Origin of the sequence: Achromobacter sp. NFACC18-2 (genome assembly GCF_900108985.1) — a bacterium.
In the GTDB taxonomy this organism is placed as follows: domain Bacteria; phylum Pseudomonadota; class Gammaproteobacteria; order Burkholderiales; family Burkholderiaceae_B; genus Achromobacter.
This window is the reverse complement of record NZ_FNYM01000027.1, coordinates 1-54,623: the sequence shown is the minus strand read 5'-3', so window position 1 is coordinate 54,623 and position 54,623 is coordinate 1. Positions and strand designations below refer to the sequence as shown.

Genomic DNA, 54,623 nt, shown 5'->3' with positions numbered 1-54,623 from the left:
ACTGGCTTCAATCAGGCCGATATCAAGAAGATGACGCAACGCGCGTTGAATGGTCTTGGATGTCGCATCTGTCTGACCATATCGGGGACGAAGCTTCGCGTGTAGAGATTGAGAGTTGATCCAGTGATCCGAGGAAGAAAGCAGCGTCAGAATATCCGAATGTAACTGGGTGAGTTTGCGTCGATCGAAACTTCTGTCGGACATGCGGCCCCAAATTTTTGATCAGCTGAAATAATTAGTATAAAATAGATTAGTTTAATCTCATTTTCCGATGCACTGCGTGGCTGATTGCAGCAATTGGCGCGCGGGAGCCTTATTCAGGACCATGCAATGGCTATTCAGTGGGGCCCGATAGAGACCCTTCTGCAACGCGACTCCCCGGCGTTGCTGCAAGATTTGAACCCGCCCGCAGAGGAAAAAAACCTGTCCGTGCTGCAGCAGACGCTAAGTGTTGACCTGCCGCAGGATTTTCTCGACTTTCTCCGCGGCCATGACGGACAAAAGGGGGAAGAGGATCCCCTGTTCGGGAGTTACGAGTTTTTGTCCAGTTCGCGGATTCTGGATGCATGGGAATTCCTAAAGGGGCAGTCACAGTCCAGCTCGACTGCAGATGAGCAGGTGGAAGCAGAAAAAGGCGTCAAAAGTATCTGGTGGGACGTGCGATGGGTGCCCTTTGCAACAAATGGCTCAGGTGACTACATGTGCCTCGACATGGCGCCGACTGACGGCGGAACCACTGGCCAAGTGATCAGCGTATGGCATGACGACGGCGCACGAAAAATCAGAGATGCAAGTTTCGCTGCCTGGGCTCGGCAGTTCTTTTAAATACGCATCAGCAAGGAAGCGAAATGGAACAAAGCATTGCTCAGCAGAATGAGTTGCGTCTACAGCGATTGTTTGATGATTGCCAGCAGCAGGTCATCGCGCAGATTATCGGGCCTTTTGGTTTGTCGCCAGCGATGTTTCAGGACCGCAGTGGCGGGAATGTCACGACGGTGCACAATTTTGAAAATGCTTCGGCCGATTTTGTCGCTACCAAAGATCATGCATCGTATGAGCAGTCACGGGAAAAGTATGACCGCGAGAAAATAAAAGATATCAGGGCCCGCGTGAAGCGGGAGTTGAAAGCCACCGGGATTGATGGCTACACGGGGCAGGAAGTAGACCCGTTAAAATTGGAGGCCGATCATGTCACCTCCTTGAAGAAAATAAACGCCACTAAGAAAAATCATCTCGCCTTCAACACTGGGGAAGGTTATGGACGGCTGTCGGACGTTGCGAATAGCCCCGAAAACCTGGTAGCCACGCATCGTGATATTAATAATCCAAAGCGGGCCAAGGACATCATTGAGTTCGCCAACGAAGTGGTGGATGGTCAGACCAATGCCGAGCGGCTTGGATTGGACATAGAAAAGGCTCAGGTCGCAAAACAGCGCTCGGAAGAGCATCTGGCCAGAACAGCCGATAGCGCGATCTTGCGTAAACAAGCTGGGGAGCTCCTCAGCACCGGTGCCGCGCAAGCCGCTCGGATGGGCGTAAGGCAAGCTCTTGGTGTACTGCTGAACGAGTTGGTCAATGGTTTATTCAATGAAATAAAAGTTCTCATCAAGCACGGTGTCGAACTGGGCAAGACTCTTTTTGAAGATATCCGTGCGCGCCTGATGCGCGTGGTTGAAGTGGTTGCAGAAAAGATTCCAGCTGCGACCGCACAGTTATTCGAAGGTGGGGTCAGCGGATTCATGAGCAACCTGCTGACCTTCATGATTAACGGATTCCTGTCGACAGCAAAGCGTTTTGTGACGGTGGTTCGTGAGGGTTTGATAGGCCTGTACAAGGCCTTCAAATTGATCATGTTTCCTCCCAAGGGAATGAGCGCCGACGACGCATTGAAAGAAGGGCTGAAACTGTTGTCCGCCGTGGTGGTGTCGTCAGTGGGGATTCTGCTGCAGGAGACTGTCACGACATTCATCGCCACTGTTCCGTTCCTGATGCCCGTCGCAGATGTGTTGTCCTCTGTTTTGATCGGCACATTTGCAGGTCTTCTGTCCGCCTTCATCGCCTATCAGATCGACAGCTTTTTTGCGGGCCAGCAGTACGACGAGAAGCTGATGGACGAGTTGATGGCAAATGCCAAACGCAGCGATGAGTTTGTCCGCAGCCTGACGGAGCTGTCTGAAACGTCATTGAGCAACGTCAGTCGCTACACAGAAGCCATCAGCGGCTACCAGGGAATAGGGCGAACGCTCGGTGTTGCTGGTGTAAGCGCGCGGGCTACGTTGCTAAGCCTTGAGCGCACAGCGGAAGACACGCGCAAGCATGTGGCAGATAGTGTCGCAATGATCGAATACATCGAGTCCAGTCAGCGCGACATAGAAGCTTTTTTGGAGAAATTCTATGGTGAGAAATACCCAGATCGCCAGTCATGACGAGTTTCAGATCGTTGAGGCTTTTTCTTCGGCAATTGTGCCGGAGCAGATCATTCGTGATAGCAACATCAAGGACTTGATCCGGGATATGGGCGCTGCACAGGCCTCCGTAAAGTCTGATAGTTCAAGGCTTGAACGAGCCCGGAGCGAGCAAAAGGAGGGGAACGCATTAACGAACTGGTGGAAAGATCGGGGCGACGCTGTGCAGGACGCTCAAATTGATCTGAACCGTTCCATTGGAAACCTTACGGAAAAATCTTCGCAGTTGCTGATTGTAAATACCGCAATATCGAAGGTATTGCATGATCAACAGGGCCTGTTGATGCAGCAACAAGGGCAACTGAGGCAGCAGGCAGGCGCGATCGAGGAGCAAAACCGCCAGATTCTGGATCAGCAGAATGTCTTGGAGCAGCAGCAGCGCGACATCAATGCTGCCAACAATGGCCTGATGGAGGCCAAGGGAATCAGTCAGGAGCAGGCTCAGAAACTGGTCGGATGCGTCACCTTGGTTACCGAAGCGGAACAAAGGATAGACGCCGCCAATCGAAGCTTGATGCAGAACGTGGAGCGGTATGTGCAGGAATCCGGCACCGAATGTTTGGCTCGAATGGAGGAGTTCAATCTCGAACTTGGTGCGACTCTGCAACGGAACATCCAGTCTTTCGACGTGAAGATAGATGAACAGCAATCCACGTTGCAGAAATATGGCGATGATCTGACCAGCCGTGCGCTGAGCATTGAAAAGACTCTTGATCAAAGATTTCACGCAACTGGACAGGATCTCGAGCAACGATTGGACGCCAGCAAGCAGCAATTCGAGCGGACTCAGTTGACGCATCATGAAGCAGTGGCCGTTGAGATGGGAGCGATGTCTGAAAGTCTCTCGTCAGCAATGGACAGCATTCGTACGGTAGAGGCCCAGGTGCTCAGACTTGAGTTGGCTTTGAAGCACAGCCGCCGCAGCCAGTTCTTGGCGACCATCGCCGCAATAGCGATTGCGGGCGCTGCGCTTGCTTGGCAGGCCGTGCAGGTGGGTCTGGCTTAGAGACTGATGGCAGGCCTGTAGGCGGCAGAATCAGAAATATTAGAGAAGGAAGTTAGCGGTGCCGCGCGAGAGTTTTTTTTCACGCATTCAGGCGTGGTTTAGTGGGAGGTTTGATGGTCGCTATCTGGCCTACATCTTAGCCGAAATCGGAAAATGGCATCCGAGCCTGATTCGGGAGTTGATTTGCGCAAGTTGCAAGCTTGAAAAGCGAGCCTTTCGCAAGCCTGTCTTTGTGCCGGAGTATGCCTTCAAGGGGGCTTCCGGAGTGCGTCGCGCCGACTTGGCAGTCTTTGCCGATGAAGACGACGATGAACCAACTGTTCTGGTAGAGATCAAGTACCGGGATAAGTTACTTGCTGAAAGCGACATAAAACCAGCGCAGATTGATGACTACGCCCATTGGCGTAATAGCTTCAATGGGCGGCAGATCCTTGTCTTAAGTCGCGAAACGCTTCTGTTGCCCGGAATGCCAACGCTGACCTGGACTCAGGCTGCTAGATTGTTGAAACGCCATGCAGGCAGTTCTGATTTGGCAAAAGCGCTCATCGAGCATCTGGAAGAGGAAGGTATTGTGATGCAGCGTGTGGATCCCAAGGCATTGATCGGCTTTCTGAAGAGACTTCTTTGTCCACGTAATGGTACCGGCCAGCAGGTCGGTAACCTTCACGGGCCAGAAGAGTTCGCGAGGCTGCTGCGCAATGTGAAATTGTTATCGGCGAGATTCAACGCTGATTTCAAGGAAGCGTGGAAGAAGGCCGGAGATGTTCACAACAAAGCGGACGACCCCGCCGGCACGAAGGACGCATCTATTGATTTTGAAATCACTCCGTATATTGATACCAGCATGAGGCTGGAGCGGTTACGGGAGGATAATGGAAGCCTTAATCCGGCAGCTCGTGATGGTGGTCTGATCTCTGTCTACGCTCGACACGCGCTTGGTAGCGGGAAGGGGTGGCTACGTGTTGGCTACGGCTTCCAAATCGAATTGGATAACAGCGCTAGAGCCGAGAAAGGTCATTTTCCTGCGGTCTACTTGTACTCCTGGGCCGTGGGTCAAGATTTTACTGGAGACAAGAGGATCGCCGCTGAGACCCGGTTGTCCTCTTTTGAACTGATCACCAGCAAAGCCGAAGATTCGATGGATAAGTTGGACAAAATTGCCAGCAAAATGCTTCTGGCTGTCATTGAGGAGCTTTTACAGAATCCGCAATGGCTGACGACGAAGCAACGCTTTGCAGTTTCGCTGCTTAAGAAATCGACGGCGCAGAAGGTGTAAAGACTGGCCAGCCGTCGTCTCAAACAGTGGTTGGTGTTCAGCTTTGCGGAGATCTCGCAGCGGTTCAGACATCAGACAGTATTGCTCTTCGACAGAAGACAGCGCTACTTGTATGTCTGAACCAAATTGATATTGACGTCACCCCTGTTTCGCAGCAGTTGAAAACTAGAATTCGGTCGGCTCAGGCAGGCTGACCTGCTGTGTTTTGGCGTATTCACTCGGGGTCAGCATGCCGAGCGAGCCATGGGGTCGGTGGTCATTGTAATCAGCACGCCATGCTTCAATGACCGTCTTCGCATGCTCAAGCGATAGGAATTCATGCGCGTTCAGGCACTCATCCCGTAGCCGGCCGTTAAACGACTCGCAAAGGCCGTTATCTGTGGGTTTGCCCGGCCGAGTGAAGTCCAGCAACACTTTGTTCTCCCAAGCCCATAAATCCAGTGCTTTGGACGTGAATTCTGTTCCATGGTCGACGGTGATACTGGCCGGCAAAGCAACCCTCTTGGCGACTCGATCGAGCGCCTGAACCACGCTGTCACCGGTTAGCCGAAAACCCACCTCCAACACGGGACTCTCACGGCTCCAGTTATCCACGACGGTCAGCACCCGAAACGCTCGCTCGTCAGCTAATTGATCATGCACGAAATCCATGCTCCAGCGCTGCCCAGCACCTGTTGGTTGCGGTGCGGGCCCCCGATGCAGACTCAACCGCTTATTGCGGCGGACGCGCATCCAAACCTGCAGCCCTTCCAAACGGTACAGGCGATGGACTCGCTTGAGATTGACCTGCCAACCTTCTCGGCTCAAAAGGATATGAATCCGCTCATAACCAAATCTCGGTCTGCTCATCGCGATGTCTCGAATGCGCATTCGCAATGCCGACTGATCTCGCGCGCTGCTTTTGCGATACCAACTGCCGCTGGAAAATTGACCCAGCCGACACGCCCTCTGGACACTGCCTGCTGATTTCGCCGGCCTTTTTCATCCTCGGTCTGTCGCATTGGGCTTCGCTGCTGCTGTGCTGGCGTCCCCGTTGGCCGCGCATCATCCGCGAGGCCGGCCAGGCCGGCAAGCCGGTGCCGGCCTTTTCGACCGTGGAAGACTACCCGCCAGACGTGCGGGCGCAATTGCTGGCGAATGCGCACCGCTGGGCGTTGCGGCCAGGGCGTGCGCCGGACAATCGCCGGCGAGGGCGTGAGGACGCTCGGTGATGGGCGGCGCGATTTCTAACCGCCCCGTTCCCCCGCCGCCCTGACAAAATTTTCCTCCAGGACGCTCAACACCCGGTTCAGGGTATCGATATCCGCCCCGGACAAGCCCTTCAGCGACTCCTCGAAAAACTGCGCCCGCTTGGGCAACGCCTCATTCACCACCGCCTGTCCGGCCGCCGTCAATGTGGCGTTCGTCAGCCGGTTGTCCTGCGCATCCACCGCCCGGGATATCCAGCCGAGCTTCTGCATTGCCTGCAGTTGACGCGTCAGTGACGCCGGATCCAGCCGGCAACGCTCGGCCAGATGCTTCTGCGAGCACTGCCCGTTTTCATGCAGCGCCAGCAGGATGCGCCAGCGCGGCAGCGCGTGGCCGACCTTGCTGCTGAAGGCGCTTTGCATGACGCGGTACGTCTGGCCCATGTGCTGGATGACTTGCAGGCCTTGTTGTTGTTTGGGCAAAAGCTACTCTCCGACGCCGGCGGGCTCCGGCTTGGATGGCCGGACCAGTTTCACCAGGGGCACGCGCCGCACGCACCAGAGTGCGAAGACGGCGACGGCGAGGGCGATGAGTTGCCCTTCGTGGATGGCGCCCACCAGCGCGACGCGCGCGATTTCGATGAGCGACGTGCCATCCTGGCCTTGATGCGCCAATTGTGCCAGGAACTCGCTCTGCGCCGCCGGGTTGACCAGCATCTGCGGGTCGTTCAGCTTGGGCAGCCATTGCGCGGAGGCGCCGCGCAGGGTGGATTCGACGCCGCTGAAGTAGCTGTGGCTGACCATGGTGCCGACGACGGCCGTGCCCAGCATGCCGCCGATCATGCGCAGGGACTGCAGCAGCGCGGTGGCGATGCCCAGGTGGCTGCGGCCGGCGGTCTGCTGGGCGAAGACGGTGAGGTTGGGCATGATGAAGCCCATGCCCAGGCCGGCCATCAGCATGTAGGCGGCAATCAGCGTGTGCGACGTGTAGCTGTGGGTGGTGACGATGCCCAGGCAGGAGAACGCCATCAGGAGAAAGCCGGCGTAGAGCATGCGGTTCGGATTGCGGATCCGGGTGATGATGCGGCCGTTGACGATGCTGCCTACGGTGATGAAGACGACCATGGGGGTGATGAGCAGGCCGGCTTCCTGGGGCGACAGGCCAAAGCCGCCCTGCAGGAGCAGGGGCGCGTAGAAGAGCAGGGAGTACATCGTCACCCCCACCAGCAGGGCCAGGATGAACAGCATGGCCAGGCCGCGGTTGCGGAACATGTCCAGGGGCAACAGGGGGTGCGGGCAGCGGCGCTCCCACCAGATCAGGATGGCGAAGGCGGCGATGCTGCCGGCGCCCAGGAGCAGGAGCGGGGGCGTGAAGCCGTCCTTGGGCAAAAGTTCAACCAAAAGCTGCAGGGCGCCCAGCGCCAGCGCGATCAACAGCGCGCCCTGCCAGTCCAGCCGGACCTTGCCGGGGGCTTGACTGCGCAGGTGGGGCAGGTAGCGCGCGACGAACCAGAGGCCGAGGATGCCGATGGGTAGGTTGACGTAGAAGACGGACCGCCAGCCATAGTGCTCCGTGAGGGCGCCGCCCAGCGAGGGGCCCACGGCGTTGGCGATGCCGAAGGCGGAACTGAGCATCACCTGCCAGCGCAGCCGCACATGGGGGTCGGGAAAGAGGTCGGGAATACAGGCGAAGGCGGTGCCGACGAGCATGCCGCCGCCGATGCCTTGCAGCGCCCGCGCCAGCACCAGTTCGAGCATGGTGTCGGCTGCGCCGCACAGGACGGAGGCCAGGGTGAACAGCACGATGGCCGCCACGACGAAGGGTTTGCGTCCGTAGTAATCGCCCAGCCTGCCGAAGATGGGCACGGTGATGACCGAGGTCAGCAGGTAAGACGTGGCTACCCATGCATACAGTTCGAAGCCCCGGAGTTCCGCCACAATGGTCGGCAAGGCGGTGCCCACGACGGTCTGGTCGATGGCGACCAGCATCATCACGAAGCACATGCCCAGCATGGCCAGCAAGGATTGCCGGAAAGGAAGCACCTGGCCGGGCGAGTGTGGAGCAGTGGGGGCGGGGGCGGACATTGTTGGACGCATCAATAATTGATCGATCAACTATTCTAGCCCTACAATCCGCCGGTCAGGAAGCCGTCAGCTTGGCCGATCCCGCGGCGCGGCCTGATTTGTTACGATAGCGGTTATCTGCACGCTGGGTTACCGGCGTCTTCAGCAGCCTTCCTCGGTAGCACCTCCCCTTTTGTCGCCAATGCCGCAGGCACGGCGGGACGAGGACACGCCCTAAAAGGCAAGCCCTGACAGGCAGACAGTTCACCAAGCCAGGCGGTTTTCCGCCGGCAACGCACCTTCCCCGCGCCTTGCGCGGTGGGCGGCATCAAGGATATCCAGTCGAGGTACCGACGGGGCAGCAATGAAAACGTGGTTCAAGCGCATTTTGATAGGCCTGGTAGTGTTGGTTGTCGTGGCCGTCGTTGGCCTGGCCATCTTCTTGCTGACATTCGACCCCAACGCGTACAAGTACAAGCTGGAAGAGCTTGTCCAGGAACGCTACCAACGCACACTCACGATCGACGGCGAAATCGAGCTGTCGTTATTCCCGCGGATCGGGCTGTCGGTGCAGGGCGTATCGCTGTCCGAGCCCAACAGCACCGAAACCTTCGCCTCCATCGAAAGCACCCGCCTCGCCGTTGCGGTGTGGCCGCTGCTGTCCAACAGCTTTGTGGTGGACCATGTGGCCATCAGCGGGCTGAAGGCCCGCGTGGTGCGTGACAAGCAGGGGCAGTTCAACTTCAGCAATCTGGTGGGCGGCGCGCAGTCGGTCACCGATGCGCCCAGCAATCCGGCCGAAGCGCTGGTGGGGGCGGCCCAGACTGCCGCGCAGGCGATCACCAGCGGCACCATGCCGCCGTCGCGCAACAATATGCAGATCGACATCGCCGGCCTGGATCTGAAGGACGGCGAGGTCCAGATGCAGGACGCCATGACGGGCATGGCGGTCGCCGTGACCCGCATCAACGCCAACACCGGCCGTGTCACCTTCAACCAGCCTTTCGACGTGCGGATGTCGGCGCGTGTCGAAGGCGGCTATCCGCGCGTGGACGCAAATCTGACCGGTCAGGCGCTGCTGACGCTGGATCCCTCCGCCAAGCGCTACGCCGCGCAGAAGCTGGATCTGCGCATGGACGGCAAGCTGCCGGGCGCCGAGGCCAAGAGCCTGGTGATGCGCGGCAACCTGGCATTCAATGGCCAGAAGTCGGCGCTGGACGTGGCTGGCCTTGAGCTTCTCTTCCAGGGCGATGTGACCGAGCCCTCCGTGCGCGCGACCAACGTGGAAGCCAGCGTGGCGATCCCCAAGCTGGCGATCGACCCGCACAAGAGCCAGCTCCAGATCGAAAAGCTGGCTGTGCGCGCCAAGGGCGGCGTGGCCGATGGCCCCTTTGAGCTGGCCGTCGACGCGCCGGCGCTCAATATCTCTCCCGCTTCGGCCACCGGCGAGGCGCTGACCGGCCGTCTGCGCATCAGCGGCCTGGACGCCAGCCTCGGCATGAATGGCATCAGCGGCAATGCGGGCGAACTGGACATCAAGGAAGCCAAGCTGGACAGCACGTCCAAGACGGGCGAACGGGTGGTGAAGCTGAATTTCGCCTCGCCGCTCACCCTGAATCTCCTGCAGCGCAGCGGCGCCATGTCCGCCCTGCGCGGCGACGTGAACATCACGGACCCGGGCCTGCCCAAGGGCAGCCTGCAGATTCCCGTCATCGGCAGCCTCACGCTGGATCTGCTGAAGGACCAGGCCACCAGCAAGATCAACGCCGTGCTGGAAGGCGGCAAGTTCGATCTCAGCGCCGACATCACCAAGCTCTCCGCCGATTCGCCGCAGATGAAGTTCGCGCTGGCCGTGGATACGCTGGACCTGGACAAGCTGGTGCCGCCGGTGCCGGTCACGCCGCCCAAGCCGCCCGCGGACGGCAGGAAAGACGAATCCAAGCCTGCCGCGCAGCCCGCGCCGGCTGCGCCCGCCGACGATACGATCAACCTGTCGGCGCTGATCGGTCCCAGCGTCAACGGCACCTTGAAGGTCGGCAAGCTGGTCGTGCGCGGCCTGAAGGCCGATGAGGTGTCGGCTGCCGTGAAGCTGGACAAGGGCAAGCTGGAAATATCCAACATCGCGGCGGGCCTCTATGGCGGCAAGCTGGGCGGCGCGTTGTCGGTGGATGCGGCGCAAGGCAATCAGGTCGCCACGAAGATGTCGCTGGCCGGCATCGCGATCGAGCCCCTGCTCATGGACCTGGCGCGCAAGAACGTGCTGAGCGGAACGGGCAGCCTGGCGCTGGACCTGAAGACTGCCGGCGCCAATGCCTACGCCATGAAAAGCGCCCTGGCCGGCACCCTGCAGCTGCGCCTGCGTGACGGGGCGGTCAAGGGCATCGACCTCACGCAGACGCTGCGCGACCTGAAGGCCCGGTTCTCGCCCGACGCGCAGAATGAAACGGTGCCCGCCGACACCAGCAAGCAGACGGCGTTCTCGGAACTGGAAGCCGACCTGGCCATTGCCAAGGGTGTCGCTACGGTGAAGCGCCTGAGCTTCGTGTCGCCGCTCTTGCGCGTGACGCAGGGCGATCCGGCCAGCATCGACTTCGTGAAAAGCGAACTGGATGTGGTGGCGCGCGCGCGCGTCATCAACCCGGCCGCCGATCCGGAAGGCAAGGAATTGATCGACCTGAAGGACGTGACCATCCCCGTCCACTTCAAGGGGCCGTTCGACAATCCCTCGTACACGCTGCTCTGGAAGGACGCCATCGGCGGCATCCTGAAGCGCAGCCTGGAGAACAAGCTCAAGGAAGCGGTCTCCGGCAAGGGCAAGAACGGCGCCGCCGTGGACAAGGCATTGAAAGGACTGTTGGGCAAATGAGCGCTGACCAATTCCAGCCTGTCGCCGAATGCGGCGTGACGACGCAATCGCAGGCCGCCGCCTATCACCGGCAGTGGCTGGTCGCCAACGATTCGGGGCAGTGGCTGAACCGCGAGCTGTGCCCCAGGCTGGCCGAGGTGTCGGTGGAACTGCGCCTGGGCTACCTGGTGCTCAAGGCGCCCGGCATGCTGCGCATGGATATCCCGCTGGACGTCATCGAAGACGACGACAGCGTGCGCTACAGCATGATGGTGGGAGAGCAGGCCATCGACGTGATCGACGAAGGCGAACTGGCCGCAGCCTGGATCTCGAACTTCGCGCAGGTGCCCTGCCGCATCATGAAGGTGCATCCCGACACGCCCGTGGCCGCCTGGCCCACCTGATTGCGCGTGGGCTGTCCGGGCCGCGTCAGGCCGGACCGCGTCAGGCCGGGCCCCGTCAGCTTCGGGTGCGCCTGTATTCGAAAGCGGTGTGGGCCAGCAGGCCCGCAGCCAGGCCCCAGAAGGCCGAACCGATCCCCCAGAAACTGAATCCCGAGGCCGTCGCCAGCAGCGTGATGAGCGCCGCTTCGCGCCGCTGCGGATTGGCCATGGCCGCCGCCATGCCGCCCATGATGGTGCCCAGGAGCGCCAGTCCCGCCAGTGCGGCCAGCAGGGCGGCGGGCAGCGCCTGGAAAAAGACCGCGACGGCGCCCGCGACGATGCTGAGCGCGACGTAGCCGATGCCGTAGGTGGCGGCCGCGATGTAGCGCTTGCCGGGATCGGGATGCGCCTCGGGGCCTGTGCAGATGGCCGCGCTGATCGCGCCCATGGTGACGCTGTGCGCGCCGAAAGGCGCGGCGACCAGGCCCAGCAGGCCGGTGGCGGCAACCAGGCGCGACGCCGGCGGCCGATAGCCGGCGGCTTGCAGAATGGCCAGGCCGGGCAGGTTCTGCGAGGCCATGGCCACGACAAAGAGCGGGATGCCCAGGCTGACCGCCGCCTGCGCGCTGAAGGCGGGCGTGGTCCAGACGAATTCGGTCAGGCGCCAGTCGAGCAGGTTCACCTGCAGCAGGCCCATTGCCGCCGCCATGGCCACGGCCACCGCCATCACCACCAGCACCGCGTAGCGCGGCGCCCAGCGGCGGCACAGCAGGTAGGCGGCGCACATGGCTAGCACCAGGGCGGGCTGCCTGGAGATGTTGCTGAAGATCCCCATGCCGAAATTGAGCAGCACGCCGGCCAGCATCGCGGCGGCGACTTCGCCGGGGATGCGGCGCAGGATGGGGTCGATCCAGCCGAAAAGGCCGCAGGCCAGCGTCAGGCCGGCCGCCAGGACAAAGGCGCCCACGGCTTCATCGAACGGCACGCCGGCCAGCGCGGTGACGAGCAGGGCGGCGCCAGGCGTGGACCACGCCATGACCACCGGCAGCCCCGTGCGCAGGCTGTAGAACGCACCGCCCAGGCCCAGCACCAGGCTCAACGAGCCGATCCAGGACCCGATGCGCGCAGCGTCAAGCCCGGCGGCATGGCCCGCCTGCACCATCAGCACGGCGGTGCCGCCAAAACTGACCAATACGGCGACCAGCCCCGCGGCGACCGCGGACGCGGAGAGGTCGCGGCGGGCGTGGTGTGTGGGAGGGGAAAGGTTGAGGCTGGGCGGCGCCGCGTCGCTCATGCGGCACCGGTCAGGCGTCGGTACTTGGCCATGAGCTGTTCCTGGCCTTCATGCCACTGCGGATGCAGTTCGATGCATTCCACGGGACAGACCACCTTGCATTGGGGTTCATCGTGATGGCCGACGCACTCCGTGCACCGGTCGGGGTCGATGACGTAATAGTCCTCGCCCATGGAGATCGCTTCGTTCGGGCACTGGGGCTCGCAAACGTCGCAATTGATGCATTCTTCGGTGATGGTGAGGGCCATGATGGGCAGCGGAGCAAGGCAAGGGGCGCTGTCATTGTAGCGCCGGGCGGCCGCGGCCCGGAAAGCGCGAAAAGGGCGCTTGCGCGCCCGTTCGGGGATGCTGCCGGCGGGTGTCAGCCCGGCCAGGACTGTTCGCGGCGTTCCTTGGCCTTTTCCTGGAGCCAGCGCTCCACGGACGGGAAGACGAACTTGCTGACGTCCCCGCCCAGCTGGGCGATCTCGCGCACGATGGTGCCCGAGATGAACTGGTATTGGTCCGACGGCGTCATGAAGAGCGTTTCGACGTCGGGCAGCAGATGGCGGTTCATGCCGGCCATCTGGAATTCGTATTCGAAGTCGGACACCGCGCGCAGGCCGCGCACGATGACGCGGCCGCCCTGGTCGCGCACGAAGTCTTTCAGCAGGCCGCCAAAGCTCTGCACTTCCACGTTGGGGTAGTGCCCCAGCACTTCGCGCGCGATCTCCACGCGCTCGTCGATGCTGAAGAAGGGCTTCTTGTTGCGGCTAATGGCGATCCCCACCACGACTTTGTCGAAAAGCGTGGCTGCACGGCGGACCAGGTCTTCGTGGCCCCTGGTCAGCGGGTCGAAAGTGCCGGGATAAACAGCGATGATCATGCGAGCTCCGTACCGTTATTTGTGGTGTACACCATCCTCCGAAGCCCGGATTATTGATCTATTTCCGCAATGCAGCAAATTCCAGAAGATGGAAGTGGACCGCGCCGGCCTTGTCCTGCCGCACAATCTGGAATCCCTCGGGCGCTTCGATGGCGGATTCCGCCTCGACATAGACTAGCCCATGATCGGTCAGGATGCCCGGCAAAATGGGCCACAGGCGCGGCAGCCAGCCCTGTCCAAAGGGAGGATCCAGCAGGATGAGGTCGAACCGCGACGCATCCATCCGTTCGGCGACCTGCATCGCATCCCCGACATGGATGCGTATCATGTCGGCTTTGAGCTTGTCGCGCAGTGTCCGCAGCGCGGACGCGGCGGTCCTGTCCCGCTCGACCATCTGCACATGCGCCACGCCGCGCGAGGCCGCCTCGAAGCCCAGGGCGCCGCTGCCGGCGAACAGATCCAGCACCTGTTTGTCGGCAAATTCGCCGCCCCACAGGTGAGTAAGCCAGTTAAATAGCGTTTCGCGCACCCGGTCGGGCGTGGGACGCAGCGTCTCCACGTCGGGAACGACGATGGGGGTGCGCCGGTATTGGCCCCCGACGATACGAATATACTTGTTACCCATGTTTAGCCGCTTCTTCAAGAAAAAATCCCCTCCGCCCGCCACGCCGGCTCAGCCCGCGCCGCCGCCGGAGGTCGTCGACGCCAGCGTCGCGCCCGCAGAGCCCGCCGTAGCCCCGGCCAGCCCGGCGCCGGCCGTCCCTGCGCCTGCGGGCCGCCAGGAATCTGCCGCGCAGGTTTCGGCGCCGGTTTCGGCACCGGTTGCGCCTTCCGTTTCGGTTCCCGCGCCCTCCGCGACGCCGGGCTCGGGTCCGGGTTCAGCACCTGCGCCGGTGCCCGCCCCCACTGCGACGCCGGCTTCGGTTTCCGCGCCTGCCGCAACGCCTGCGACTGCTGCAACGCCTGCACCTGCTGCAACGCCTGCACCTGCTGCAACGCCTGCACCTGCGCCGGCATTCGCACCCGCCGCGCCGTCCTCGTCCGTTTCCGCTCCCGCTCCGGCTCCGGTCGCGCCACCCGCGCCTGTCGTGTCGGCCGCGCCGGTTGTCGAGCCCGTTCGCGCGCCGCAGCCCGCGTTCATGCCCGCTCCGACGCCGCCGTCCGCGCCGGTGGCTGCGCCCGTGCCGGCCGCGCCGCCCGCTGCGGAACCCGCGCCCGCCGAGGCGCCCAAGAAAGCGTCCTGGCTGTCGCGCCTGAAGCAGGGCCTGTCCCGCACCGGGCAGAGCATCGGCGGCATTTTCGTCGGCGTGAAAGTCGACGAAAACCTGTTCGAGGAACTCGAATCGGCCCTCATTATGGCCGATGCGGGCCTGGAGGCGACCGAGAAGCTGCTGACCGCGCTGCGGGCGCGCGTCAAGAAAGAGCGCATCGAGGACCCGGCCAAGGTCAAGGCGGCCCTGCGCCAGCTCCTGGCCGACCATCTGCGGCCGCTCGAACGCGCCTTCGACCTGAAGCGCACGCAGCCGCTGGTGGTGATGATCGCCGGCGTCAATGGCGCGGGCAAGACCACGTCGATCGGCAAGCTGGCGCACACCTTCCAGCGCCAGGGCGCCAGCGTGCTGCTGGCCGCCGGCGACACCTTCCGCGCCGCGGCGCGCGAGCAGCTCGTGGAATGGGGCAGCCGCAACAACGTCAGCGTGATTTCGCAGGATGGCGGCGACCCGGCCGCGGTGGCGTTCGACTCGGTCAACGCCGGCCGCGCGCGCGGCATGGGCGTGGTGATGGTGGATACCGCCGGCCGCCTGCCCACGCAGCTTCACCTGATGGAAGAACTGAAGAAAATCCGCCGCGTGATCGGCAAGGCCGACGCGACCGCGCCGCATGAGGTGCTGCTGGTGGTGGACGGCAACACCGGCCAGAACGCGCTGGCGCAGATCCGCGCTTTCGATGCGGCCATCAACCTGACCGGCCTGGTCGTGACCAAGCTGGACGGCACCGCCAAGGGCGGCACGCTGGCCGCCGTGGCCGCGGGCAGCCAGGGCGTGCGTCCGGTTCCGGTGTACTGGATCGGCGTGGGCGAAAGCCTGGAAGACCTTCAGCCCTTCGTCGCGGACGAGTTCGCGGCGGCGCTGCTGGCCGACTGACACGTCCAGTCGATGCGCCTGCCTACGCAGGCAGTGCGGGACGGTGCGCAAGCGCCGTCCCGTTGTCGTTTGGCGTGTCCGAAATGGCGCCTTGCGCTACTTCCAGAAAGGCTTGCTTTGCGCGAGGTCGTCAAAGGCCATCTGCGCCTCGATGACCAATTCGTCCAGGCGCGCGCTGATCCAGCCCAGCGCGAACCAGGCCTGCGGGTGCGTGGCCGTACACGACTGGTAGTAGTCCTTGGCCATCGCCAGATCGTTGATTTCGCCCAGCACGTCCTGCACGCGCGACAGCAGCTTGCGATAGCCGCGCAGCTTGGCGGCCGGCAGCAGCGATTCCGCGAACGACAAGCCGTAGCGCAGGCGCTTGCCGCGCTTGCGCAGTTCGTGGCGAGTGGGGATGTCCAGCGACGCGAAGTGCGTGCCCTGGTCGGCCACCTTGCCGTGCCAGCGATGCAGGCGGCGCGCGAGCAGCTTGTGCAGGCGCTGCGGTTGGGGTTCCGGCGTCAGCATCGGAATGATGGTGGGCTTGATGGTCGGGCCGGCCACGCCGCCCTCCAGCCGGATGGCGGGCTCGGGCGCGGCGTCGGTCGGTGTGCCGTTGGCGATGGTCTGGCTGTCCGCGTCCGGCTGCACGGGCGGCACGTCCAGCGTCCATTCCAGCAGTTCCAGCAGCCACGCCTGGAATGCCTGGCCGCCCGCGATGGTCTGTGCGTCTTCTTCCGGCGGCGCGGCTTCCATGGGGATGACCGGCATGCCGGCGCGCATCAGCGCGGGCGCGACGGTTTCGTTCAGCACGTCCTGGTCGCGATTGGCGCCGAAGGCCGCAAAGTGCGTGCGCACGCCTTGCAGCAGGGAATCGGGGATGGGCGCGATCCAGCCGTCGAACAGCTTCCAGGCCGACCGCAGCCTGCGCACGCCCACGCGCAGCTGGTGCACGTGTTCCGAGTTGCCGGCGCGATACACGCCTTCGGTGTCGACCTCGGCCAGCACGGCGGCATTGCGGCAGATCTGGTCCAGGCATTCGGCGGCGATGGCGCCCATGGCCTGCGGCGGGGTCATGTCGTCGCGCAGTTTCACGGACGCGGCGCCGCGCGGCGCCCAGAATTGGGCGATGGCCTGCGCGCGCCGCGTTTCGAGGTCGTCGCCGGGCGTGGCGTCCACCTCGGCCAGGCGCTGCGCAAGCTGGGCCAGCGCGTCGCCGCGTTCGGATTTGCTGCGCGGATCCAGGATCAGGGCGTGGCGCTGCTGCCAGCCTCGCGCCGCGGAGAAGATGGCGGCGGGGCGGCCCGACACCAGTTCGAATTCCAGTTCGGAGATCGGCAATTCGAGCGCGCCCGCGCGCAGGATGCCGGTGTCGTAGGCGAGTTCGACGGTGCCGTAGCGCGTGCGCACCTTGCGCAGCAGGCGCTGCACGTCGGTTTCGTAGCGCAGGCCCAGTTCGCCCTTGATGGCGGAAAGCGCGGCTTCGACTTCGGTGCCGGCGTAGACCGACAGGTCGAGCACGGGGCCCGGGCGCGGATGATTCATTTCGATGCGCGAGATGGCGTCGGCGCCGGGCATCTTCAGCGTTTGCACCCAGTCGGGCCCTTCCTGGCGCAGCCGGATCGCGATGCGCGCCCGCGCCAACTCGCGCTCGGGCGTGTCGAAATACATGGCATGCAAGCGGATGCGCGTGGCTTCGCGCTGCTTGACTTCACGCAGCACGGCCTGGCGTGAAGCCGTGGGCACGTGCAGTTTCAATTCCTGTTCCGACATGGCAGCGGGGTGTCCAACGGCAAAAGCCGAGATCTTAATCAACGCACAGGTGCGATTTGATGACCGTTCATAATTTGTTCACATTGAGCATAGACGTGTTTGCGGCGCAATAACAAGACGGCCCCCGCGGCGGCCGCCAGCCGGAAGGCCCCAATAAAAACGCCGCCCCAGGGGGCGGCGAAGGAGCGCTGTCAGGGGAAACCGAGCAGCGTAAGGCAACCGGTGCGCGCTACAGGATGCGTTTGCGGGCCTGCGTGATGATGATCTCGGCCAGCACCACCACCACGAAGATGGCAGCCAGCACGAGGGCGACGCGATCCCACTGGAACAGGTTCAAGGCGGTGTCCAGCGCCATGCCGATGCCGCCCGCGCCGACCAGCCCCAGCACCGCCGATTCGCGCACGTTGATGTCCCAGCGCAGCAGCACGATGGACCAGAACGCCGGGCGGATCTGCGGCCAGTAGGCATACCAGATCACCGAGGCCTTGCTGGCGCCGGTGGCCGTGACGGCTTCGATGGGGCCGCGCTGCGCTTCCTCGATGGCTTCGCCGACCAGTTTGCCGACAAAGCCGATGGAGCGGAACGCGATGGCCAGTGTGCCGGCCAGCGCGCCGGGGCCGAAGATGGCGATGAACAGCAGCGCCCAGACCAGCGAGTTGACCGAGCGGCTGGACACCAGGATCAGCCGGGCCAGCATGTTGATGGTCTTGCTGGGCGTGAGGTTGTTGGCCGCCAGCAGGCCCACCGGCACGGCCATGAACACCGAGAGGATCGTGCCCAGCGTGGCGATGTGCAGCGTTTCGACCAGGGCGTTGTGGACGCCGTCCGGGTAGTAAGCCCAGTCGATCGGCCACATGCGCCGGAAGAGGTCGGCCATCTGCTCGGGCGCGTCGTACAGGAACTCCGGGATGATCTCCACGCCGCGGATCGCCTGCACGATGGCCGCCACCACCAGCAGGTACAGCGCAAAGCGCAGCAGGCGCTGGCCCATGCTGTAGCGCTGCCAGACGCGCGGCTGGCCGGCGGGGTTCAGGGGAGAAACGTGGGCGTTCATTCGTCCACCTCCGCCTTGCGCGCCGCCGTCGGCTTGCTGCTGCCCATGCCGCGCGCGCCGGCGAAGCGGCTCTGCAGGATGCGGTCAAAGCCCAGGTTGTCCAGGAACACCGCCCGCACGAAGCCGGCCAGGATTTCGCCCAGCATGATGATGGCGATCAGGGTAAGCAGGATGGCGCTGACGAAGTCGTAGTCGAAACGCTGGAAGGCCGAGAACAGGGTACCGCCCACGCCGCCCGCGCCCACGATCCCCACCATGGTGGAGTTGCGCAGGTTGGAGTCGAACTGGTAGGTGGCAAAGCCGATGAAGCGGGCGAACACCTGCGGCAGCACGCCGAACACGATCACGTTGGCGAACGACGCGCCGGTCGCGCGGACGGCTTCGACCTGCTTGAGCGAAATTTCCTCGATGGCCTCGGTGAAGAGCTTGCCGATGAAGCCGATGGAAGCGACGGTCAGCGCCAGGATGCCGGCCAGCGCGCCGAAGCCGACAGCCTTGACGAACAGGATGGCGACGATGACCGGGTGCAGGGCGCGGCACAGCGCGACCAGCGATCGCGCGGGCCAGGAGATCCACGCGGGCATCATGTTGCGCGCGCCCAGCAGCCCGACGGGCAGGGCCAGGAAGATGCCCAGCATCGACGCGAGGACGGCGATCTCCAGGCTTTCCGCGATGCCCTTCCACAAGGTGTCGGGCTTTTCGAAATTGGGCGGGAACATGCGCGCCAGGAACGTCGACGCGTGGCCCATGCCGGATTCGAAGCGCGTCCAGCTGAAGTCGAGCTGCGCGCCGGCGTAGAGGGTGTAGATCACCAGCAGCAGCACGCCCATCTTGGCGCGCCCCGACATGGCGAAGGGGCGCAGGCCGCCCCGGGGTTGCGTCATTCCAGCCAAGACTCGCCTCCGTAGATGGTCTTGAGCATGGACGCGTCCAGGCCCTGGCCGTCGCCGTCATAGACCACGTGGCCGCCCGACATGCCGACGATGCGCGTGGCGTATCGGCGCGCCAGTTCGACGTCGTGGATGTTGACGATGACGGGGATGCCCGTGGCGCTGCCCTGCGCGGACAGCAGTTCCATGATCTCGACGGAGGTCTTGGGGTCGAGCGAGGACGTGGGCTCGTCGGCCAGCAGCAACTGCGGGCGCTGCATCAGCGCACGGGCAATGCCCACGCGCTGGCGCTGGCCGCCCGACAGCGCATCGGCGCGCTGGTCGGCAAACCCGGCCAGGCCGACGGTGTCCAGCAGCTTGTAGGCATGCTCGATGTCCTCGGGCTCGAAGCGCCGCATCCAGGCCTTCATGGCGGAGGTGTAGCCCAGCCTGCCGGTCAGCAGGTTTTCCATGACGGTCAGGCGTTCGACCAGGTTGTATTCCTGGAACACCATGCCGATCCGGCGGCGGGCACGGCGCAGCGACGCGCCGCGCACGCGCGCCAGGTCCACGGCGCCATCGTCGGATTGCAGCACGATCTCGCCCTTGGTGGGCTCGATCAGCCGATTGATGCAGCGCAGGAGCGTGCTCTTGCCGGTGCCCGAAGGCCCGATGATGGCGGTGAGCCCCTGACCGGCGATCTGCAGGTCGATGCCGTTCAGGACCGGCCGGCCGGCCCGGTATTCCTTGACCAGGCCGGAAATGCGTAGCGACGTCGTCATGCTGGATTACTTCTTGCTCTTTGCGGATTCGCGGTCGTAGGCGGCGCGGTTGAAGCTTTCGCCACCGGATTCAGCCACCTGGCGGACGATGGCCCAGTCCTTCTGGTAGGTCACCGGATAGAAGCGGTCGGCGCCGTCGAAGGCCTTGGACATTTCCGCGGGGAAGCGGTACTCGTAGAAGCACTTGAGCATCTGGTCGCGGAACTTCGGCTCCAGGTCATGCGCATAGGCGAACGACGAGGTCGGGAACTTCTCGCTGGTGTAGATGATGCGGAAATCGGCTTCCTTGACCTGGCCGCGCTCGACCATGCGCTTGAACACGTCGGAGGCCACGGCCGCGGCGTCGTAGTCGCCGGAGTTCACGCCCATGACGGACTGGTCGTGCTTGCCCGAGAAGATGATCTTGTAGTCCTTGTCGGGCGTCAGGCCTTCCTTGGGGAAGAGCGCCACGGGCGCCATGTGGCCGGAGTTCGAAGACGGCGCGGTGTGCGCGAGCTTCTTGCCCTTCAGGTCGGTCAGCTTCTGGTAGGGGCTGTCCTTCTTGACGATCACGATCAGGTTGTAGCCCTGGAAGCCGTCGGCGTAGCCCTTGACGGCGAACGGCACGGCGCCCGCGATGTTCACGGCAAAGGCCGTGGGGCCCGTCGAAAAGCCGCCCACGTGCAGGCGGCCCGAGCGCATGGCTTCGATTTCAGCCGCGTTGCTCTGCACCTGGTAGAACACCACGCGCTTGCCCGTGCATTCGGACAGGTGCTTGGTGAAGGGCTTGAAGATGTCTTCGTACACGGCCGGATCTTCCACCGGCGTGTAGGTGAACACCAGCGTGGAAGGCGTCTTGAGCTTGGACGCATCGGTGGGCGTGTCGGCCACCAGGTCCTTGTTCGCGTCGCAGTACATCTGGTCCAGGTCGCCGCGGTTGGAGCAGGTGTCGGCGGCATGGGCGGCGGACGCTCCAAAAGCGAATGCGGCCAGCGTGGCCGCCTGCAAAAGACGCAAGGCTTGCATCGTGTGTCTCCTCGTTTAGGTATGACTTGAAATATTTTTGTCATTCAAGCACACAACCGGGGACGGCACACTCGGGAAAGTCCCTGCCTTTCTTTTCGTCTTTTGTTCGTTTTGTTCGCTTTGTTTTCGTTTTTGCGCGAAGTGCGTTCAGCCCCGAAAGCCGAGTTTGCGGGAGATTTCCTGTGCGCAGGCCAGCAGGGGACGCGCGATCGCGCCGTCCCACGACACGTCGAACAGGCCCGTCGGTCCCAGGCTGGTCAGCGCCAGGACGATGCTGCCGGTGTTGTCGAAGACCGGCACCGACAGCGCGTCCACGCCGGGCAGCGGGTTGCCCAGCGCGCGCGCCATGCCGTGCACGCGGATGTCGGCCAACTGGGCCTCGATGTTGGCGCGCGAGGCCTTGCGCGGGGGCGGCATGCTGGCGATCACGGCGGTGTCGCCTTCCTCGCGCGCGATGTAGTGTTCGCTGACCTTGGGCGGCAGCCAGGCCGCGAAAACCAGTCCCGTCGCGGTGTGCAGCATGGACATCACCGTGCCCTTGCGCATGTTCACGTGGACCGGGTAGCTGGCTTCGGTCATGTGGATCATGGTGGGGCCGTGCGAGCCCAGCACCGCGATGCCCAGGGTGTGGCCGATCTCGGACTGCAGCTTTGCGATCTCGGGCATGGCCACGCGCACCGGGTCCAGGCGCTGCAGACTGACCAGGCCCATCTGCAGGGCGAAGGGCCCCAGCTCGTATTGGCCGGTGGTGGCGTCCTGCTGCACCAGCCCCACGCGGATGAAACTGACCAGGTAGGGGTGCGCCTTGGCGGACGTCATGCCCGCGCCGGCCGCCAGGTCGCGCAGGGTCAGCGGCTTGCCCGCATCGACCAGCGCCGCCAGCAGGGGCGCGCCCACCTCGATGGACTGGATGCTGCGGCGGCCGTCGTTGGCGGGCGCCGCGGTCTTGGAAGTTGCCACGGTGTGCTGACCTCAGGCCGGCTGGACTTGGGACGGCTGGCGCGCGGCGAGCAGCCGGTCGGCCATTTCGACGAAGCCCCCGCCGCCATGGAACGCGGCCACGAAAGCGGGGCGGTGCGTCAGGCGGTGCAACTGCGCCTGGATGTTGGCCACGCCGACCGAGATCGGGAAGTAGGCAAACATCGGCTCGTCGTTGGGCGAGTCGCCGATGAAAAGCGTGCTGTCCAGGGCGCCGGCCACGTCCATGCCGAATTCGCGCTGGAACATCGTGCGGGTCATGGTCAGCTTGTCGTAGTCGCCGAACCAGCCGTTGACGTGGATCGAGCTGACCTTGGCCTGCGCGCCGGCGTCCTGGAAGATCTGGACGATGCGGCTGATCGCCGCGTCGGGCAGGGCGGGCACGTCCTCGCAGAAGTCGATGGCCAGGTCGGCCACGCGGTAGTCCTGGTCGCTGGCGACGGCGCTGCCGGGCACCTCGGCCAGGACGCGGTCGCGGATCGCGTCCAGCCGCTTGCGGCTTGCCTGGCGCGAGGCCGTGTCGGTCCAGTAATGGGTGGTCATGCGGCGCGCCTTGCGGTCGTAGGCGTAGTAGAACGCGCCGTTCTCGCCGACCACCGCGCGCACGGGCCACATGCGGGCGATGTGATCGCACCAGCCCGCCGGGCGGCCGGTGATCGGCACGACCTGGATGCCGGCCTGTTCCAGGCGTTCCAGCGCGGCGTAGGCGTCGGCCGGCAGGCGGCCTTCGGTGGTCAGCGTATCGTCGATGTCGGTCAGGACGACGCGGACGGCTGCCGCGATGTTCAAAGGCATGGCCGCTAGGGCTTGCATGAGGTTTTTCCTTCGTTTTTCTGGGGGATCTCCGGGCGAAAGTTTAACCGGATGCCCCCGCCCGGACGGGCCGGCCAGCCTTCGATAGGGATTCCGCGCGCGGGGGCGGTAAAATCCGGACTTTCCCGCCTGGTTTACGTGTCACGCCATGTCCGTCCAGTTGTCCCCCCTGCCCGGCTCCGAGCCGGAATCCTTCGGTATCGCTTCGGTTGCCGAGATCATCGCCGAGCTTCGCGCCGGCCGCATCGTCATCCTGGTTGACGAAGAAGACCGTGAAAACGAGGGCGACCTCGTCATGGCCGCCGAATTCGTCACCCCCGAGGCCATCAACTTCATGGTCACCCATGGCCGAGGCCTGGTGTGCCTGACCCTGACCGAAGAACGCTGCCGCCAGCTTGAGCTGCCCATGATGGCCGCCCGCAACGGCACGCGCTACGGCACCAATTTCACGCAGTCCATCGAGGCCGCCGAAGGCGTCGAGACCGGCATTTCGGCCGCCGACCGCGCCCGCACCATCCAGGTGGCCGTGGCGCGCGACGCCAAGCCGTCCGACCTGGTCCAGCCCGGCCACATCTTCCCGGTGCGCGCCGTGCCCGGCGGCGTGCTGGTGCGCGCCGGCCACACCGAGGCCGGCTGCGACCTGACCGCCATGGCCGGCCTGACGCCCGCCGCGGTCATCTGCGAAATCCTCAAGCCCGATGGCACCATGGCCCGCCTGCCGGACCTGGTGGAATTCGCCCGCCAGCACGGCCTGAAGATCGGCACCATCGCCGACCTGATCCAGTACCGCAGCGAGCACGAATCCATCGTCAAGCGCGTGGGCAAACGCACCATGCAGACGGCCTGGGGCACCTTCGAGGCCGTCGCCTATGAAGACGCCGCCACGGGCTCCGCCCATTTGGCGCTGGTGCATGGTAATGTGACTCCCGACGCCGAGACGCTGGTCCGGGTGCACGAACCCGCGTCCGTGCTGGACGTGCTGGACACCGGCGCAAGCCCGCACAGCTGGGGCGTGGCCCAGGCGCTCAAGGCCATCGCCAACGCCCCGGCCGGCGTGCTGGTGCTGATGAACTGCCAGTCGTCCACCGAACACCTGTTTGGCCAGATTGCAGGCTGGAACGACCCGAAGGCCCAGTCCAATGCCGCCAACGCCGATCGATTCGGCCTGCGCACCTACGGGATCGGCGCCCAGATTCTGCGCGACCTGAACGTGGGCCAGATGCGGCTCCTGGCCCGGCCGCGCAAGATGCCCAGCATGGCGGGCTTTTCGCTCACCATTACGGGTTACGATTGCGACCCGCAGAACACTCCCGCAACACACTGAAGGCCGACACATGAACCCTTACATCCTCACCCCCGACCTGAACGGCGAAGGGCTGCACATCGGCATCGTACGCGCCCGCTTCAACGAAGAAATCGGCCAGGCCGAACTCGAAGCGTGCCTGAAGGAACTGGCCGAACTCGGCGTGGACGAGCGCGACGTGATGGTCGCCACCGTGCCCGGCGCGCTGGAACTGGGCGTGGCCCTGTCGCACATGGCCGAAACGTTCGAGTTCGACGCCCTGATCGCGCTGGGCGCGGTCATCCGCGGCGAAACCTATCACTTTGAAGTGGTCAGCAATGAAATGGCCACGGCAATCACCCGTATCTCCCTCGAAACCGGTATCCCCGTCGCGAACGGCGTGCTGACCGTCGACACCGACGAGCAGGCGCAGGCCCGTGCCGCGGGCAAGGGCCGCGACTGCGCCCAGGTGGCCGTTGAAATGGCCAACCTGGTGGCGGCGCTGGAACCCGAGGAAGAAGACGAAGACGAAGACGACGAGGACGAAGATTTTGACGACGAAGAAGACGACGAGCAGCGCTGATAGCGCGGCGCAGGCCCGCGCCAACGCGCGCAGCGCGCGGCGCCGTGCACGCGAATTCGCGCTGCAGGGCGTGTACGCGTGGCTGCTGCGCGGCGGCGAAGGCACGCAGGACGCCGGCGAGATCGACGCCCACCTGCGCGACACCGAGGATTTTTCCGAGGCCGACGCGCAGTGGTTCAAGACCTTGCTGCATGGCGTGCTGCGCGAAGCGCCCACGCTGCGCGAGCGTTTCACGCCCTACGTCGACCGCCCGCTGGCCGAGTTGTCGCCCGTTGAGCACGGCATCCTGCTGATCGGCAGCTTCGAACTGATCCATCACGTCGAAGTGCCGTACAAGGTCGCCATCAACGAGGCCGTCGAACTGGCCAAGTCGTTCGGCGGCACCGACGGCTTCAAGTTCGTCAACGGCGTGCTCGACAAGCTGGCTGCCGACGTGCGCGCGCACGAAGTCCAGGCCGCCGCGCAGCAACGGCGATAGCTAGACCCACCCCCGAAGCGCTGCGCGCTTCCCCCTGGGCGGGCCCCCCTCAAGGGGGCGCCGCTGCGGGGCGCGCGGAGCGCCCCGGTCGATGCGACGCCGACCCATTGATAGCCGATAGTGGAGGCGCGGTGGCGTCCGAATTCGATCTGATTGCGCGCTACTTCACCCGCTCGGCGCCGGCCGGCCTGTTGGGCGTGGGCGATGACTGCGCCCTGTTTCCTGTTCCGCCCGGCGAGCAGGTGGCCACCAGCACGGATCTGCTGCTGGAAGGCCGGCATTTCTTTCCCGACGTCGATCCCAAAGCCCTGGGGCACAAGTCCCTGGCGGTCAACCTGTCCGACCTGGCGGCCATGGGCGCGCGTCCCATCGGCTGCGTGCTGGGGCTGGCCTTGCCGCGCCTGGACGAGCCCTGGCTGGCGGCCTTTGCGGAAGGCTTTCATGCGCTGGCCGCCGCGCACGGCTGCCCGCTCATTGGCGGCGACACCACGCGCAGCGCGCATGACCTGGCGATCAGCGTGACGGTGTTCGGCGGGGTGCCGCCCGGACAGGCGCTGCGCCGCGACGGCGCGCAAGCCGGCGATGACGTGTGGGTGTCCGGCGAACTGGGCGCGGCCGACGTGGCCTACCGGCTGCTGGACGGACAGTATCCCGCCGATCCCGCGCTGCTGGCCGCGACGCGCGGCGCGCTGGAATGGCCGCAACCGCAAGTGGCGCTGGGCCTGGCGCTGCGCGGCGTCGCCCATGCGGCGATCGACCTGTCCGACGGCCTGCTGCAGGACCTGGGCCATATCCTGGCCGCCAGCCGTGTGGGCGCCTGCCTGCGGTTCGCGGACCTGCCCGTGGCGCCCGCACTGGCGCGCCTGGACGCGGCGTCGCTGCGCCGCGCCGTGCTGGGCGGGGGCGACGTCTACCAGCTCTGTTTCACCGCGCCGGCGTCACGGCGCGACGCCGTGATGGCGGCGGCCAGCGCGGCGGGCGCGCGCGTGACCCGCGTGGGTCAGATCCTGCCGCAGGCAGGTCTGTCGGTCCTGGATCCTCAAGGCCGCCCGCTGGCGGACCTGCCCGCGGGCTTCGATCACTTTCCCGCGGCCTGACCCGCGGCCTCCTGGCTTTTGCCGAACCAGCACCCCATGACTTCCACCGACAAGCATTCCCCCTCCATGCGCGATCGCAGCCGCGCCGCGTACCCCGCGTTGTCCTGGATATGCCGGGATCCGGGGCGCCTGATCGCCTTCGGATTCGGCAGCGGGCTGATCCGGCCCGCCTCGGGCACCTGGGGCACGCTGCTTGCGTGGGCGATCTGGGTGGCGGCCGCGCCCGCGGCGTCGGACCTGGCCATCGGCGTGTTCCTGGCCGTGGCGTTCCTGTACGGTTGCTGGGCGTGCCATCGCGTGGGCCGAGAACTCCAGCAGTCGGATCATGTCGGAATGGTGTGGGACGAGATGGTGGCGTTCTGGCTGGTGCTGTGGCTGACGCCGGCCGGCTGGATGGCGCAGACGCTGGCGTTCGTGCTGTTCCGCACGTTCGACATCGTCAAGCCGCCGCCCATCAAGTTCTTCGACGCCCACATCAAGGGCGGCTTTGGTGTCATGTGGGACGATATCGTGGCGGCCGGCTATGCCTTGCTGGTGATGGCGCTGGTGGCCCGCACAGGAGTCTTGGGATGAACGATCAGCAGGAAGGCGCGCGGACCAGCATGGCGGCCGCGCAGTTGTCGGAAGCAACCATCCTCGGCCTGTCCGAGCGGCTGGGCGACGTGCTGCGACGGCAGGGGTGGATGCTGGGCACGGCGGAGTCGTGCACGGGGGGCCTGTTGGCGGGCGCCATCACCGCGGTGGCGGGCTCCAGCGACTGGTTCGAGCGCGGCTTCGTCACCTACAGCAACGACGCCAAGGTGACCGAGCTGGAAGTTTCGCCCGAAACCCTGCAGCACTTCGGCGCGGTCAGTGAGCCCGTGGCGCTTGAAATGGCGAATGGCGTGCTGCTGGCGGTGCCGAATGCGCACGTGGCCGTGTCGACCACCGGCATCGCCGGCCCGGGCGGCGCGACGCCGGGCAAGCCCGTGGGCATGGTGTGCTTCGGTTTTGCCATGCGGGTCGGCGACGGCATCAGCAGCCGCGCGGTAACGCATGTGTTTTCCGGCGACCGGGCGCAGGTGCGCCGGGCCTCGGTGGAATTCGCGCTGCGCGCGGTGCTGGAGTTCGTCGGGGCCCCGATCAACCGGCGCTAGACCGACTGCGGAGGTAAGGCCCCCACGCGGCGCTCACTGCGTTCGCTTGCTGCCCCCCGAGGGGGCCGCCCCGCGACGTCCGATCAGCGTACCGCGTTGATCGCGTCGCGCAGGCCCTTGGCGGCCACGGCGGCGGCCTCGCGCCAGTCGTCGCCGCCGCTGGCGTAGATGATGGCGCGCGAGGAGTTGATCATCATGCCGCTGCGCGCCGCGTTGGCGCCCGCGTTCACCGTGGCGGTGATATCGCCGCCCTGGGCGCCGATGCCCGGCACCAGCAGCGGCACGGCGTCGCCGATGCGCTGGCGCACGGAGGCCAGTTCGTTCGGGAAGGTCGCGCCCACCACCAGGCCGCATTGGCCGTTGGCGTTCCATTTGTCGGCCACCAGTCCCGCGACGTGCAGGTACAGCGGCTCGCCGTTATCCATTTTCAGGAATTGCAGGTCCGAGCCGCCCGGGTTGGAGGTGCGGCACAGGACGATCACGCCCCGGTCCCGCCACGCCAGGTAGGGCTCCACCGAGTCCAGGCCCATGTAGGGGCTGACGGTCAGGGCGTGCGCCTGGTAGCGCTCGTAGGCTTCGCGCGCGTAGTTTTCAGCGGTGGAGCCGATGTCGCCGCGCTTGGCGTCCAGCACGATGGGCAGGTCGGGATGGTTGTCGCGGATGTGCTGGCACAGCGCTTCGAGCTGGTCTTCGGCGCGGTGCGCGGCGAAGTACGCGATCTGCGGCTTGAAGCTGCATGCATACGGCGCGGTGGCGTCGACGATGTCGCGGCAGAACTGGAAGATGGCGTCGGGCTTGTCCTGCAGTTCGCGCGGGAAGCGCTGCGGGTCGGGATCCAGCCCGACTTGCAGGAGCGAGTTGCTGGTGGTCCAGGCGTGTTCGAGTTTTTGCAGGAAATTCATGGGGGAGTTCAGTGCAGTTTGACCCGCGGGCGCGTGCGCCGCATGAGCAGGCGAGCCAGGGCAAGGGAGACGGTACGCGAGGCGCCCAGCACCGACCTGTGATGCATCAGGTGCAGGCTCATGTACATCAAGCGCGCCAGTGTACCGCTTACGAACAGTCCCCGTCCGGCGAGCTTGCCCATCAGGCTGCCCACCCCCGCATCCTGCCCCAGCGACACCAGCGACCCGTGATCCTGATAGACATAGGGCGCGGTGGGCTCGGCGTGGTTGCGCAGCCGGGCGGTGAGCTTCTTGGTCAGATAGTCGGCCTGCTGGTGCGCGGCCTGGGCGCGGGCGGGCACCGTGCGCCCGTCGCGCCAGGGCGCCGCGCAGCAGTCGCCCAGCGCCAGGATGTGCGGATCGGGCGTTTCGAGCCGCTCGTTGACCTCGAGCTGCCCCAGCTTGTTCAGCGGCAGGCCCAGGTCGGCCAGCAGGGCGGGGCCCTTGATCCCGGCGGCCCACATGCACAACTGGGCCGGGAATTCGCGCCCGTCGGCGGTGCGCACGGAGTTGTCCGTCACCTCGGACACGCGGCAGGAGGTTTCCACGCGGATGCCCAGCTCGGTCAGCCGCTTGGTCGCCGCGACCGAAATCTTCTCGGGCAGCGCCGACAGGATGCGCGGCGCGCCCTCGACCAGCGTGATGGCCAGGTCCCGGTCGGCGCGGAAGTTCGGCAGGCCGTAGGCGCTGACGACGTGGCTGGCTTCGGTCAGTTCGACGGCCAGTTCGACGCCCGTGGCGCCGCCGCCCACGATCACCAGATCCAGCCGCGCTGACGGATTGCGCACCTTGGCCTGGTCCACCAGCGCCATGGCCTTGAGCATGGTCAGGCGGAACTGCTCGGCATTTTCCGTGGTGTCCAGCGTGACCGCGTGTTCGGCCGCGCCGGGCGTGTTGAAGAAGTTGGACGTGCTGCCCAGCGCCAGCACCAGCGTGTCGTAGGGCAGCTCGCGGCGCGGCAGCACTTCCTGGCCCTGGGCATCGTTGACGGCGTCCAGCGTGATGAGCCGGCGTTCGCGGTCGACGCCTTCCAGGCGGCCTTGGGCGAACGAGAAGCCGTCCATGTGGGCCAGCATCAGGTAGGAAAGGCCTTCCTGGTGGATGTCCAGCGTGCCCGCGGCCGCTTCATGCAGTGAGGGCTTCCAGATATGGAAGGGCCGGCTGTCGACCAGGGTGATGTGCTGACGGCCGTGGATACGGCCGAGTTTGGCGGCCAGTTCAAGGCCGCCCGCGCCGCCGCCGACGATGACGACGCGCTTGGAGGGGGCTGACGTCGATTGAGGCATCATGGGTCCCAGTATAAATAGGCTCGCACCCTCATCATGGTGCGAACCGTGTCAATGCATGACGAAACGGCTGATGGCCACTCCCACCCAGACCGTTCCCGCGAATATCAACAGCAGCATCACCGCCGCGCTGCCCAGGTCCTTGGCCCGTCCCAGCAGGGGATGGCGTTCGACGGACAGCGCATCGGCCAGCGCCTCGATGGCGGAATTGAGCAGTTCCGCCGCCAGCACCATGACCACCACGCCCACCAGGAAAAACACCTCGACCGTGGTGCGGCCCAGGAAAAAGGCCGCCGGGATCATCAGCACGGCCAGCGCGAGTTCCTGGCGAAAGGCCGCCTCGTATTGGACGGCCGCCTTCAGGCCTTGCCATGAATAGCGCAGCGCATTCAGGATGCGGCGCGCGCCGCCGGTGCTTTTGAAGGGCGAGTGTTGCGGGTCGTGGGTCATGGAATCGGAAGAAGGCCGGGTGTGGCGGCTTTTTAACAGATAAGGGTTGCCCGCGTGGCACGGCGCGCGCCTATGGGCAAACCCTAATTGTGACCCAACGGCAGCAGGCGCAGGATTCTGGTCAATTGGTAAGGCCACTTTACCTTTCCCTCCTGTCATCGTCCTGTCAACGACTTGTCTTGCATGCCGATTCAGACCATTGAACCTCGCCGCCTGTATCGCCAGATCGCCGATCAGCTCCGCCTGCTGATCGAGGCGGGCGAGTTCCCCGTCGGCGCGCGTCTGCCGCCCGAGCGCGACCTCGCGCTGAAGCTGGGCGTCTCGCGTCCCTCGGTGCGCGAGGCGCTGATCGCGCTGGAAGTCGAAGGCTGGGTCGAAGTCCGCATGGGTTCCGGCGTGTATGTGCACAGCCTGGCCGGCGCGCCGCGCGCCAGCCTGACCGCCGAAAGCCCGCTCGAGACCATCCGCGCGCGCCGCACCATCGAAGGCGAACTGGCCGCCCAGGCCGCGCTGAATCCGGTGCCCGCGCTGGTGGAAGGCCTGCGCGACGCGGTCGACGCCATGGAAGACGAGGCCCGGTCGGGCAGCGTGCCCATCCGCGGCGACAGGCTGTTCCACCTGCGCGTGGCCGAAATGGCCAGCAACGCCGTGCTGGTGCGCGTCGTGGGCGAGCTGTTCGACGAACGCCATAACCCGCTCTCCGTGAAGCTGGGCGATTACTTCGAAAATTCCGATAGCTGGGCCGTCGCCATCACCGAGCACCGGCGCGTCATCGACGCGATCGCGGCCGGCGATGAACAGGGCGCGCGCGCCGCCATGCATCAACATCTCTCCTGCTCGTACGACCGCCTGATGGCCAGTTGGCCCGGCGCGGCCGATGCGTTGCGCGCTGAATAGCAACATGCCGCCGGCGCCTTGGGCGCGGGCGGTGGATCGCAGTCGCAGTACGTAGGTGCAGCTCCAGTAAGTGAAGGTGAACTCCATATGTAAAACATGACGCAGGCCGCCGAGCCCGCCACCTCAAAGAGAGGAGACAACATGAAGTCAGGCAACGCTATCAAAGTGCTGTTTGCCGCCGTCGCGCTTGCCGTGAGCGGCACCGCGCTGGCCCAGACCACGCTGAAATGGGCACACGTGTACGAGACGTCCGAACCCTTCCACACGTCGTCGGTGTGGGCGGCCCAGGAAATCGAAAAGCGCACCAACGGCCGCTATCACATCGATGTCTATCCCGCCTCGCAGCTGGGCAAGGAAAACGACATTAACCAGGGGCTGACCCTGGGCACGGTGGACATGATAATTTCCGGGTCCAGCTTCGCCGCCAAGACCTTCCCGCGCATCGGCGTCACCTACTACCCCTACACCTTCCGCAGTCCCGAGCACCTGATCGCCTACACCAAGAGCGACATCTACAAGGAGCTGACCCGCGGCTACGACGAAAAGAGCGGCAACCACATCGTCGCGACCACGTACTACGGCACGCGCCAGACGACGTCCAATCGCCCGTTCACCAAGTGCAGCGAAATGAAGGGCCTGAAGATCCGCGTCCCGGACGTGGCCGCCTACCTGGCCATGCCGCGTGCCTGTGGCGCCAACACGGCGCCCATCGCCTTCGCCGAGGTCTACCTGGCCCTGCAGAACGGCACGGTGGAAGCGCAGGAAAACCCGCTTACCACCATCGAGGCCAAGAAGTTCTACGAGGTGCAGAAGAACATCATCCTCACGGGCCACATCGTCGATCACCTGAACACGGTGATCTCCGGCAAGCTCTGGAAGAGCCTGTCGGACGAGGACAAGAAGATCTTCACCGAGGTCGCGCAGCAGGCCGCGGAAAAGGCGTCGGCGGAAGTGGCCGCCAACGAAAAGAAGATGGTCGACGTGTTCAAGAAACGCGGCCTGACGGTGGCCGAGGTCAACGTCCAGGAGTTTCGCGACACCGTGCTGGAGAAGGTGCCGTTCAAGCAGTACGGCTACGAAAAGTCGGACTGGGAAAAGATCCAGGCGGTGAAGTAGCGCGCGGGCGGGCCGGTGTCCCGGCCCGCCTTTCCGTACCCGATCCCGGACGAGGGGAACGCCATGTATTCCAACGCGAAGGCCGCGCCGATGGCGGCCGTCAGCCACACGCCGGACCGGCCGCCCGGCCCGCATCACGTCGCCTCCGTGGATGAAATCGTCCACAGCTTCGAAGAGGCCGACCATCACGAGGTCAGCCTGGCCGGCTACCAGCCCGAAGACTGGATCTGCCTGGCCATCTTCTGGGCCATGGCGCTGCTGGTCTTCCTGCAGTTCTTCTCCCGCTACGTGTTGAACGATTCATACGCCTGGACCGAAGAGCTGGCGGTGTATTGCCTGATCGGTGTGGTGTTCCTGGGCTCGGCCATGTGCGTGCGCGCGTGCCGGCACATCCAGGTGGACTTCCTGTACCGCTACCTGCCAAAACCCGTGGGACGCGTGCTGTCGACGCTGATCGACATCCTGCGCACGGCTTTTTTCGGCTATGCCGTATGGCTGACGTATCGCTACATCGTGCTGGTGGGCGACGAGCCCATGACCACGCTGTTCTGGAACAAGGCCTACGTGTACTGGGTGGCGCTGGCGGGCTTTGCCATGATGTTCCTGCGGTCGCTGCAGGTATCCCTGCAGAACTGGCGCCAGGGCTATTCGATCCTGGAAAACCCCGCGGCCTACGAGTCGCTGGACTGAACCGCGAGCCGGCGTCCACCACGAATCCGCAGTGTCTTTCCGGGAGCGATACATGGGCACACTGATAGGAAGCTTTCTGCTGTTGATGATCATGGGACTGCCGGTGGCGGTGTCCATGGCGGGCGCGTCCCTGCTGTACATCCTGATCTCCGGCAGCGTGCCGGACGTCGTCGTCGCGCAGCGCATGATCGCGGGCGTCGAGTCCTTCCCGCTGCTGGCAGTGCCGTTCTTCATTCTGGCGGGCAACCTGATGAACATCGCCGGCATCACCGGCCGCATCTACAACTTCGCGGTGGCGCTGGTGGGGTGGATGCGCGGCGGGCTGGGGCAGGTGAATATCGTCGGTTCGGTCGTGTTTGCCGGCATGTCGGGCACCGCCATCGCCGACGCCGCGGGCCTGGGCACCATCGAGATCAAGGCCATGAAGGACCACGGCTACCAGACCGAATTCGCGGTCGGCGTCACCGCCGCGTCGGCCACGCTGGGCCCCATCATTCCGCCCTCGTTGCCCTTCGTCATCTACGGCATGATGGCCAACGTGTCGATCGGCTCCCTGTTCCTGGCGGGCCTGATTCCCGGCCTGGTGCTGACCCTCATGATGATGTTCACCGTGGCCTATTACGCGCGCCGCAACAACTGGGGCGGCGACGTCGCCTTCAACTGGAAGCGGCTGGGCGGAGCGGCGCTGGAAGTGCTGATCGTGCTGGCGTTTCCGCTGTCGATCTGGCTGATGACGCTGCAGGGCGTGTCGCCCAACATTGCCGCCGCAATCGCCTTCGCGGTCCTGCTGATCCTGGACTGGAAGTTCAATTTCTCCGCCGTCATGGCGCTGATGGCGCCGGTGATCCTGATCGGCGGCATGACGCTGGGCTGGTTCACGCCCACGGAAGCGGCGGTCGCCGCCGTGATCTGGGCGCTGTTCCTGGGGCTGGTCCGGTATCGGTCCATGACCTTGCGCACGTTGGCCAAGGCGTCGTTCGACACCATCGAGACCACCGCGTCCGTCCTGTTCATCGTGACGGCGGCGTCGGTGTTCGCATGGCTGCTGACCACGACGCAGGCGGCGCAGGCGTTGACGGACGCCATCCTGAGCGTGACGCAGAACAAGTGGGTGTTCCTGCTGATGGCCAACGTGCTGATCCTGATCGTCGGCTGCTTCATCGACACCATCGCCGCCATCACCATCCTCGTGCCCATCCTGCTGCCGATCGTGCTGAAACTGGGCATCGACCCGATCCACTTCGGCCTCATCATGACGCTGAACCTGATGATCGGCCTGCTGCATCCGCCGATGGGGATGGTGCTGTTCGTGCTGGCGCGCGTCTCCAAGCTGTCCGTCGAACGCACCACGATGGCCATCCTGCCATGGCTGGTGCCGCTTTTCCTGGCGCTGATCGCCATTACCTACATCCCGCAAATCACCCTGTGGCTGCCCACGGCGATGGGCATGGCCGGCAAATAAGGAACCCGTCACATGTCAGGAAGACTGCAAGGCAAGACCGCCCTCGTCACCGCCGCCGGGCAGGGCATCGGGCGCGCCGTGGCGCTGGCCTATGCGCGCGAAGGCGCCGACGTGCTGGCCGTGGACCTGAACGGGGCCGCGCTGGAAACGCTGTCCGGCTGCCGCACGCGGGTGCTGGACGTGACCGACGCCCACGCCGTGCGGGCCCTGGCGCAGGATGCGGGCGCGGTCGACGTGCTGTTCAATGGCGCGGGCTTCGTGCATGCCGGCACCATCCTGGACTGCGACGAAGACGCGTGGGACTTCTCGTTCAACCTGAACGTGCGGTCCATGTACCTGCTCATCCGCGCCTGCCTGCCGGCCATGCTGGCGCGGGGCGCGGGCTCCATCGTCAACATGGCCTCGGTGGCCGGCAGCATCAAGGGCGCGCCCAACCGCTGCGCCTACGGCGCCACCAAGGCCGCCGTTATCGGCCTGACCAAGTCGGTCGCCGCCGACTACGTGGCGCAGGGCATCCGCTGCAACGCGATCTGCCCCGGCACCGTTGAATCTCCGTCCCTGCGCCAGCGCATCGACGCCCAGGCGCAGGCCAGCGGGCAACCCGTCGCCGCGGTGGAAGCGGCGTTCACCGCGCGCCAGCCGATGGGCCGCATCGGCCGCGCCGAAGAGATCGCCGCGCTGGCGGTGTATCTTGCCAGCGACGAATCCGCCTTCACCACCGGCACCGCGCAAGTGATCGACGGCGGCTGGTCCAATTGAATTCCTCCTTTTCCAGCAACAAGGAACCGCTATGAAATTGATGCGCTATGGCGCCAAGGGCGTTGAAAAGCCTGCCCTGATCGATGCCCAGGGCCAGGTCCGCGACCTGTCTTCCGTCATCCCCGACATCACCGCGCAGACGCTGGTGCCGACCACGCTGGCCAAGCTGCGCGCGCTGGATCCGGCGTCGCTGCCGCAGGTGGCGCAACCGGGCCGCGTGGCGCCGCCCTGGAGCGGCATGGGCAAATTCATCTGCATCGGCCTGAACTACGCGGATCATGCCGCCGAGTCCGGCCTGCCGGTGCCGGCCGAACCCGTCGTCTTCATGAAGACGACCTCGGCCGTGGTCGGATGCAACGATCCGGTCGTGCTGCCGCAGGATTCCGTCAAGACCGACTGGGAAGTCGAGCTGGGCGTGGTGATCGGCGAAAAAGCCCGCTACGTCAGCGAGGCGGACGCCATGAAGCACGTGGCCGGCTACTGCGTGGTGAACGACGTATCAGAGCGCGAATACCAGATCGAGCGCGGCGGCACCTGGGACAAGGGCAAGGGCTGCGACACGTTCGGCCCCGTGGGCCCCTGGCTGGTCACGGCCGACGAGATCGCCGATCCGCAGGACCTGGAGATGTGGCTGGAGGTGAACGGCAAGCGCTACCAGAACGGCAGCACCCGCACCATGGTGTTCGGCGTTGCGCAACTGGTGTCGTACGTCAGCCGCTTCATGACGCTGTATCCCGGCGACCTCATCAGCACCGGCACACCGCCCGGCGTGGGCATGGGCCAGAAACCCGCGCCCGTCTACCTGAAGGCGGGCGACGAAATGAAGCTGGGCATCGCCGGCCTGGGCGAACAGCGCCAGCGCGTGCATGCCTGGGATCCCGCCCTGATCGACGGTTGATCGACGGCTGATCGGCGGATTGCCCCCGCCCCTTGCTTTCCGGAGTTTTCATGTCGCAGACCGATACCGCAGTCATACGCATCCACCCGGCGGACAACGTGGTGATCGCACGGCGCCAGCTCGTCAGCGGCACGCGGCTGGAAGGCGAGGGGGTGACGGTCGTGGGGCTGGTGCCTCCCGGCCACAAAGTGGCGGTGCGCGCCATCGCGGCCGGCGAGCCGGTGCGCCGCTACAACCAGATCATCGGCGTGGCGCGGCAGGACATCGCGCCCGGCCAGCACGTCCATACGCAGAACCTGGAGTTCTCGGACTTCGAGCGCGATTACGCTGTCGGGCAGGACGCCCGTCCCACGGACTACGTGACCGCGCCGGCGCTGTTCGACGGCATTGTGCGCGCCGACGGCCGGGTCGCCACCCGCAACTACATCGGCATTCTGACCAGCGTGAACTGCTCGGCCACGGTGGCCCGCGCCATCGCCGACCACTTCCGGCGCGACATCCGGCCCGAGGCGCTGGCCTCCTGTCCGAACGTCGATGGCGTGGTGGCGCTGACGCACGGCGCCGGCTGCGCCACCGGCAGCGACGGCGAGCCGCTGCGCGTGCTGCGGCGCACGCTGGGCGGCTACGCGCGCCACCCCAACTTCGGCGGGCTGATGGTCGTGGGGCTGGGCTGCGAGACCAACCAGATCGGCGGCCTGATGGAGCAGGAGCGCCTGCGTGAAAGCGGCATGCTGCATACCTTCAACATCCAGGACACCGGCGGCACGCGCAAGACGGTGGCGCGTGGCATCGAACTGGTGGAGCGCATGCTGGACCAGGCCAACCGCGTCGAGCGCCAGGCGGTGCCCGCCAGCCACCTGACGGTGGGCCTGCAGTGCGGCGGATCGGACGGCTATTCCGGCATCAGCGCCAATCCGGCGCTGGGCGCCGCGGTCGACCTGCTGGTGCGGCATGGCGGGACGGCCATCCTGTCCGAGACGCCCGAAATCTACGGCGGCGAACACCTCCTGACGCGCCGCGCGGAGACGCCCGCCGTGGCGGACAAGCTGCTGGCGCGCGTGCGCTGGTGGGAAGACTACTGCGCCCGCAACGACGCCGAGATGGACAACAATCCGTCGGCCGGCAACAAGGCGGGGGGGCTGACCACCATCCTGGAAAAATCGCTGGGCGCCATCGCCAAGAGCGGCACCACCAACCTGACCGACGTCTACGAATACGCCGAGCCGGTGCATACGCGCGGACTGGTCTTCATGGACACGCCCGGCTACGACCCGGTATCGGCCACCGGGCAGGTGGCGGGGGGCGCGAACCTGATCTGCTTTACCACCGGACGCGGGTCCGCCTACGGCTGCGCGCCCGCGCCTTCGCTGAAGCTGTCCACCAACACCGCGTTGTGGCAGCGCCAGTCCGACGATATCGACATCAACTGCGGCGAGGTGGTCGACGGCGCGCAAAGCGTGGCGCAGATGGGCGAGCGCATTTTCCAGCTCATGCTGCAGACGGCCTCCGGCCGCCGCACGCGCAGCGAAGGACATGGCTACGGCCAGAACGAGTTCGTGCCATGGCAACTGGGCGCGGTGATGTAGCGGGACGGGACGGGCCGTGCTATACCCTGGCCTTGCCCCACTTCTCGCCCCGCTCATCCATGCTTGAACGTTTGAATACGGAGTCGTTGCCGCGTCTGCCCGCAGACGTCGAAAAGCCTGCCTACGACCGGAGCCGGCTCACGCCCGGCATCGTGCATCTGGGGCTGGGCGCCTTTCACCGGGCGCACCAGGCGGTCGTGACGGACCAGGCCATGCAGGCAACCGGTGATCTGAGCTGGGGCATCCTGGGCGTATCCTTGCGCCATCCCGGCACCCGCGATGCGCTGACGCCCCAGGACGGCCTGTATACGCTGGCCGTGCGCGAGGCCGGACCTGACGGCCAGCACCACGAACAGTTGCGCGTCGTGGGCTCGGTCCTGCGCGTGATGGTGGCCGACGAGGACCCCAACGCGGTCCTGGAACGGATCGCCTACCCGCAGACCCGCATCGTCAGCCTGACCGTGACGGAAAAGGGCTACAGCCACGAACCCGCCACCGGCCACCTGCGCTGGGACGATCCCGATATCCTGCACGACCTGCAAGACCCCATCCGGCCGCGCAGCACGATCGGCATCCTGGTGTATGGCCTGGCGCTGCGCCGCGAACGCGACCTGCCGCCGATCACGCTGCTGTCCTGCGACAACCTGCGCGGCAATGGCGACACCCTGCGCAGCCTGGTGCTGGCATTCGCGCTTCGGGTGGACGTCACCCTGGCCGACTGGATCGACCGGCACTGCACCTTTCCGAATTCCATGGTCGACCGCATCGTGCCGGCCACCGAAGACCAGGACCGCCAGCGGATCGCCGGGCGGCTTGGCGTGGAGGACGCCTGGCCGGTGCTGGGCGAGCCCTACCTGAACTGGGTGATCGAAGACAAGTTCGCCGCCGGCCGCCCCGCCTGGGACGCGCAGGGCGGCGCGACCTTCGTGCGCAACGCGGCCCCCTATGAACGCCTGAAGCTGCGCATGGTGAGCGGGCCGCATTCGGCGTTGGCCTACCTGGGCACGGCGCTGGGCCTGCAGACCACGGCCGACGCCATCAATACGCCCGCCCTGCGCGGCTACCTCGACGCGATGATGCGCGAGGAGATTGCCCCGACCTTGCGCGGCATCCCCGAAGCGGGGCTGGTGGAATACCGCCTGCGGTTCCTCCAGCGGATCTCCAACCCGGCGCTGCCCCATCCGCTGCGGCAGATCGCGATCGATGGATCGCAGAAACTGCCCCAGCGACTCCTGGACACGATCCGCGACCGCCTGCGCGCCGGCCAGGGCATCGACCGCCTGTGCCTGGCGGTGGCGGCGTGGCTGAATTACCTGGGCGGCCAGGACGAGCAGGGCGGCGCGTATGCCATCCACGACCCGCTCGCGGCGCAGCTTGCCCGGCTGCTGTCGCGCGCCGAGGTCGCCGCGCAGACGGCCAAGCCCTCGCAGGCAGCACAGCGGCGCGCCACGGTGCTGGCGCGCTTCAAGCCGGTGTTCGGCGACCTGGGCGATTCCGCCGAGTTCGTCGCCCGCCTCACCGTCCAACTGGAAGCGCTGCGCGAGCATGGCGCGCTCCATGCCGCGCAGGCGGTCACCTAGGAGCAGGACATGGACGTCGACAGCCGCGTGACCGCCGCCGATTGGGAACGCTGGGCCGAGGCGTGCCTGCTGGCCCAGGACTACCCCGCAGACGACGCGCGCTGCCTGGCGCAAAGCCTGGCGCAGACCAGCCTGTGGGGCATCGATTCGCACGGCATCGCGCGGCTGCCGCACTACCTGAACCGCGTGGCGCACGGCTCCATCCTGTCCCGGCCTGACATCCGGGTCGAGCGCACGGGGCCGGGCACTGCCCAGGTGCATGGCGGGCGGGGGCAGGGCATCGTGGTGGCCCACCGGGCCAATGCCCTGGCGATCGAACTGGCGCGCGATGCCGGCGTGGCGGCGGTTGGCGTCAGCGATTCCTCGCACTGCGGCGCGATCGGCCTGTATAGCCGCGCCGCTGCCCGGCAGGGCATGATCGGCATCGCGTTCACGCATTCGGACGCGATTGCCGCGCCATTTGGCGGCCACGAGCCGTTCTTCGGCACGAACCCGATTTCGCTGGCCTTCCCGCGCGCGCAGGCGGAACCGCTGTGCCTGGACATGGCCACCACCCCGATTCCCTGGAACCGCGTCATGAATGCCCGCCGCGACGGCGTGGCCCTGCCGCCGGGCGTCGCGCTGGACGCGCAGGGCCAGGACTGCACCGACGCGCGGGCGGCGCGGGCGTTGCGTCCGCTGGGCGGCGAAGAATACGGCTACAAGGGCTACGGCTTGGCGATGATGGTGGAACTGCTGTGCGGACCCCTCAACGGCAATCCGTTCGGCCCGCATATCTCGCCCATGTATGAAGCGCTGGACCGCCCGCGCGAACTGGGCGCGTTTTTCATCGTCATCGACCCGGCGCGATTCGCGGGCGGCGCGGCCTTGGCCGGCGTCGTGGCGGCGATGGCGATGGAGCTGTCACAGGCGCCGGGCGGGCCGCGCCTGCCGGGCGATCCCGAGGCCGCCGCGCAGGCCGAGCGTCGCCAGCAGGGACTGCCGGTGCCGCCGGGCCTGTGGGCCCAGATGCAGGACTGGAGCGGGCGGCTGGGCGTGGCGCTGCCGGCGCGCCAGCCCTAGGCGTCATCGCCCGCGGATCGCAGATTCCGCCTACACCCCCAGGTACCGCAGCAGGCGGGCCTCGTCGTCCAGGAATTCCTTCGACGTGCCTGTCCACGCGACGCGCCCTTTTTCAACGATGGCGTGGCGGTCGGCGGTGGCCAGAAGCGGCTCCAGATTCTTGTCGATGCACAGCACCGCCAGCCCCGTCTGTTTCAGCGTATCCAGCGCCGCCCAGATCTCTTCGCGCACCACGGGCGCCAGGCCCTCGGTGGCTTCGTCCAGGATCAGGAGGCGCGGATTGGTCAGCAGCGCGCGGCCGATCGCCAGCATCTGCTGTTCGCCGCCGGACAGGTGGCTGCCCAGGTGCCGGGCGCGTTCGGACAGGCGGGGAAAGAGCGCGTAGACCCGTTCCAGCGTCCACGGATGCGCCGCGCCTTGCCGGTTGTGCGCCGTGGCGACCAGGTTCTCGCGCACGGACAGGTTGGGAAAGACATGGCGGCCCTCGGGCACAAGGCCTATCCCGCGCTGGGCCACCTTGTAGGCGGGCAGCCGGCTGATGTCGTCGCCGTCGAACGAGATCGCGCCGTGCGAGGCGGGGTTCAATCCCATCACCGCCTTGACGGTGGTGGACTTGCCCATGCCGTTGCGTCCCAGCAGGGTGACGAACTCGCCCGGCCCGATGTCCAGGTCGATGCCGAAGAGGGCCTGGCTGGCGCCATAGTGCGCGGTGACGCCGCGCAGCGAGAGCAGGGTATTCATGCGCGGGCCTCCCGGGCGCGGCCGCGCTCGCTGCCCAGATAGCACTCGCGCACCTGCGGGTCGTCGCGGATCTGGTCCACGGTGCCGCAGGCGAGCGCGCGTCCATAGACGAGCACGGTGATGCGGTCCGACAGGGCGAACACCGCCTGCATGTCGTGCTCCACCAGCAGGATGGTGTAGCGGCCGCGCAGTTGCCGCAGCAGGCGGGTCATGGCGTCGGATTCGTGCTGGCTCATGCCCGCCATGGGCTCGTCCAGCAACAGCAGCGACGGCTCGCACGCCAGCACCATGGCCAGTTCAAGCTGGCGCAGCTCGCCGTGCGCCAGTTCGCTGGCGGGCGTGCGCTCGCGGGCCGACAGGCCGGCCAGCGCCAGCGCCTCGCGCGCGGGCTCGATCAGCGCCGGCGTCGACAGCACGGGGCGCCAGAACCGGAAGCTGTGGCCGCGGCGCGCCTGCACCGCCATCGCCACGTTCTCCAATGCCGTGAACGGCTTGAAGACAGAGGTGATCTGATAGGACCGCGCCAGCCCGTGGCGCACGCGCTTTTCAACCGGCATGCGCGTGACGTCCTTACCGTCCAGCAGCACGCGCCCGGCGTCGGGCCGCAGTTCGCCGCTGAGCTGCCCGATGAGCGTGGTCTTGCCCGCGCCGTTGGGACCGATGACGGCATGCAGTTCCCCGCTGGCGACCTCCAGCGACAGCTTGTCGGTGACCGTCAGTCCGCCGTAGCGCTTTTCCAGGTTCTCGATGCGCAAGGCGCTCATTGCGGCTCTCCGGTGGGATGGCGGGCGGCTCTGCGCGCGTAGCGCCAGGGCACGGCGGACAGGCTGCCGTACAGGCCGCGTCGCGAGGCCAGCACCACGCCGACGATCAGCAGGCCCATGACGAGCATCCAGTGCTCGGTCAGCAGCTTCAGGCCTTCCTCCAGCAACAGGAACGCCAGCGCGCCCGCCACGGGGCCGAACAGCGTGCCGATGCCGCCCAGCGCCACCATCACGATGAGTTCGCCCGACGTGGTCCAGGCCAGGTACGAGGGCGAGACGTACATGGTCAGGTTGGCCAGCAGCACGCCCGCCACGCCGCAGATCACGGCGGAAATCACGTAGGCGGCAAGCCGGTATCGCAGCGTCGGAAAGCCCAGCGCGCGCATGCGGCGCTCGTTGGCCTGGCAGCCGCGCAAGGCCATGCCGAAGGGCGCGTGGATCAGCCGGTGCATCAGCCACAGCGCCCCGATCAGCACCGCGAAGGCCGTCCAATACAGGGCAAGCGGCGTGTCCAGCCGGAACAGGCCGAAATCGCTGCCGGCAAAGAGCGACATGCCGTCGTCGCCGCCAAAGCCTTCCAGGCCCGTGGCCAGGAAATAGAACATCTGCGCGAAGGCGAGCGTGATCATGATGAACGCGATGCCCGTCGTGCGCATGACCACGTAGCCGCTCACGAGTCCGACGACCGCGCAGGCCCCGATGGCGGCGGCCAGGTGCAGCCAGCCGCTTTCGATGCCGTAGTGCGACAGCACGCCGACCGAGTACGCGCCCAGGCCCAGGTACAGCGCGTGGCCGAAGCTCACCATGCCGCCGTAGCCCAGCAGCAGATTGAGCGCCAGCGCGGCGATGCCGTAGACCAGGACGCGGCCGAACAGCGCCAGCAGGAAGGGTTCGCCCTGCCAGTGCGCGTACGCGGGCACCAGCGCGAACAGGATGAGCAGCGCGGCGGCAGCCAGCGCGCGGGGAGAGAAGTTCAACATGCCGTCTGCGTCCTTATCCATGCCTGACGGGAAACAGGCCCTGCGGCCGCATCGCCAGCACGAGGGCCATGACGATATAGATCAGCATCGAGGCGATGGCCGGCCCCGCGGCGTTGGCGGCTGCGGGCGGCAGGGCGGCGCGCAGCAGCGTGGGCAGCAGCGCGCGTCCCAGCGTGTCGATCAGCCCCACCATCAACGCGGCGAGGAAGGCGCCGCGCACCGACCCGATGCCGCCGATCACGATGACCACCAGCGTCAGGATGAGGATGGGCTCGCCCATGCCCGTCTGCGCCGACAGGATGGGACCGGCCATCAGCCCGGCCAGTCCGGCAAGCACCGCGCCCAGCACGAACAGCAGGGTGTTCAGGCGGGCGATGTTCACGCCCAGCGCGCCGACCATCATGCGGTCGGTCGACCCGGCGCGGATCAGCATGCCCAGCCGCGTGCGATGGATCAGCACGTAGCAGCCCGCCGCGACCGCGAGGCCGACCACGATGATGAGGAACCGGTAGAGCGGATACGTGACGCCCAGGATGTCGATGGTGCCGGACAGCCAGGACGGCAGTCCCATGCTGACCGGCGCCGGACCCCAGATGATGCGGGTGAGTTCGTTGAAGAACAGGATGAAGCCGAAGGTCGCCAGCACCTGGTCCAGGTGTTCGCGCGGATACAGGCGCGCCAGCGCGATCCGGTCCAGCAGCAGGCCCAGCGCGGCCATGCCGGCGACGACCGCGGCCGCGGCGAGCAGGAACGAACCGGTGTGCCGGAACGCGGTGGCCGCGATGAAGGCGCCCATCATGTACAGCGACCCGTGCGCCAGGTTGATGAAATTCATGATGCCGAACACCAGCGTCAGGCCGGCGGCCAGCAGGAACAGCAGGATGCCAAGCTGCAGGCCGTTCAGGGCCTGCACCAGCAGCAGCGTCGTGGACATGGCTACACCCCCTTGCCGGCGGCCGTCAGGGCCGCCCGCTTCACTTCATGACGCACTGGGCGGCGTACTGGTCGGACACCTTGGACAGGTCGGGGAAGATGGGGCCCTTGTTCACGAAGGCCACCTTGCCGTCCGCGCTTTCGGCCACGTCCGCCCGGAAGAAGCCAGCCACCGGAAAGTGGTTGGGCTGATAGCGGAACTCGCCGCGCACGGATGGGAAGTCGGCGGCCTCCAGCGCCTTGCGCAAGGCTTCCTTGTCGTCGACCTTGCCGCCCGTCTTCTTGAGCGCCGACCCGATCAACTGGGCCGCGTCAAAGGATTGCGCCGCGTAGCTGGACGGTTCGCGGCCGTACTTCTGGCGGAACGCCGCGGCAAACGCCTTGTTGGCGGCGTTGTCCAGGTCAGGCGAGTACGGGACGTTGGTGACCGCGCCCAGCGCGTCCTTTTGCAGGGCGGGCAGGGTGGCGCCGTCGATGGTGTCCACCGACAGGAGCGGGATCTTGCCGAAGAGGCCCGCCTGGCGGTATTGCTTGATGAAGTTCACGCCCATGCCGCCCGGAAAGAACACGTAGGCGGCATCGGGCTTGGCGTCGGCCAGCGCGGCCAGCTCTACCGAGTAGTCGGGCTGGTTGACCTGGGTGAACACTTCGTTGGCCACGTCGCCCTTGAAGAAGCGCTTGAAGCCCGCCATGGCGTCCTTGCCGGCCTGGTAGTTGGGCGCCAGCAGGTAGACCTTCTTGAACCCCATCTGGTTGGCCATCTCGCCGCTGCCTTCGTGACGTTGGGTATTGTTCCAGGAGGTCGAGAAGAAGTAGGGCGAACAGTCCTTGCCGGCCAGGTTGGTCGGGCCCGCGTTGGAGCCCACCAGGAACACGCCGGCGCTGGTGACCGGGCGCACCACGGCCAACATCACGTTCGAATACACGACGCCGGTGATGATGGGCACCTTGTCGCTTTGCACCAGCTTGCGCGCGGCCTGCACGCCGATCTCGGGCTTGAACTGGTCGTCTTCCTTGATGACCTGTACAGGCACCCCGCCGAGCTTGCCGCCGCCCTGGTCGACGGCCAGCATGAAGCCGTCGAGCTGGTCCTGGCCCAGCACGGAGCCCGGACCGGTCAGCGTCGTCAGCAGGCCGATCTTGACGTCGGCCTGCGCGGCTGCGCCGATCGATAGTCCCAAGGCCGCGGCGGCGGCCAGCGTGTGGATGCGTTTCATGGTGATTCCCCTTGCTATGCCGTGTGTCACGGTCGTGGATGTGATGGGTCGCTATTGCGCCTGCAAGCCAAAGAACGTCATCGTGTTGCGGAACAGGATCTTCTGTTGCACGCCGGGCAGCAGATCGGCGTGCGCGACGAGCTTGCCGACCTCCTGTTCGCCCAATGGGTATGGGTAGTCCGAGCCCAGCAGCACGCGGTCCTCGCCCATGACGTCGATGAGCAGGCGCAGCGAGCGCGGGTCGAATACGGCGCTGTCGGTGTAGAAGCGGTCGGTGTAGGAAGAGGGCAGTTGCGGGCAGTCTTCGCGCACGATGTCGCGATGCCGCCAGGCATTGTCGACGCGGCCGAGCAGGTACGCGAAGCTGCCGCCGCCGTGCGCAAAGCACAGCTTGAGGCTGCGCGGAATGCGCTCGAACGCGCCGGACAGGATGAGGGACAGGATGCCGAGCTGCGTTTCGGCGGGCATGGCGACGAGCCACGGCAGCATCCATTTCTTCATGCGGCCGTCGGTCATCATGTCCCACGGATGCACGAGCACGGGGATGCCGTCGTTGGCGCAGTGGATGAGGAACTGCACCAGGGTGTCGTCGTCCAGGTCGCGCGGGCCGACGTGGTTGCCGATCTGCACGCCAAGGTGGCCGGCGGCGCGCGATCGGGATGCTTCGCGGCAGGCCAGGTCCAGGTCCTGCAGGGGGACCTGGGCAAGCGCCTTCAGGCGGGCCGGCGCGTGGGCGCAGTGTTCGAGCGCCAGGTCGTTCATGCGCGCGGCCCAGTCGGCCGCGGCCTGCGCGGGATAGGTGTAGCCGAACATGATGGGCGTGGCGCACAGGATCTGCACGTCGACGCCGTGCCGGTCCATCTGCGCCAGGCGCAGCGCGGGGTCCCATAGCGTGGCGTCGACGGGGCGAAAGGGGCGCTCGCCCGCCATGATCTGACCGGTGGAACCGTTGGCGTCGGGACGCAGCCAAGGGGCGTTGACGGGGTCCAGCGCGGCCGCTTCCTGCCGGGTGATCGGCGGGAAGAAGTGCGCGTGCATGTCGATTTTCTGGATCATGTCGGGATTAGGACTAGGCAGGGGTGGCCTGTGCGGAAGGGGCGTGGCCCTTGCCGGGATGGATGTCGCCGCAGGCGGGGCAGGTGCGTTTTTCGGGGCTGTCGTAGAAGGCCTGGAAGAGCGGGGGCAGGTCGGTGACGATGCTCTTGAGCTGGACTTCGACGCGATGCACGAGGTGGCCGCAGTGCGGGCAGTACCACTCGAAGCCGTCGAGAAGGCCGGTGGGGCGCTGGCGTTCGATGACGAGACAGGCGCTGTCGGCTTCGGGACGTTGCGGCGAGTGGCGCACGTGCGGGGGGAGCAGGAAGATGTCGCCTTCCTTGAGGTCGACGCGTTCGGGCTTGCCGTCGACCCAGAGCGACAGCCAGGCGTTGCCGCGGACCTGATAGAAGAATTCCTCCAGCGGGTCGTCGTGGTAGTCGGTGCGATGGTTAGGACCGCCGACGACGGTGACGATGAAGTCGCTGTCTTGCCAGATCTGCTGGTTGCCGACGGGGGGCTTGAGCAGATGGGCGTGGTCGTGGATCCAGCGCTGGAAATTCAACGGCGGGCCGTAGGCGGGCATGAGGGTCTCTCCGTGGGTCTTTTGACTTGCGGGTGATGGTGAAGTCTAGGCGGGGGGATGGTGGGCTGCACAATAGAAATTGTGCGGTTGGATATGCGGGTTATCTATCGCGGGGTTTCCCGGGGGATTGATGGGTCTTAAGGCGTCCGGTTTCTTGGGGGATTGTTGGTTCTTGAGACGCCCGGCGCGGCGGCGGCCTGGGGCGCGCGGGGCTACGATTGCGGTCCGGAGCCTTCGCTCCGGACTGCCCCGTCGTCAACCTCGTCCGCCTTCGGCTCCCTACGGTTTCCCTCGGGCGCATCTACACGCCCCGCGCACCCCTGGCCGCCGCCACGCCGGGCTCTGTGGCTTGAGCTTGGCGGTCGCTGGGGCGGGCCGGGTTCTTTAGGTTCTTTTCTGCGGCGGCGTGGATTTGGAACGTCTTGCGGGGGCCGCCCCACGGCGGCCGCGCGGGCGGCCTGGTGGGGCTTACGCGGTGTCTTGCGTCGGGGGGATGACGCTTCGCGTGGATTCTGCTTGTCTGCCTTTTCTGGTTTCGCGGTCAGTCACGGGGCGCGGGAGCGCTCGGCGGCGCCTCGCGTTGCGCCGTGATCTGCTTCAGATAATCCACCAGCCGCTGGCATGCGGGCGTGAGCGGGCGGTCGGCGCGGATGGAGTAGCCGACGTCGCCGAAGGCGCCGAAGACGTCGGTCGGCAGGCGTGCCAGGATGCCCATCGACAGGAATTGCGCCGCGGCGTCGTAAGGGATGAGGGCGAGGGCGTCGCTGTGCATGAGGACGCCGATGTTGGTCAGCAAGGACAACGATTCGACGTGGCGGGCGGGCAGGCGCAGGCCGGCGTCGAAGAACGTGCGTTCTATCGAGGCGCGCAGCGGGGATGTGGGGGCGGGAAGGATCCAGATGTGGTCCATCAGGTCCGCGAGGTCGACGCGGGGGGCGGCCGCCATCGGGTGGCGCGCGCCGACGACGAGGCACAGGTCTTCGTGGTAGAGCTTGTGGTGGTCGACGGCGACGCCGGAGATGGAGGCCATGTCGGCGCCGGGCAGGCGGCCGACGACGATGTCGACGTCGCCAGTGGCGAGCGCCGGGAGCAGTTGCGCGGAGGGGCCTTCGCGCACGGTGACCTGGATGCCGGGATGCTCCGTCATGAGGCGGGCGATGGCTTCGGGCAGGAGCTTGGCGGAGGCCGCGATGAGGGTGCCGACGACGACGTGTCCGCTGGCGCCGCCCAGCACCGCGTCGATGTCGTCGGCCATGTAGCGGACTTCGGCCATCATGGCGTGGACGCGCCGGCCCAGGACGAGGGCGAGCTCGGTGGGCGTGACGCCGCGGTTGGAGCGTTCGAACAGCGTTGAGCCGAAGAAGGCTTCGAGGTCGTGGATGGCCTTGGTGACGGTGGGCTGGGTCAGGTGCAGTTCGCTGGCGGCGCGCGAGAGCGACCGGCGCGCCAGCACGCGTTCGAAGATCTGCAACTGGTGCAGCTTCAGTTTGTGGCTCAGCGCGTTGGGCGTAATGCGGAAGTTCGACATCCGTGCAGCCGCCCTGGCGCGTGGCCGCGGACGATCGTCCTGTTTCCTGGGTGAATCCGACATGCCGCCGCCCGTTCCGTGTTGCCCGGTGCGCTTGCGGCTGCTAGCGCACGGGCGGCTTGTAGGCGACCGCCTTGATTTCGATCAGCAATTGAGGGTGCGGCAACTGGTGCACCGCAACCGTGGTGCGCGCCGGGCCGTCGGCGTCGAAGAACTCGCCGTAGACCTGATTGTATCCACCGAAGTCGTTCATGTTGACCAGGAAAGTACTGATCTCGACGACGTCCGCGAGCGTGGCGCCGGCGGTGGCGAGGATGTCGCGGATGTTCTCGATCACGGCGCGGGTCTGCACACGGATGTCGAGCGTGGCGGTGCCCATGGCGTCGACGTGCGCGCCGGCAATGCGGTTGTCGGGCAGGCGCGAGCTGGTTCCGGAGACGAACAGGAAGTCGCCGGCGCGCTTGATGTGGGGATACTTGCCGCGGGGCGTGGCCTTGCCGGGTACGACGGTGGCGCTGGCGGTGGGCGAATTCATCGTGCGTTCCTTTGGGTGGGAGGGTCAGAGCTTGATGCAGACGTTGGTGGGCTCGGTGTAGAAGTGCAAGGAGTGGCGGCCGCCTTCGCGGCCGATGCCCGAGAGGCCGCTGCCGCCGAAGGGCGTACGCAGGTCGCGCAGGAACCAGCAGTTCACCCAGGCAAGGCCAACCTGCATGGCCTGGGCCACACGGTGCCCGCGCGCGAGGTTCTGGGTCCAGACGGCGGCCGCCAGGCCGTAGCGCGTGTCGTTGGCAAGGCGTATGGCCTCTTCCTCGGTGTCGAAGGGCGCGATGTGGCACACGGGGCCGAACACTTCTTCCTTGATGCAGCGGGCGCTTTCCGGCAGGCCGGTCCAGATCGTGGGCTGCACATAGGCGCCTTCGTCTCGCGCATCGCCGAACACGGGCACGCCGCCGCCAGCGACGACCGTGGCGCCTTCTTCACGCGCCAGCGCGAAGTACGAGAGAACCTTGTCGCGATGTTCGCGCGACACCAGCGGTCCCATTTCGGTGTCGGGGTCCAGCGGCCAGCCGATGCGCATGTCGCGCGCTCGCGCCGCCAGGGCCGCGACGAAGCGGTCGTAGAGGGGGCGCTCGACGTAGACGCGCTCCGTGCACAGGCAGACCTGGCCGCAGTTGGCGAAGACCGAGCGGGTGACGCCGTCCACGGCGGCGTCGAAGTCGGCGTCCGCGAAGACGATCGCCGCGTTCTTGCCGCCCAGTTCGAACGACACGGGCTTCACGCCGGGCGCCACGGCGCGCATGATGGCCGCGCCGGTGGCGGACTCGCCGGTGAAGGTGATGCCGTCGATGTCGGAGTGGGTGGTGATGAATTCGCCGGCCGAGTCGGGGCCGAAGCCGTGCGTGAGGTTGAGGACCCCAGCCGGCAGGCCGGCGTCGTGGGCGACTTCCGCCAGCAGTGTCGCGGTGGATGGCGTCACTTCGGACGGCTTCATGATGACGGTGTTGCCGAAGGCCAGCGCGGGCGCCACTTTCCAGGTCAGCAGCAGCAGGGGCAGGTTCCAGGGGGATATGACGCCCACCACGCCCAGGGGCTTGCGGTAGGCATAGTTCAGCGCCTGCCGGCCATCGGGCGTGTCGGTCATGTAGCTTTCCATGTCCAGGGTGCGCGCCAGCTCCGCGAAGGTGCGGAAATTGGCCGCGCCGCGCGGGATGTCGATCTTGCCGGCCCAGCCCACCGGTTTGCCGGTATCGCCGATCTCGGCCTGCAGGAAATCGTCGAAGCGGCGCTCGATGCCGTCCGCCAATGCCAGCAGATAGTCGGTGCGCGCCGCCACCGGCAGCGCCGCCCACGCGGGCAGCGCGCGCCGGGCGGCGGCCACGGCGCGCTCGACCTGGTCACGGCTGGCCTCGTGGACCTGCGCAATGCGTTGTCCGTCCACCGGACTGGTTTTGTCGAATGTGGACCGGCCGTCTTCGAAGCGGCCATCCAGGTAGTTGCGCAATTGGCGTATCGGCATCGGCGTGTTCTCCGGGTGGATGCAGATAAATACGTATACGTACTATATTGACGGATAGTAGGCAGCCCGCCGCGCCAAGTCAATGCACTTTTTCGAGCACGGCTGCGCCTACAATCGCCAGGCCAATTCCATGGACGTCCGATGACCGCTGCTTCCCGTTCCGCCCGCCCGGCCTCTGCCCGGGCTTTGAAGGAGTTCGACCTGACGCAGGTGGCCTCGCACCTGCTGCGCCGCGCCCACTTCCGGGCCGAAGCGCTGTTCGCGCAGGCATTTCCGGATGAGGACCTGACGCCGCGCCAGAAGGCCCTGCTGGTCACCGTCTACCAGAATCCTGGCGCCACGCAGAACCGTATCGCCGAGCTGATCGCGCTGGACCGCAATTCGTTCGCCGAGATGATCGCGCGCATGACGAAGAAGGGCTACGTGCGCCGCACGCGTTCGGCGGAAGACGGGCGCGCCTATGCGCTGGAAATCTCCCCGCAGGGCGAGGCGCTGCTGGCGCGCATCCTGCCGCGCGATGCCGAGGTCGAGGCACAGGTGCTCGCGCCGATTCCCGAGGAACTGCGGCCCGTCTTCCTGCGGTGTCTGCGCCTGATGGCGGGGCTGGAGACGCCGGAGACCCCGGAGACGCGCTGAGGCCGCGCGCCGCGGGCCGCGTCAGGAGTCAGTCTTGGGGGCGGCGTGCGCCGGCTCGGCGGGGGAAGGCGTTGGTGCGGGCGTTGTTGCGGGCGGTGGCGTCTGCGCAGTCGGGGGTGTCTGCGGGGCGGGCGGCTCCTCCCGTGGGACCTTGCCGAATCGCAGCGCGTACTGCCGGGTGAAGACCGCGCCGAAAAAGAAGATCTGCGCGGAATACCAGATCCACAGCAGCAGTGCGATCAGCGAGCCGGCCGCGCCATACGCCGACACGGCGGCGCCGCGCCCCAGGTACAGGCCAATGCCCCACTTGCCCAGCAGAAACAGGGCGGCCGTGACAATCGCGCCCGGAATGACGTCCTGCCACGATATCTTCGCGCTGGGCAGCAGTTTGAACACCACTGCGAACAACGCCGCCACAACCGAAAAAGAAAACAGGTTGGAGATCCACTCCGCGACAACGGCGAAAGTGGAATTGGCCCACAGTTCGCCGTAGATGCCGCGCGCGGCGGCCAGCGCGGCATTCACGGTCAGCGACACCAGCAGGAAGAGCGCTAGGACCAGCACCAATCCGAATGACAAGAGGCGGCTGCGCACCATTCCGTGCAGGCCGCCTTTCTGGTTGGCGGTCACGTCCCACAATTCGTCCAGGCTTGCCTTCAGTTCGGCGAAGGCCGTGGTCGCGCTGAAGATCAGCACACAGATTGAGACAAGCGCCGCGATCCAGCCGCTGCCCGACTCGTGGGCGCTGGCCAGCACGGTCTGGATCACCTCGGCGCCCCGGTCGCCGATCAGGTCGCGAAGCTGCGCGAACAATTCCGAGCGCACCGCCTCCTCGCCAAAGAACGCACCGGCCACCGCGATCACCAGCAGCAGCATCGGCGCCAGCGAAAACACCATGTACAGCGCCAGGGCGGCGCCCTTGCTGGACGCGCGATGGCTGGACCACTGCCGCGCGGAGTCCATCAGCAGTCCGCCGATCTGGGAAGGTCGCAGGACACGCAGCAGGTTCTTGGGCAGGCGCATGGGAAAAGGACTCGGAATCGGAGCCTTCATTGTAGGGACGCATGCAGGCCCCAGATACCGGCAGATTGTTGGCAAACGTTTGCCAGCGCCGGGATTTCGCCGCCCTTGAAACAACACGCAAAGAAATCCAGGGCGAAAAAAACCCCCGGGGCGAAGGACCGGGGGTTTCGGATACTGCATTCCCCGGCCGAAGCCGGGGAGGCCGTGCAAGGGAAGCGGGACTTAGAAGTCCATGCCGCCCATGCCGCCCATGCCGCCGGGCATGGCCGGGGCAGCGGGCTTGTCTTCAGCCAGTTCAACCACGGCGGCTTCGGCCGTCAGCAGCAGGCTGGCGACGGAGGCAGCGTTCTGCAGGGCGGTGCGGGTCACCTTGGTGGGATCCAGCACGCCTTGCTCGACCAGGTCGGTGTACTCGCCGGTCGCTGCGTTGTAGCCGAAGTTGCCCTTGCCGTTCAGCACGTTGCTGACCACGACGCTGGCTTCTTCGCCGGCGTTCGTGACGATGGTGCGCAGGGGCTCTTCCACAGCGCGCAGGATCAGCTTGATGCCGGCGTTCTGGTCAGGCGTGTCGCCCTTCAGGTCAGCGATGGCTTGCTTGGCGCGCAGCAGCGCAACGCCGCCGCCAGCCACAACGCCTTCTTCCACTGCAGCGCGCGTGGCGTGCAGGGCGTCTTCGACGCGAGCCTTCTTTTCCTTCATTTCGACTTCGGTGGCAGCGCCAACGCGAATCACGGCAACGCCGCCGGCCAGCTTGGCCACGCGTTCTTGCAGCTTTTCACGGTCGTAGTCGGACGTGGCTTCTTCGATCTGCACGCGCACTTGCTTGACGCGGGCTTCGATGGACTTGCTGTCGCCAGCGCCGTCGATGATCGTGGTGTTTTCCTTGCCCACTTCGATGCGCTTGGCCTGGCCCAGCTCAGCCAGCGAGGCCTTTTCCAGCGACATGCCGGTTTCTTCGGAGATCACCGTGCCGCCCGTCAGGATGGCGATGTCTTCCAGCATGGCCTTGCGGCGGTCGCCGAAGCCAGGCGCCTTGACGGCGGTGGTCTTCAGGATGCCACGGATGTTGTTCACAACCAGGGTGGCCAGGGCTTCGCCTTCGACGTCTTCCGCGATGATCAGCAGGGGACGGCTCGACTTGGCGACTTGTTCCAGCACCGGCAGCAGGTCACGGATGTTGCTGATCTTCTTGTCGAAAATCAGGACAAACGGATCTTCCAGGACGGCGACTTGCTTGTCCGGGTTGTTGATGAAGTAGGGCGACAGGTAGCCGCGGTCGAATTGCATGCCTTCGACGACGTCCAGCTCGTTTTCCAGCGACTTGCCGTCTTCGACGGTGATGACGCCTTCCTTGCCAACCTTGTCCATCGCGTCAGCGATGATCTGGCCGATGGAGGAATCGCTGTTGGCCGAGATGGAACCGACCTGGGCGATTTCCTTGCTGGTCGTGACCGGCTTGGATTGCTTTTGCAGTTCGGCGACGGCAGCGGCGACAGCCTTGTCGATGCCGCGCTTCAGGTCGATCGGGTTGAAACCGGCGGCAACGTACTTCAGGCCTTCCTGAACGATGGCCTGGGCCAGCACGGTGGCGGTCGTGGTGCCGTCACCGGCGTTGTCGGAGGTCTTGGAAGCGACGTCCTTGACGAGCTGGGCGCCGATGTTCTCGAACTTGTCCTTCAGTTCGATTTCCTTGGCGACGGACACGCCGTCCTTGGTCACGGTCGGGGCGCCGAACGAGCGCTCCAGCACGACGTTGCGACCCTTGGGGCCCAGGGTGGTCTTGACAGCATTGGCGAGGACATTCACGCCACGGACGATGCGCACGCGGGCGTCATCACCGAACAATACTTGCTTGGCAGCCATTTCTTAGCTTCCTTCGAAAATTCGTTTGAGGCGGGGTTTACTGGACCACGGCGAGGATTTCGTCCTCGCGGATGACGAGCAGTTCTTCGCCATCAACCTTCACGGACTGGCCGGCGTACTTGCCGAACAGAACCTTGTCACCAGCCTTCAGGTCAACCGGCAGGATCTTGCCGTCTTCGGTCTTCTTGCCGGGGCCGACGGCCACGACTTCACCCTGGTCGGGCTTTTCAGCGGCGCTGTCCGGGATCACGATGCCCGAGGCAGTCTTGCGCTCGTTTTCGAGGCGTTTGACGATCACGCGATCGCCCAGGGGACGCAAGGCCATGAGGAACTCCTGTTAACTAAAAAGTAAGTGAATGATCGGTTAGCCCCGGGAGGGCTGTTAGCACTCACCGGTGTCGAGTGCTAATTATAGGGATGATGTTTGCAGGTTCAAGGGGGCGCGAGGCGCTGTTACATCTTTGGGGCCGGGGTCGACGCTACTCAACTGTCGAAGTTCATTCAACTTGAGATTTGGTTCACTGAAGTTGGCGTGTAACAAGTGTGTAGACTGAGGCGGCGCGCGGGTTGCGACGGAGGACTGCCGATTTCAGGCCAAGAGTGGCTCGGCGAGCGCTGCGCGTCGCGCGAGCTTGCGGATGGACTTTTGGTTCATTGAAGTTGGGTAAATGCCGATTTTGGTTCATTGAACTTCGAAATTGCACAAAAAAGTTCATTGAAAAAGTGTGCGTACGGTAGTGGCGGACCCGCCTTACCTGGCACTCCCACTAAGCCAAGCCAATGATGGCTGGACGATAGCGGCGACTGATGGTCTTCCGTCCCAAGCCCCTAGGGGCAGAGGCGACGCTATGGTCTGACTGCATGCGACCGAGGCTGTGTGAAAACTCTTTGACGCCGCTACGGTGATCTAGATAGAGTTTGGTATCTCGATCCCGGGAGTCGACATGCCCCGATTCATCGAAGGTCAGGACCGGCAGCAGGTAGCGTTGATCCCGGAATGCCTGGATGACTTCATCGCCGACGACAACCCGGTGCGCATAATCGACGCATTCGTCGACGAGCTCAACCTGGCATTGCTCGGATTTGAGAAGGCGGCGCCAGCAGCTACCGGCCGCCCGTCGTATCACCCGGCTGTGCTGCTGAAGATCTACATCTACGGCTACTTAAATCGGGTCCAGTCCAGTCGTCGACTCGAGCGAGAGTGCCAACGCA

The 54,623-nt window shown here is 65.7% G+C and carries 56 protein-coding genes (1 of these 56 running past the window's edge); 25 read left to right on the top strand and 31 right to left on the bottom strand.

Annotation, left to right across the window (positions count from 1 at the left end; genetic code table 11):
* A protein-coding gene (locus tag BMW75_RS28320) for a helix-turn-helix transcriptional regulator (protein ID WP_092582817.1) crosses the window boundary here: on the bottom strand, nt 1–204 show its beginning. It extends 867 nt beyond the left edge of the window; only the first 204 of its 1,071 coding nucleotides appear in the window; its start codon is at nt 202–204; the stop codon falls past the left edge of the window.
* Between the two features lie 126 nt (nt 205–330).
* On the opposite strand from BMW75_RS28320, the gene BMW75_RS28315 reads away from it, so the two are divergent.
* From BMW75_RS28315 to BMW75_RS28300, 4 genes are read left to right on the top strand one after another with little or no spacing between them, the layout of a single operon-like run.
* Complete coding sequence (locus tag BMW75_RS28315; protein ID WP_092582821.1) at nt 331–825, top strand: SMI1/KNR4 family protein; 495 nt, start codon at nt 331–333, stop codon at nt 823–825.
* 23 nt (nt 826–848) lie between these two features.
* Nucleotides 849–2,426 (top strand): hypothetical protein, encoded by a 1,578-nt coding sequence (locus BMW75_RS28310; RefSeq protein ID WP_092582816.1) that lies wholly within the window; start codon nt 849–851, stop codon nt 2,424–2,426.
* Nucleotides 2,395–3,471 carry a hypothetical protein gene (locus tag BMW75_RS28305; RefSeq protein WP_092582815.1) on the top strand — a complete coding sequence of 359 codons (1,077 nt, stop codon included), beginning with the start codon at nt 2,395–2,397 and terminating at the stop codon, nt 3,469–3,471. The genes BMW75_RS28310 and BMW75_RS28305 overlap by 32 nt, the downstream gene beginning before the upstream one ends.
* A gap of 58 nt (nt 3,472–3,529) precedes the next feature.
* Nucleotides 3,530–4,747, top strand: coding sequence for a hypothetical protein (locus tag BMW75_RS28300; protein WP_139208615.1), 1,218 nt, complete (start codon nt 3,530–3,532; stop codon nt 4,745–4,747).
* Nucleotides 4,748–4,912: 165 nt separating this feature from the next.
* Here the strand turns inward: BMW75_RS28300 and BMW75_RS28295 are convergent, their stop codons facing one another.
* The gene (locus BMW75_RS28295) at nt 4,913–5,683 is read right to left on the bottom strand and encodes an IS3 family transposase (RefSeq protein ID WP_139208614.1); all 771 of its coding nucleotides are present in this window, start codon (nt 5,681–5,683) and stop codon (nt 4,913–4,915) included.
* Between BMW75_RS28295 and BMW75_RS29355 the strand changes: the two genes are divergently transcribed.
* Nucleotides 5,623–5,958, top strand: coding sequence for a hypothetical protein (locus BMW75_RS29355; RefSeq protein WP_139208613.1), 336 nt, complete (start codon nt 5,623–5,625; stop codon nt 5,956–5,958). The genes BMW75_RS28295 and BMW75_RS29355 overlap by 61 nt on opposite strands.
* Nucleotides 5,959–5,973: 15 nt before the next feature.
* On the opposite strand, the gene BMW75_RS28290 is transcribed toward BMW75_RS29355, so the two are convergent.
* Both BMW75_RS28290 and BMW75_RS28285 read right to left on the bottom strand, forming a co-directional pair.
* A complete protein-coding gene (locus tag BMW75_RS28290; RefSeq protein WP_076516715.1) occupies nt 5,974–6,417 on the bottom strand; it encodes a MarR family winged helix-turn-helix transcriptional regulator in 444 nt (147 codons plus the stop codon).
* Nucleotides 6,418–6,420: 3 nt separating this feature from the next.
* Entirely contained in the window at nt 6,421–8,019 is a 1,599-nt protein-coding gene (locus BMW75_RS28285) for an MDR family MFS transporter (protein ID WP_092582812.1), read from the bottom strand.
* Nucleotides 8,020–8,362: 343 nt separating this feature from the next.
* Between BMW75_RS28285 and BMW75_RS28280 the strand changes: the two genes are divergently transcribed.
* Entirely contained in the window at nt 8,363–10,864 is a 2,502-nt protein-coding gene (locus BMW75_RS28280; RefSeq protein ID WP_092582811.1) for an AsmA family protein, read from the top strand.
* Complete coding sequence (locus tag BMW75_RS28275; RefSeq protein ID WP_076516709.1) at nt 10,861–11,247, top strand: MOSC N-terminal beta barrel domain-containing protein; 387 nt, start codon at nt 10,861–10,863, stop codon at nt 11,245–11,247. Before BMW75_RS28280 ends, BMW75_RS28275 begins: the two co-directional genes overlap by 4 nt.
* 55 nt (nt 11,248–11,302) lie before the next feature.
* Here the strand turns inward: BMW75_RS28275 and BMW75_RS28270 are convergent, their stop codons facing one another.
* The 4 genes from BMW75_RS28270 to rsmD form a co-directional block, all read right to left on the bottom strand.
* Nucleotides 11,303–12,520 (bottom strand): benzoate/H(+) symporter BenE family transporter, encoded by a 1,218-nt coding sequence (locus BMW75_RS28270; RefSeq protein WP_092582810.1) that lies wholly within the window; start codon nt 12,518–12,520, stop codon nt 11,303–11,305.
* Entirely contained in the window at nt 12,517–12,768 is a 252-nt protein-coding gene (locus BMW75_RS28265; protein WP_043547072.1) for a YfhL family 4Fe-4S dicluster ferredoxin, read from the bottom strand. The genes BMW75_RS28270 and BMW75_RS28265 overlap by 4 nt, the downstream gene beginning before the upstream one ends.
* Nucleotides 12,769–12,881: 113 nt before the next feature.
* A complete protein-coding gene (gene coaD / locus BMW75_RS28260) occupies nt 12,882–13,385 on the bottom strand; it encodes a pantetheine-phosphate adenylyltransferase (protein WP_076516705.1) in 504 nt (167 codons plus the stop codon).
* A gap of 58 nt (nt 13,386–13,443) precedes the next feature.
* Nucleotides 13,444–14,010 (bottom strand): 16S rRNA (guanine(966)-N(2))-methyltransferase RsmD, encoded by a 567-nt coding sequence (gene rsmD, locus BMW75_RS28255; RefSeq protein WP_092582809.1) that lies wholly within the window; start codon nt 14,008–14,010, stop codon nt 13,444–13,446.
* Between the two features lie 514 nt (nt 14,011–14,524).
* Here rsmD and ftsY point away from each other — a divergent pair.
* Nucleotides 14,525–15,529: a signal recognition particle-docking protein FtsY gene (ftsY, locus tag BMW75_RS28250; RefSeq protein WP_369825597.1), complete on the top strand. Its 1,005-nt coding sequence runs from the start codon at nt 14,525–14,527 to the stop codon at nt 15,527–15,529.
* 96 nt (nt 15,530–15,625) lie between these two features.
* On the opposite strand, the gene BMW75_RS28245 is transcribed toward ftsY, so the two are convergent.
* The 7 genes from BMW75_RS28245 to BMW75_RS28215 all read right to left on the bottom strand — a co-directional run bounded on the left by BMW75_RS28245 (nt 15,626) and on the right by BMW75_RS28215 (nt 22,785).
* Entirely contained in the window at nt 15,626–17,284 is a 1,659-nt protein-coding gene (locus BMW75_RS28245; protein ID WP_076516699.1) for a CYTH and CHAD domain-containing protein, read from the bottom strand.
* A gap of 229 nt (nt 17,285–17,513) precedes the next feature.
* Nucleotides 17,514–18,338 (bottom strand): phosphonate ABC transporter, permease protein PhnE, encoded by an 825-nt coding sequence (phnE, locus tag BMW75_RS28240; protein WP_076516697.1) that lies wholly within the window; start codon nt 18,336–18,338, stop codon nt 17,514–17,516.
* A complete protein-coding gene (phnE, locus tag BMW75_RS28235; protein ID WP_076516695.1) occupies nt 18,335–19,222 on the bottom strand; it encodes a phosphonate ABC transporter, permease protein PhnE in 888 nt (295 codons plus the stop codon). Before phnE (BMW75_RS28235) ends, phnE (BMW75_RS28240) begins: the two co-directional genes overlap by 4 nt.
* Complete coding sequence (gene phnC, locus BMW75_RS28230; protein ID WP_076516693.1) at nt 19,219–19,989, bottom strand: phosphonate ABC transporter ATP-binding protein; 771 nt, start codon at nt 19,987–19,989, stop codon at nt 19,219–19,221. Before phnC ends, phnE (BMW75_RS28235) begins: the two co-directional genes overlap by 4 nt.
* A gap of 6 nt (nt 19,990–19,995) precedes the next feature.
* Complete coding sequence (gene phnD, locus BMW75_RS28225) at nt 19,996–20,994, bottom strand: phosphate/phosphite/phosphonate ABC transporter substrate-binding protein (protein ID WP_092582808.1); 999 nt, start codon at nt 20,992–20,994, stop codon at nt 19,996–19,998.
* Nucleotides 20,995–21,141: 147 nt separating this feature from the next.
* Nucleotides 21,142–21,954: an IclR family transcriptional regulator gene (locus BMW75_RS28220; RefSeq protein ID WP_076516689.1), complete on the bottom strand. Its 813-nt coding sequence runs from the start codon at nt 21,952–21,954 to the stop codon at nt 21,142–21,144.
* A 12-nt stretch (nt 21,955–21,966) separates the two neighbouring features.
* Nucleotides 21,967–22,785 (bottom strand): HAD-IIB family hydrolase, encoded by an 819-nt coding sequence (locus tag BMW75_RS28215; RefSeq protein WP_092582807.1) that lies wholly within the window; start codon nt 22,783–22,785, stop codon nt 21,967–21,969.
* Nucleotides 22,786–22,933: 148 nt separating this feature from the next.
* Here BMW75_RS28215 and ribBA point away from each other — a divergent pair, with 148 nt between their 5' ends.
* The 6 genes from ribBA (at nt 22,934) to BMW75_RS28185 (ending at nt 27,361) form a co-directional block, all read left to right on the top strand.
* A complete protein-coding gene (gene ribBA, locus BMW75_RS28210) occupies nt 22,934–24,109 on the top strand; it encodes a bifunctional 3,4-dihydroxy-2-butanone-4-phosphate synthase/GTP cyclohydrolase II (protein WP_092582806.1) in 1,176 nt (391 codons plus the stop codon).
* A 10-nt stretch (nt 24,110–24,119) separates the two neighbouring features.
* Nucleotides 24,120–24,650: a 6,7-dimethyl-8-ribityllumazine synthase gene (gene ribH, locus BMW75_RS28205; RefSeq protein WP_076516683.1), complete on the top strand. Its 531-nt coding sequence runs from the start codon at nt 24,120–24,122 to the stop codon at nt 24,648–24,650.
* Nucleotides 24,619–25,128, top strand: coding sequence for a transcription antitermination factor NusB (nusB, locus tag BMW75_RS28200; protein ID WP_076516681.1), 510 nt, complete (start codon nt 24,619–24,621; stop codon nt 25,126–25,128). The genes ribH and nusB overlap by 32 nt, the downstream gene beginning before the upstream one ends.
* 131 nt (nt 25,129–25,259) lie before the next feature.
* Nucleotides 25,260–26,225, top strand: coding sequence for a thiamine-phosphate kinase (gene thiL, locus BMW75_RS28195; RefSeq protein ID WP_092582805.1), 966 nt, complete (start codon nt 25,260–25,262; stop codon nt 26,223–26,225).
* Between the two features lie 66 nt (nt 26,226–26,291).
* Nucleotides 26,292–26,798, top strand: a complete 507-nt coding sequence (locus tag BMW75_RS28190) for a phosphatidylglycerophosphatase A family protein (RefSeq protein ID WP_092582819.1) — start codon at nt 26,292–26,294, stop codon at nt 26,796–26,798.
* Nucleotides 26,795–27,361 carry a CinA family protein gene (locus BMW75_RS28185; RefSeq protein ID WP_092582804.1) on the top strand — a complete coding sequence of 189 codons (567 nt, stop codon included), beginning with the start codon at nt 26,795–26,797 and terminating at the stop codon, nt 27,359–27,361. Before BMW75_RS28190 ends, BMW75_RS28185 begins: the two co-directional genes overlap by 4 nt.
* A gap of 83 nt (nt 27,362–27,444) precedes the next feature.
* Here BMW75_RS28185 and pyrF read toward each other — a convergent pair whose 3' ends face one another.
* From pyrF to BMW75_RS28170, 3 genes are read right to left on the bottom strand one after another with little or no spacing between them, the layout of a single operon-like run.
* A complete protein-coding gene (pyrF, locus tag BMW75_RS28180; protein WP_076516673.1) occupies nt 27,445–28,263 on the bottom strand; it encodes an orotidine-5'-phosphate decarboxylase in 819 nt (272 codons plus the stop codon).
* Between the two features lie 8 nt (nt 28,264–28,271).
* Entirely contained in the window at nt 28,272–29,591 is a 1,320-nt protein-coding gene (locus BMW75_RS28175; RefSeq protein WP_076516671.1) for an NAD(P)/FAD-dependent oxidoreductase, read from the bottom strand.
* A 48-nt stretch (nt 29,592–29,639) separates the two neighbouring features.
* Nucleotides 29,640–30,038, bottom strand: coding sequence for a diacylglycerol kinase (locus tag BMW75_RS28170; protein WP_076516669.1), 399 nt, complete (start codon nt 30,036–30,038; stop codon nt 29,640–29,642).
* 183 nt (nt 30,039–30,221) lie between these two features.
* Here BMW75_RS28170 and BMW75_RS28165 point away from each other — a divergent pair, with 183 nt between their 5' ends.
* The 9 genes from BMW75_RS28165 (at nt 30,222) to BMW75_RS28125 (ending at nt 40,088) form a co-directional block, all read left to right on the top strand.
* Nucleotides 30,222–30,935 carry a FadR/GntR family transcriptional regulator gene (locus tag BMW75_RS28165; RefSeq protein WP_076516667.1) on the top strand — a complete coding sequence of 238 codons (714 nt, stop codon included), beginning with the start codon at nt 30,222–30,224 and terminating at the stop codon, nt 30,933–30,935.
* A gap of 141 nt (nt 30,936–31,076) precedes the next feature.
* The gene (locus tag BMW75_RS28160) at nt 31,077–32,051 is read left to right on the top strand and encodes a sialic acid TRAP transporter substrate-binding protein SiaP (protein WP_076516665.1); all 975 of its coding nucleotides are present in this window, start codon (nt 31,077–31,079) and stop codon (nt 32,049–32,051) included.
* Between the two features lie 63 nt (nt 32,052–32,114).
* A complete protein-coding gene (locus BMW75_RS28155) occupies nt 32,115–32,741 on the top strand; it encodes a TRAP transporter small permease (RefSeq protein WP_092582803.1) in 627 nt (208 codons plus the stop codon).
* A 52-nt stretch (nt 32,742–32,793) separates the two neighbouring features.
* Nucleotides 32,794–34,203 carry a TRAP transporter large permease gene (locus BMW75_RS28150; RefSeq protein WP_076516663.1) on the top strand — a complete coding sequence of 470 codons (1,410 nt, stop codon included), beginning with the start codon at nt 32,794–32,796 and terminating at the stop codon, nt 34,201–34,203.
* Between the two features lie 12 nt (nt 34,204–34,215).
* Entirely contained in the window at nt 34,216–34,962 is a 747-nt protein-coding gene (locus BMW75_RS28145) for an SDR family oxidoreductase (RefSeq protein ID WP_076516661.1), read from the top strand.
* 31 nt (nt 34,963–34,993) lie between these two features.
* Complete coding sequence (locus tag BMW75_RS28140; protein ID WP_092582802.1) at nt 34,994–35,860, top strand: fumarylacetoacetate hydrolase family protein; 867 nt, start codon at nt 34,994–34,996, stop codon at nt 35,858–35,860.
* A gap of 50 nt (nt 35,861–35,910) precedes the next feature.
* Complete coding sequence (locus BMW75_RS28135) at nt 35,911–37,446, top strand: UxaA family hydrolase (RefSeq protein ID WP_092582801.1); 1,536 nt, start codon at nt 35,911–35,913, stop codon at nt 37,444–37,446.
* 59 nt (nt 37,447–37,505) lie between these two features.
* On the top strand, nt 37,506–39,026 hold the full coding sequence (locus BMW75_RS28130) for a mannitol dehydrogenase family protein (protein WP_092582800.1): 1,521 nt from the start codon (nt 37,506–37,508) through the stop codon (nt 39,024–39,026).
* A 9-nt stretch (nt 39,027–39,035) separates the two neighbouring features.
* Nucleotides 39,036–40,088, top strand: coding sequence for an Ldh family oxidoreductase (locus tag BMW75_RS28125; protein ID WP_092582799.1), 1,053 nt, complete (start codon nt 39,036–39,038; stop codon nt 40,086–40,088).
* A 30-nt stretch (nt 40,089–40,118) separates the two neighbouring features.
* Here BMW75_RS28125 and BMW75_RS28120 read toward each other — a convergent pair whose 3' ends face one another.
* From BMW75_RS28120 to BMW75_RS28075, 10 genes are all read right to left on the bottom strand, one after another.
* A complete protein-coding gene (locus BMW75_RS28120; protein ID WP_092582798.1) occupies nt 40,119–40,829 on the bottom strand; it encodes an ABC transporter ATP-binding protein in 711 nt (236 codons plus the stop codon).
* Nucleotides 40,826–41,593 (bottom strand): ABC transporter ATP-binding protein, encoded by a 768-nt coding sequence (locus tag BMW75_RS28115; protein WP_092582797.1) that lies wholly within the window; start codon nt 41,591–41,593, stop codon nt 40,826–40,828. Before BMW75_RS28115 ends, BMW75_RS28120 begins: the two co-directional genes overlap by 4 nt.
* The gene (locus BMW75_RS28110; protein ID WP_092582796.1) at nt 41,590–42,573 is read right to left on the bottom strand and encodes a branched-chain amino acid ABC transporter permease; all 984 of its coding nucleotides are present in this window, start codon (nt 42,571–42,573) and stop codon (nt 41,590–41,592) included. Before BMW75_RS28110 ends, BMW75_RS28115 begins: the two co-directional genes overlap by 4 nt.
* Nucleotides 42,574–42,586: 13 nt before the next feature.
* The gene (locus BMW75_RS28105) at nt 42,587–43,507 is read right to left on the bottom strand and encodes a branched-chain amino acid ABC transporter permease (RefSeq protein WP_092582795.1); all 921 of its coding nucleotides are present in this window, start codon (nt 43,505–43,507) and stop codon (nt 42,587–42,589) included.
* A 40-nt stretch (nt 43,508–43,547) separates the two neighbouring features.
* Nucleotides 43,548–44,723, bottom strand: coding sequence for an ABC transporter substrate-binding protein (locus BMW75_RS28100; protein WP_092582794.1), 1,176 nt, complete (start codon nt 44,721–44,723; stop codon nt 43,548–43,550).
* A gap of 51 nt (nt 44,724–44,774) precedes the next feature.
* Nucleotides 44,775–45,779 carry an amidohydrolase family protein gene (locus BMW75_RS28095; RefSeq protein ID WP_092582793.1) on the bottom strand — a complete coding sequence of 335 codons (1,005 nt, stop codon included), beginning with the start codon at nt 45,777–45,779 and terminating at the stop codon, nt 44,775–44,777.
* Nucleotides 45,780–45,792: 13 nt separating this feature from the next.
* Nucleotides 45,793–46,344, bottom strand: coding sequence for a 3-hydroxyanthranilate 3,4-dioxygenase (locus BMW75_RS28090; protein WP_092582792.1), 552 nt, complete (start codon nt 46,342–46,344; stop codon nt 45,793–45,795).
* Between the two features lie 541 nt (nt 46,345–46,885).
* On the bottom strand, nt 46,886–47,872 hold the full coding sequence (locus BMW75_RS28085; RefSeq protein WP_175493297.1) for a LysR substrate-binding domain-containing protein: 987 nt from the start codon (nt 47,870–47,872) through the stop codon (nt 46,886–46,888).
* Nucleotides 47,873–47,975: 103 nt separating this feature from the next.
* Complete coding sequence (locus BMW75_RS28080) at nt 47,976–48,407, bottom strand: RidA family protein (RefSeq protein ID WP_092582790.1); 432 nt, start codon at nt 48,405–48,407, stop codon at nt 47,976–47,978.
* A gap of 24 nt (nt 48,408–48,431) precedes the next feature.
* Nucleotides 48,432–49,889, bottom strand: coding sequence for a 2-hydroxymuconic semialdehyde dehydrogenase (locus BMW75_RS28075; protein ID WP_092582789.1), 1,458 nt, complete (start codon nt 49,887–49,889; stop codon nt 48,432–48,434).
* 141 nt (nt 49,890–50,030) lie between these two features.
* Between BMW75_RS28075 and BMW75_RS28070 the strand changes: the two genes are divergently transcribed.
* Entirely contained in the window at nt 50,031–50,525 is a 495-nt protein-coding gene (locus BMW75_RS28070; RefSeq protein WP_092582788.1) for a MarR family winged helix-turn-helix transcriptional regulator, read from the top strand.
* Nucleotides 50,526–50,546: 21 nt separating this feature from the next.
* Here the strand turns inward: BMW75_RS28070 and BMW75_RS28065 are convergent, their stop codons facing one another.
* The 3 genes from BMW75_RS28065 to groES all read right to left on the bottom strand — a co-directional run bounded on the left by BMW75_RS28065 (nt 50,547) and on the right by groES (nt 53,736).
* Entirely contained in the window at nt 50,547–51,548 is a 1,002-nt protein-coding gene (locus tag BMW75_RS28065; protein ID WP_092582787.1) for a YihY/virulence factor BrkB family protein, read from the bottom strand.
* A gap of 222 nt (nt 51,549–51,770) precedes the next feature.
* On the bottom strand, nt 51,771–53,411 hold the full coding sequence (gene groL / locus BMW75_RS28060; RefSeq protein ID WP_092582786.1) for a chaperonin GroEL: 1,641 nt from the start codon (nt 53,409–53,411) through the stop codon (nt 51,771–51,773).
* 37 nt (nt 53,412–53,448) lie between these two features.
* Nucleotides 53,449–53,736, bottom strand: coding sequence for a co-chaperone GroES (gene groES / locus BMW75_RS28055; protein ID WP_006221616.1), 288 nt, complete (start codon nt 53,734–53,736; stop codon nt 53,449–53,451).
* A 619-nt stretch (nt 53,737–54,355) separates the two neighbouring features.
* On the opposite strand from groES, the gene BMW75_RS28050 reads away from it, so the two are divergent.
* Nucleotides 54,356–54,623: transposase (locus tag BMW75_RS28050; RefSeq protein ID WP_139208612.1), on the top strand; the 268-nt coding region annotated here is incomplete at its 3' end.

What these genes read in the sequence shown, in the direction of transcription:
- BMW75_RS28070 (WP_092582788.1), top strand. Translation starts at nt 50,031, where the DNA reads ATGACCGCTGCTTCCCGTTCCGCCCGCCCGGCCTCTGCCCGGGCTTTG.
- BMW75_RS28245 (WP_076516699.1), bottom strand. Translation starts at nt 17,284, where the DNA reads ATGTCGGAACAGGAATTGAAACTGCACGTGCCCACGGCTTCACGCCAG.
- coaD (WP_076516705.1), bottom strand. Translation starts at nt 13,385, where the DNA reads ATGATCATCGCTGTTTATCCCGGCACTTTCGACCCGCTGACCAGGGGC.
- pyrF (WP_076516673.1), bottom strand. Translation starts at nt 28,263, where the DNA reads ATGAATTTCCTGCAAAAACTCGAACACGCCTGGACCACCAGCAACTCG.
- BMW75_RS28100 (WP_092582794.1), bottom strand. Translation starts at nt 44,723, where the DNA reads ATGAAACGCATCCACACGCTGGCCGCCGCCGCGGCCTTGGGACTATCG.
- BMW75_RS28145 (WP_076516661.1), top strand. Translation starts at nt 34,216, where the DNA reads ATGTCAGGAAGACTGCAAGGCAAGACCGCCCTCGTCACCGCCGCCGGG.
- phnD (WP_092582808.1), bottom strand. Translation starts at nt 20,994, where the DNA reads ATGCAAGCCTTGCGTCTTTTGCAGGCGGCCACGCTGGCCGCATTCGCT.
- BMW75_RS28270 (WP_092582810.1), bottom strand. Translation starts at nt 12,520, where the DNA reads ATGAGCGACGCGGCGCCGCCCAGCCTCAACCTTTCCCCTCCCACACAC.
- BMW75_RS28075 (WP_092582789.1), bottom strand. Translation starts at nt 49,889, where the DNA reads ATGCCGATACGCCAATTGCGCAACTACCTGGATGGCCGCTTCGAAGAC.
- BMW75_RS28175 (WP_076516671.1), bottom strand. Translation starts at nt 29,591, where the DNA reads ATGATGCCTCAATCGACGTCAGCCCCCTCCAAGCGCGTCGTCATCGTC.
- ftsY (WP_369825597.1), top strand. Translation starts at nt 14,525, where the DNA reads ATGCCCGCTCCGACGCCGCCGTCCGCGCCGGTGGCTGCGCCCGTGCCG.
- BMW75_RS28080 (WP_092582790.1), bottom strand. Translation starts at nt 48,407, where the DNA reads ATGAATTCGCCCACCGCCAGCGCCACCGTCGTACCCGGCAAGGCCACG.
- BMW75_RS28140 (WP_092582802.1), top strand. Translation starts at nt 34,994, where the DNA reads ATGAAATTGATGCGCTATGGCGCCAAGGGCGTTGAAAAGCCTGCCCTG.
- phnE (WP_076516695.1), bottom strand. Translation starts at nt 19,222, where the DNA reads ATGACGCAACCCCGGGGCGGCCTGCGCCCCTTCGCCATGTCGGGGCGC.
- BMW75_RS28115 (WP_092582797.1), bottom strand. Translation starts at nt 41,593, where the DNA reads ATGAGCGCCTTGCGCATCGAGAACCTGGAAAAGCGCTACGGCGGACTG.
- BMW75_RS28065 (WP_092582787.1), bottom strand. Translation starts at nt 51,548, where the DNA reads ATGCGCCTGCCCAAGAACCTGCTGCGTGTCCTGCGACCTTCCCAGATC.
- BMW75_RS28105 (WP_092582795.1), bottom strand. Translation starts at nt 43,507, where the DNA reads ATGTCCACGACGCTGCTGCTGGTGCAGGCCCTGAACGGCCTGCAGCTT.
- BMW75_RS28305 (WP_092582815.1), top strand. Translation starts at nt 2,395, where the DNA reads ATGGTGAGAAATACCCAGATCGCCAGTCATGACGAGTTTCAGATCGTT.
- ribH (WP_076516683.1), top strand. Translation starts at nt 24,120, where the DNA reads ATGAACCCTTACATCCTCACCCCCGACCTGAACGGCGAAGGGCTGCAC.
- BMW75_RS28280 (WP_092582811.1), top strand. Translation starts at nt 8,363, where the DNA reads ATGAAAACGTGGTTCAAGCGCATTTTGATAGGCCTGGTAGTGTTGGTT.
- BMW75_RS28110 (WP_092582796.1), bottom strand. Translation starts at nt 42,573, where the DNA reads ATGTTGAACTTCTCTCCCCGCGCGCTGGCTGCCGCCGCGCTGCTCATC.
- BMW75_RS28310 (WP_092582816.1), top strand. Translation starts at nt 849, where the DNA reads ATGGAACAAAGCATTGCTCAGCAGAATGAGTTGCGTCTACAGCGATTG.
- BMW75_RS28130 (WP_092582800.1), top strand. Translation starts at nt 37,506, where the DNA reads ATGCTTGAACGTTTGAATACGGAGTCGTTGCCGCGTCTGCCCGCAGAC.
- BMW75_RS28185 (WP_092582804.1), top strand. Translation starts at nt 26,795, where the DNA reads ATGAACGATCAGCAGGAAGGCGCGCGGACCAGCATGGCGGCCGCGCAG.
- ribBA (WP_092582806.1), top strand. Translation starts at nt 22,934, where the DNA reads ATGTCCGTCCAGTTGTCCCCCCTGCCCGGCTCCGAGCCGGAATCCTTC.
- phnC (WP_076516693.1), bottom strand. Translation starts at nt 19,989, where the DNA reads ATGACGACGTCGCTACGCATTTCCGGCCTGGTCAAGGAATACCGGGCC.
- BMW75_RS28125 (WP_092582799.1), top strand. Translation starts at nt 39,036, where the DNA reads ATGGACGTCGACAGCCGCGTGACCGCCGCCGATTGGGAACGCTGGGCC.
- phnE (WP_076516697.1), bottom strand. Translation starts at nt 18,338, where the DNA reads ATGAACGCCCACGTTTCTCCCCTGAACCCCGCCGGCCAGCCGCGCGTC.
- BMW75_RS28315 (WP_092582821.1), top strand. Translation starts at nt 331, where the DNA reads ATGGCTATTCAGTGGGGCCCGATAGAGACCCTTCTGCAACGCGACTCC.
- BMW75_RS28190 (WP_092582819.1), top strand. Translation starts at nt 26,292, where the DNA reads ATGCGCGATCGCAGCCGCGCCGCGTACCCCGCGTTGTCCTGGATATGC.
- BMW75_RS28095 (WP_092582793.1), bottom strand. Translation starts at nt 45,779, where the DNA reads ATGATCCAGAAAATCGACATGCACGCGCACTTCTTCCCGCCGATCACC.
- rsmD (WP_092582809.1), bottom strand. Translation starts at nt 14,010, where the DNA reads ATGGGTAACAAGTATATTCGTATCGTCGGGGGCCAATACCGGCGCACC.
- BMW75_RS28160 (WP_076516665.1), top strand. Translation starts at nt 31,077, where the DNA reads ATGAAGTCAGGCAACGCTATCAAAGTGCTGTTTGCCGCCGTCGCGCTT.
- groES (WP_006221616.1), bottom strand. Translation starts at nt 53,736, where the DNA reads ATGGCCTTGCGTCCCCTGGGCGATCGCGTGATCGTCAAACGCCTCGAA.
- BMW75_RS28150 (WP_076516663.1), top strand. Translation starts at nt 32,794, where the DNA reads ATGGGCACACTGATAGGAAGCTTTCTGCTGTTGATGATCATGGGACTG.
- BMW75_RS28155 (WP_092582803.1), top strand. Translation starts at nt 32,115, where the DNA reads ATGTATTCCAACGCGAAGGCCGCGCCGATGGCGGCCGTCAGCCACACG.
- BMW75_RS28165 (WP_076516667.1), top strand. Translation starts at nt 30,222, where the DNA reads ATGCCGATTCAGACCATTGAACCTCGCCGCCTGTATCGCCAGATCGCC.
- BMW75_RS28090 (WP_092582792.1), bottom strand. Translation starts at nt 46,344, where the DNA reads ATGCCCGCCTACGGCCCGCCGTTGAATTTCCAGCGCTGGATCCACGAC.
- BMW75_RS29355 (WP_139208613.1), top strand. Translation starts at nt 5,623, where the DNA reads ATGCCGACTGATCTCGCGCGCTGCTTTTGCGATACCAACTGCCGCTGG.
- BMW75_RS28285 (WP_092582812.1), bottom strand. Translation starts at nt 8,019, where the DNA reads ATGTCCGCCCCCGCCCCCACTGCTCCACACTCGCCCGGCCAGGTGCTT.
- BMW75_RS28275 (WP_076516709.1), top strand. Translation starts at nt 10,861, where the DNA reads ATGAGCGCTGACCAATTCCAGCCTGTCGCCGAATGCGGCGTGACGACG.
- BMW75_RS28085 (WP_175493297.1), bottom strand. Translation starts at nt 47,872, where the DNA reads ATGTCGAACTTCCGCATTACGCCCAACGCGCTGAGCCACAAACTGAAG.
- BMW75_RS28170 (WP_076516669.1), bottom strand. Translation starts at nt 30,038, where the DNA reads ATGACCCACGACCCGCAACACTCGCCCTTCAAAAGCACCGGCGGCGCG.
- BMW75_RS28120 (WP_092582798.1), bottom strand. Translation starts at nt 40,829, where the DNA reads ATGAATACCCTGCTCTCGCTGCGCGGCGTCACCGCGCACTATGGCGCC.
- groL (WP_092582786.1), bottom strand. Translation starts at nt 53,411, where the DNA reads ATGGCTGCCAAGCAAGTATTGTTCGGTGATGACGCCCGCGTGCGCATC.
- BMW75_RS28265 (WP_043547072.1), bottom strand. Translation starts at nt 12,768, where the DNA reads ATGGCCCTCACCATCACCGAAGAATGCATCAATTGCGACGTTTGCGAG.
- BMW75_RS28215 (WP_092582807.1), bottom strand. Translation starts at nt 22,785, where the DNA reads ATGCAAGCCCTAGCGGCCATGCCTTTGAACATCGCGGCAGCCGTCCGC.
- BMW75_RS28135 (WP_092582801.1), top strand. Translation starts at nt 35,911, where the DNA reads ATGTCGCAGACCGATACCGCAGTCATACGCATCCACCCGGCGGACAAC.